56 protein-coding genes and 1 pseudogene (1 of these 57 only partly in view) are annotated in these 55441 nt (G+C 64.6%); 22 read left to right on the top strand and 35 right to left on the bottom strand.

The genetic code is table 11. The features are described from left to right. Positions 1-20: 20 nt before the first annotated feature. A pseudogene (locus LB551_RS07300) lies at positions 21-787 on the top strand (SDR family NAD(P)-dependent oxidoreductase). A 42-nt stretch (positions 788-829) separates the two neighbouring features. Here the strand turns inward: LB551_RS07300 and LB551_RS07295 are convergent. From LB551_RS07295 to LB551_RS07255, 8 genes are all read right to left on the bottom strand, one after another. Continuing rightward, a complete protein-coding gene (locus LB551_RS07295; RefSeq protein ID WP_224658672.1) occupies positions 830-1774 on the bottom strand; it encodes an ABC transporter permease in 945 nt (314 codons plus the stop codon). Further along, a complete protein-coding gene (locus tag LB551_RS07290; RefSeq protein WP_224658671.1) occupies positions 1771-2826 on the bottom strand; it encodes an ABC transporter permease in 1056 nt (351 codons plus the stop codon). The genes LB551_RS07295 and LB551_RS07290 overlap by 4 nt, the downstream gene beginning before the upstream one ends. Continuing rightward, positions 2826-4337: an ABC transporter ATP-binding protein gene (locus LB551_RS07285; protein ID WP_224658670.1), complete on the bottom strand. Its 1512-nt coding sequence runs from the start codon at positions 4335-4337 to the stop codon at positions 2826-2828. The genes LB551_RS07290 and LB551_RS07285 overlap by 1 nt, the downstream gene beginning before the upstream one ends. Before the next feature lie 239 nt (positions 4338-4576). Then, the gene (locus LB551_RS07280) at positions 4577-5608 is read right to left on the bottom strand and encodes a BMP family protein (protein WP_224658669.1); all 1032 of its coding nucleotides are present in this window, start codon (positions 5606-5608) and stop codon (positions 4577-4579) included. A gap of 150 nt (positions 5609-5758) precedes the next feature. Continuing rightward, on the bottom strand, positions 5759-6964 hold the full coding sequence (gene pcaF, locus LB551_RS07275) for a 3-oxoadipyl-CoA thiolase (protein ID WP_224658668.1): 1206 nt from the start codon (positions 6962-6964) through the stop codon (positions 5759-5761). Positions 6965-7133: 169 nt separating this feature from the next. Further along, positions 7134-8432: an NAD(P)/FAD-dependent oxidoreductase gene (locus LB551_RS07265; protein WP_224658667.1), complete on the bottom strand. Its 1299-nt coding sequence runs from the start codon at positions 8430-8432 to the stop codon at positions 7134-7136. A gap of 2 nt (positions 8433-8434) precedes the next feature. Continuing rightward, positions 8435-9808: a glutamine synthetase family protein gene (locus LB551_RS07260; RefSeq protein ID WP_224659011.1), complete on the bottom strand. Its 1374-nt coding sequence runs from the start codon at positions 9806-9808 to the stop codon at positions 8435-8437. Positions 9809-9813: 5 nt separating this feature from the next. After that, positions 9814-10260 carry a glycosyltransferase gene (locus tag LB551_RS07255; protein ID WP_224658666.1) on the bottom strand — a complete coding sequence of 149 codons (447 nt, stop codon included), beginning with the start codon at positions 10258-10260 and terminating at the stop codon, positions 9814-9816. 211 nt (positions 10261-10471) lie between these two features. On the opposite strand from LB551_RS07255, the gene LB551_RS07250 reads away from it, so the two are divergent. Beyond that, on the top strand, positions 10472-10666 hold the full coding sequence (locus LB551_RS07250) for a hypothetical protein (protein ID WP_224658665.1): 195 nt from the start codon (positions 10472-10474) through the stop codon (positions 10664-10666). A 29-nt stretch (positions 10667-10695) separates the two neighbouring features. Here the strand turns inward: LB551_RS07250 and LB551_RS07245 are convergent, their stop codons facing one another. From LB551_RS07245 to LB551_RS07220, 6 genes are all read right to left on the bottom strand, one after another. Then, complete coding sequence (locus LB551_RS07245) at positions 10696-11409, bottom strand: hypothetical protein (RefSeq protein WP_224658664.1); 714 nt, start codon at positions 11407-11409, stop codon at positions 10696-10698. A 324-nt stretch (positions 11410-11733) separates the two neighbouring features. Continuing rightward, the gene (locus LB551_RS07240; RefSeq protein ID WP_224658663.1) at positions 11734-12495 is read right to left on the bottom strand and encodes an SDR family NAD(P)-dependent oxidoreductase; all 762 of its coding nucleotides are present in this window, start codon (positions 12493-12495) and stop codon (positions 11734-11736) included. Between the two features lie 10 nt (positions 12496-12505). After that, positions 12506-13318, bottom strand: a complete 813-nt coding sequence (locus LB551_RS07235) for an ABC transporter permease (protein ID WP_140550661.1) — start codon at positions 13316-13318, stop codon at positions 12506-12508. Beyond that, a complete protein-coding gene (locus tag LB551_RS07230) occupies positions 13318-14175 on the bottom strand; it encodes an ABC transporter permease (RefSeq protein WP_140492578.1) in 858 nt (285 codons plus the stop codon). Before LB551_RS07230 ends, LB551_RS07235 begins: the two co-directional genes overlap by 1 nt. 78 nt (positions 14176-14253) lie before the next feature. Next, positions 14254-15417: a PotD/PotF family extracellular solute-binding protein gene (locus LB551_RS07225; RefSeq protein WP_224658662.1), complete on the bottom strand. Its 1164-nt coding sequence runs from the start codon at positions 15415-15417 to the stop codon at positions 14254-14256. Continuing rightward, a complete protein-coding gene (locus tag LB551_RS07220; RefSeq protein ID WP_224658661.1) occupies positions 15398-16534 on the bottom strand; it encodes an ABC transporter ATP-binding protein in 1137 nt (378 codons plus the stop codon). The genes LB551_RS07225 and LB551_RS07220 overlap by 20 nt, the downstream gene beginning before the upstream one ends. Positions 16535-16652: 118 nt before the next feature. On the opposite strand from LB551_RS07220, the gene LB551_RS07215 reads away from it, so the two are divergent. Further along, complete coding sequence (locus tag LB551_RS07215; RefSeq protein WP_224658660.1) at positions 16653-17459, top strand: response regulator transcription factor; 807 nt, start codon at positions 16653-16655, stop codon at positions 17457-17459. 16 nt (positions 17460-17475) lie between these two features. Here LB551_RS07215 and LB551_RS07210 read toward each other — a convergent pair whose 3' ends face one another. The 5 genes from LB551_RS07210 to LB551_RS07190 form a co-directional block, all read right to left on the bottom strand. Further along, on the bottom strand, positions 17476-19548 hold the full coding sequence (locus tag LB551_RS07210; protein WP_224658659.1) for a 3-hydroxyacyl-CoA dehydrogenase NAD-binding domain-containing protein: 2073 nt from the start codon (positions 19546-19548) through the stop codon (positions 17476-17478). Positions 19549-19694: 146 nt separating this feature from the next. After that, positions 19695-20642 carry an ABC transporter permease gene (locus LB551_RS07205; protein WP_224658658.1) on the bottom strand — a complete coding sequence of 316 codons (948 nt, stop codon included), beginning with the start codon at positions 20640-20642 and terminating at the stop codon, positions 19695-19697. A 3-nt stretch (positions 20643-20645) separates the two neighbouring features. Next, positions 20646-21620 carry an ABC transporter permease gene (locus LB551_RS07200; RefSeq protein ID WP_224625096.1) on the bottom strand — a complete coding sequence of 325 codons (975 nt, stop codon included), beginning with the start codon at positions 21618-21620 and terminating at the stop codon, positions 20646-20648. Between the two features lies 1 nt (position 21621). Continuing rightward, entirely contained in the window at positions 21622-23085 is a 1464-nt protein-coding gene (locus LB551_RS07195; RefSeq protein WP_224658657.1) for a sugar ABC transporter ATP-binding protein, read from the bottom strand. A gap of 49 nt (positions 23086-23134) precedes the next feature. Continuing rightward, positions 23135-24148, bottom strand: coding sequence for an ABC transporter substrate-binding protein (locus tag LB551_RS07190; protein ID WP_140550670.1), 1014 nt, complete (start codon positions 24146-24148; stop codon positions 23135-23137). A gap of 29 nt (positions 24149-24177) precedes the next feature. Here LB551_RS07190 and LB551_RS29910 point away from each other — a divergent pair, with 29 nt between their 5' ends. The 7 genes from LB551_RS29910 (at position 24178) to LB551_RS07160 (ending at position 31842) form a co-directional block, all read left to right on the top strand. Then, a complete protein-coding gene (locus LB551_RS29910; RefSeq protein ID WP_263495726.1) occupies positions 24178-24309 on the top strand; it encodes a hypothetical protein in 132 nt (43 codons plus the stop codon). A gap of 49 nt (positions 24310-24358) precedes the next feature. Further along, on the top strand, positions 24359-26776 hold the full coding sequence (locus tag LB551_RS07185) for a glucan 1,4-alpha-glucosidase (RefSeq protein WP_224658656.1): 2418 nt from the start codon (positions 24359-24361) through the stop codon (positions 26774-26776). A gap of 42 nt (positions 26777-26818) precedes the next feature. Then, on the top strand, positions 26819-27832 hold the full coding sequence (gene gnd, locus LB551_RS07180) for a phosphogluconate dehydrogenase (NAD(+)-dependent, decarboxylating) (protein ID WP_224625099.1): 1014 nt from the start codon (positions 26819-26821) through the stop codon (positions 27830-27832). A 22-nt stretch (positions 27833-27854) separates the two neighbouring features. Beyond that, complete coding sequence (zwf, locus tag LB551_RS07175; protein WP_224658655.1) at positions 27855-29231, top strand: glucose-6-phosphate dehydrogenase; 1377 nt, start codon at positions 27855-27857, stop codon at positions 29229-29231. A 16-nt stretch (positions 29232-29247) separates the two neighbouring features. Next, positions 29248-29952, top strand: a complete 705-nt coding sequence (locus LB551_RS07170) for an ROK family protein (RefSeq protein ID WP_224658654.1) — start codon at positions 29248-29250, stop codon at positions 29950-29952. Between the two features lie 216 nt (positions 29953-30168). After that, positions 30169-30630 (top strand): MucR family transcriptional regulator, encoded by a 462-nt coding sequence (locus tag LB551_RS07165; RefSeq protein ID WP_224658653.1) that lies wholly within the window; start codon positions 30169-30171, stop codon positions 30628-30630. Between the two features lie 111 nt (positions 30631-30741). After that, positions 30742-31842 carry an aminotransferase class I/II-fold pyridoxal phosphate-dependent enzyme gene (locus LB551_RS07160; RefSeq protein WP_224658652.1) on the top strand — a complete coding sequence of 367 codons (1101 nt, stop codon included), beginning with the start codon at positions 30742-30744 and terminating at the stop codon, positions 31840-31842. Between the two features lie 33 nt (positions 31843-31875). Here the strand turns inward: LB551_RS07160 and LB551_RS07155 are convergent, their stop codons facing one another. From LB551_RS07155 to LB551_RS07145, 3 genes are read right to left on the bottom strand one after another with little or no spacing between them, the layout of a single operon-like run. Further along, on the bottom strand, positions 31876-32283 hold the full coding sequence (locus LB551_RS07155; protein ID WP_224659010.1) for a lysozyme inhibitor LprI family protein: 408 nt from the start codon (positions 32281-32283) through the stop codon (positions 31876-31878). Positions 32284-32317: 34 nt separating this feature from the next. Continuing rightward, positions 32318-32743: a hypothetical protein gene (locus tag LB551_RS07150; protein ID WP_224658651.1), complete on the bottom strand. Its 426-nt coding sequence runs from the start codon at positions 32741-32743 to the stop codon at positions 32318-32320. Between the two features lie 34 nt (positions 32744-32777). Beyond that, a complete protein-coding gene (locus LB551_RS07145; protein ID WP_224658650.1) occupies positions 32778-33113 on the bottom strand; it encodes a hypothetical protein in 336 nt (111 codons plus the stop codon). Between the two features lie 836 nt (positions 33114-33949). Between LB551_RS07145 and LB551_RS07140 the strand changes: the two genes are divergently transcribed. Together LB551_RS07140 and LB551_RS07135 are read left to right on the top strand one after the other, a co-directional pair. Further along, positions 33950-35188 (top strand): MFS transporter, encoded by a 1239-nt coding sequence (locus LB551_RS07140; RefSeq protein WP_224658649.1) that lies wholly within the window; start codon positions 33950-33952, stop codon positions 35186-35188. A gap of 76 nt (positions 35189-35264) precedes the next feature. After that, positions 35265-35504, top strand: coding sequence for a hypothetical protein (locus tag LB551_RS07135; protein WP_224659009.1), 240 nt, complete (start codon positions 35265-35267; stop codon positions 35502-35504). 21 nt (positions 35505-35525) lie between these two features. On the opposite strand, the gene LB551_RS07130 is transcribed toward LB551_RS07135, so the two are convergent. The 6 genes from LB551_RS07130 to hemC form a co-directional block, all read right to left on the bottom strand. Continuing rightward, positions 35526-36263: a glutamine amidotransferase gene (locus LB551_RS07130; protein WP_224658648.1), complete on the bottom strand. Its 738-nt coding sequence runs from the start codon at positions 36261-36263 to the stop codon at positions 35526-35528. Between the two features lie 13 nt (positions 36264-36276). Beyond that, positions 36277-36756 (bottom strand): TerB family tellurite resistance protein, encoded by a 480-nt coding sequence (locus tag LB551_RS07125; protein ID WP_140550682.1) that lies wholly within the window; start codon positions 36754-36756, stop codon positions 36277-36279. Between the two features lie 36 nt (positions 36757-36792). Next, positions 36793-38394, bottom strand: coding sequence for a heme biosynthesis protein HemY (locus tag LB551_RS07120; RefSeq protein WP_140550683.1), 1602 nt, complete (start codon positions 38392-38394; stop codon positions 36793-36795). Positions 38395-38404: 10 nt separating this feature from the next. After that, complete coding sequence (locus LB551_RS07115) at positions 38405-39889, bottom strand: COG4223 family protein (RefSeq protein ID WP_224658647.1); 1485 nt, start codon at positions 39887-39889, stop codon at positions 38405-38407. A gap of 89 nt (positions 39890-39978) precedes the next feature. Then, positions 39979-40695, bottom strand: a complete 717-nt coding sequence (locus LB551_RS07110) for a uroporphyrinogen-III synthase (RefSeq protein WP_224658646.1) — start codon at positions 40693-40695, stop codon at positions 39979-39981. A gap of 2 nt (positions 40696-40697) precedes the next feature. Beyond that, positions 40698-41624: a hydroxymethylbilane synthase gene (gene hemC, locus LB551_RS07105; protein ID WP_224658645.1), complete on the bottom strand. Its 927-nt coding sequence runs from the start codon at positions 41622-41624 to the stop codon at positions 40698-40700. A gap of 105 nt (positions 41625-41729) precedes the next feature. On the opposite strand from hemC, the gene tsaD reads away from it, so the two are divergent. The 6 genes from tsaD to LB551_RS07075 are packed head-to-tail and all read left to right on the top strand — an operon-like array spanning position 41730 to position 45784. Next, positions 41730-42815, top strand: a complete 1086-nt coding sequence (tsaD, locus tag LB551_RS07100; protein ID WP_224659008.1) for a tRNA (adenosine(37)-N6)-threonylcarbamoyltransferase complex transferase subunit TsaD — start codon at positions 41730-41732, stop codon at positions 42813-42815. Next, positions 42812-43849 (top strand): NAD(P)H-dependent glycerol-3-phosphate dehydrogenase, encoded by a 1038-nt coding sequence (locus LB551_RS07095; protein WP_224658644.1) that lies wholly within the window; start codon positions 42812-42814, stop codon positions 43847-43849. The genes tsaD and LB551_RS07095 overlap by 4 nt, the downstream gene beginning before the upstream one ends. A gap of 37 nt (positions 43850-43886) precedes the next feature. Continuing rightward, positions 43887-44183, top strand: a complete 297-nt coding sequence (locus LB551_RS07090) for a YciI-like protein (RefSeq protein WP_140550688.1) — start codon at positions 43887-43889, stop codon at positions 44181-44183. Between the two features lie 39 nt (positions 44184-44222). Further along, positions 44223-44648: an EVE domain-containing protein gene (locus LB551_RS07085; RefSeq protein WP_140492656.1), complete on the top strand. Its 426-nt coding sequence runs from the start codon at positions 44223-44225 to the stop codon at positions 44646-44648. Beyond that, positions 44603-45316 (top strand): class I SAM-dependent methyltransferase, encoded by a 714-nt coding sequence (locus tag LB551_RS07080; protein WP_411910483.1) that lies wholly within the window; start codon positions 44603-44605, stop codon positions 45314-45316. The genes LB551_RS07085 and LB551_RS07080 overlap by 46 nt, the downstream gene beginning before the upstream one ends. A gap of 51 nt (positions 45317-45367) precedes the next feature. Continuing rightward, a complete protein-coding gene (locus LB551_RS07075) occupies positions 45368-45784 on the top strand; it encodes a DUF1761 domain-containing protein (protein ID WP_140550689.1) in 417 nt (138 codons plus the stop codon). 9 nt (positions 45785-45793) lie between these two features. Here the strand turns inward: LB551_RS07075 and gcvA are convergent, their stop codons facing one another. After that, positions 45794-46726 (bottom strand): transcriptional regulator GcvA, encoded by a 933-nt coding sequence (gene gcvA, locus LB551_RS07070; protein WP_224625112.1) that lies wholly within the window; start codon positions 46724-46726, stop codon positions 45794-45796. 164 nt (positions 46727-46890) lie between these two features. On the opposite strand from gcvA, the gene LB551_RS07065 reads away from it, so the two are divergent. Further along, positions 46891-47148 carry a hypothetical protein gene (locus LB551_RS07065; protein WP_224625113.1) on the top strand — a complete coding sequence of 86 codons (258 nt, stop codon included), beginning with the start codon at positions 46891-46893 and terminating at the stop codon, positions 47146-47148. 48 nt (positions 47149-47196) lie between these two features. Here LB551_RS07065 and LB551_RS07060 read toward each other — a convergent pair whose 3' ends face one another. Next, the gene (locus LB551_RS07060; protein WP_181165209.1) at positions 47197-47733 is read right to left on the bottom strand and encodes a L,D-transpeptidase; all 537 of its coding nucleotides are present in this window, start codon (positions 47731-47733) and stop codon (positions 47197-47199) included. 144 nt (positions 47734-47877) lie between these two features. On the opposite strand from LB551_RS07060, the gene LB551_RS07055 reads away from it, so the two are divergent. The 3 genes from LB551_RS07055 to LB551_RS29905 all read left to right on the top strand — a co-directional run bounded on the left by LB551_RS07055 (position 47878) and on the right by LB551_RS29905 (position 49273). Further along, entirely contained in the window at positions 47878-48561 is a 684-nt protein-coding gene (locus LB551_RS07055) for a response regulator transcription factor (protein WP_091576052.1), read from the top strand. A gap of 120 nt (positions 48562-48681) precedes the next feature. Further along, positions 48682-49137, top strand: a complete 456-nt coding sequence (locus LB551_RS07050) for a cyclic nucleotide-binding domain-containing protein (protein ID WP_140550691.1) — start codon at positions 48682-48684, stop codon at positions 49135-49137. 13 nt (positions 49138-49150) lie between these two features. After that, entirely contained in the window at positions 49151-49273 is a 123-nt protein-coding gene (locus LB551_RS29905; protein ID WP_263495724.1) for a hypothetical protein, read from the top strand. On the opposite strand, the gene LB551_RS07045 is transcribed toward LB551_RS29905, so the two are convergent. From LB551_RS07045 to LB551_RS07025, 5 genes are all read right to left on the bottom strand, one after another. After that, entirely contained in the window at positions 49260-50066 is an 807-nt protein-coding gene (locus LB551_RS07045; RefSeq protein WP_224625115.1) for an exodeoxyribonuclease III, read from the bottom strand. The genes LB551_RS29905 and LB551_RS07045 overlap by 14 nt on opposite strands. Positions 50067-50196: 130 nt before the next feature. After that, positions 50197-50877: an outer membrane lipoprotein carrier protein LolA gene (locus tag LB551_RS07040; protein WP_140513951.1), complete on the bottom strand. Its 681-nt coding sequence runs from the start codon at positions 50875-50877 to the stop codon at positions 50197-50199. Between the two features lie 136 nt (positions 50878-51013). Further along, positions 51014-53683, bottom strand: coding sequence for a DNA translocase FtsK (locus LB551_RS07035; protein WP_224625116.1), 2670 nt, complete (start codon positions 53681-53683; stop codon positions 51014-51016). 201 nt (positions 53684-53884) lie between these two features. Beyond that, positions 53885-54163: a hypothetical protein gene (locus LB551_RS07030; protein WP_140550695.1), complete on the bottom strand. Its 279-nt coding sequence runs from the start codon at positions 54161-54163 to the stop codon at positions 53885-53887. A gap of 310 nt (positions 54164-54473) precedes the next feature. Further along, on the bottom strand, positions 54474-55441 hold the 3' portion of the coding sequence (locus LB551_RS07025; protein WP_411910484.1) for an ammonium transporter. The gene runs 214 nt beyond the window's last position; the window shows 968 of its 1182 coding nt (coding positions 215-1182); its start codon lies off the right edge, out of view; it ends in the stop codon at positions 54474-54476.

Below are 55441 nucleotides of genomic sequence, written 5' to 3'. Positions count from 1 at the left end.
CATTTAGGAGGAGCAAGGAAATGGGAGCAAGACTGGCCGGCAAGGTCGCCATCGTTTCGGGCGGCGCGACGGGAATGGGCGGGGCGGCCTCGGAACTGTTCGCGGCGGAAGGCGCAAAGGTGGCGATCATCGACCGCAATGGCGAAGCGGCGGCAGCCACCGCCGCGGCGATCCGGGCGCGCGGCCAAATCGCGGAGCATTTTGTCGCCGACGTTTCCGACGAGGCGCAGGTCGAGGCGGCCGTGAAGGGCGCGGCCGAGAAGTTCGGCGCGGTTACCGTCCTGTTCAATCATGCCGGCACCATCGTGATAAAGCCGTTCCTGAGACCAGCGTGCAGGAATGGGATTGGCTGCATGCCATCAACGTGCGCTCAATGTTCCTGATGACCCGCGCCGTGCTGCCCGGCATGATCGCGGCCGGCGGCGGCTCGATCGTCTGCACCTCATCGATCTCAGCGGTGGCGGCGACGCCGAACGAAGTGCTCTACGACACCACCAAGGGCGCCTGTCACATGTTCGCGCGCGCCATCGCCGTGGAGTTCCGCGACCGCAACATCCGCTGCAACGCCGTCTGCCCCGGCTTCATCCGCACACCGCATGGCCTGCGCGAGGTCGCCGATCTGGGCAAGCTCGGCGTCGATGTGTCCGACGCGGCGTTGGCTGCACAGCAGGGGCGGATCGGCGAACCGGAAGAGGTGGCAAAGGCGGCGCTGTACCTCGCCAGCGACGAGTCGAGCTTCGTCAACGGGGCCCATCTGTTCGTCGACAATGGTTTTACCGCGATGTGAGGTGTCCCACGGTCCAGGGTCTTCATCCCAACCCCTACTCGTCTATCGTTCTTCCCGTCTAAACGGCTTCAGCAGCGCCGACGGCGCCACCGCATTGCGCGACATCACCGCCATGGCGACGATAGTGAAGATGAAGGGCAGCATCAGGAACGCCTCGTAGGGGATATGCCCGAGACCACTCGCCTGCATGCGCAACTGCAAGGCATCGACAAAGGCGAATAGCAGCGCGGCGCCCGCCGAGCGCCACGGATCCCAGCGGCCGAACACGACGAGTGCGATCGCCACCCAGCCGCGCCCGGAGACGACGCCGAAGGTGAAGGCGTTGAACTGCGCCATCGACAGGAAGGCGCCGGCCAGCCCCATCAGCGCGCCACCCAGGATAACCGCCTGGAATCGTGTGGCGATGACGCTGACGCCGGCCGAGTCCGCGGCTCGCGGGTTTTCGCCGACCATGCGCACCGACAGGCCCCATGGCGTGCGATAGAGCACGAAGGCAGCGAGCGGTATGGCCAGGATCGCCATGTAGACCAGTGTGAACTGGTTGAACACCGCCGGGCCAAGCACGGGAATGTCGGAGAGGATCGGGATCGGCAGCGGCTGAAAACCCTTGATGCTCGGCGGCACCGATTGCTGGCCGAAGATCAGCCGGTAGAGGAAATAGGCCAGACCCGACGAAAGCAGCGTCACGCCGATGCCGCAGACATGCTGGCTCAAGCCGAGCGCCACCGTGAACAGCGCATGCAGCGCCCCCATCAACATGCCGGTGAGCACCGCCGCCAGGACGCCCAGCCACAGGTTGCCGCTGAGGCTGGCGGCGGTGAAGCCGGTCATGGCCGACAACAGCATGATGCCTTCGATACCGAGATTGAGCACGCCGGCGCGCTCGGAGAACATTTCGCCGAGCGTGGCGAAAGCCAAGGGCGTGGCGATGCGGATGATGGCGGCCAAGAAGCCGACCTGGAAGATCTGTTCGAACACCGCGCTCATTGGGCGGCTCCGACGCGGCGGATGCGATAGGCGGTGAACAATAGCGCCACCAGCATGGCAAGCAGTGCCGTGCCCTGGATGACCTCGCTGAGGAAGGCTGGCACGCCGGTCGCGCGCGACATCGCCTCGGCGCCGGTCATCACGGCAGCCAGGAAGATCGCGGCCGGCACCACGCCGAGCGGGTTGAGCCGCGCCAGCATGGCAACGACGATGCCGGAATAGCCGTAGCCCGGCGAGATGTCGCTCATCACCTGGAAATGCACGCCGCCGACCTCGCCGACGCCGGCGAGGCCCGCCAGCGCACCAGAGAGCAGCGCCGTCGAGAGCAGCACCCGCTGGACATTGATGCCGCCATATCTGGCCGCTTCCGGATTCTCGCCGGTGACCCGGATCCGGAAGCCGAGCGTGGTGCGCACGATCAGGAACCAGATCAACGGTGCCGCGATAAGCGCGGCGATGACGCCGAGATGCAGCCGCGTGCCCTCGATCAGCACCGGGAAATTGGCCGAATCCTCAATCGGCGGCGAGATCGGATAGCCGCTGAAACTATCCTTCCACGGCCCTTCGATCAGCGCCATCAGCGCATAATAGATGACCGAATTGAGCAGCAGCGAACTGACGACGTCGTCGACCTTGAATTTCACCCGCAGCGTTGCCGGCACGAGCGCGACGGCTGCACCGGCCGCAGCGCCTGCCAGCGCCATCAAAAGCATGGCGAGCGATCCCGGCATCGGGATCGCGCCGACGAAGCAGCTCGCCACCGCGCCGGCCAGCAATTGCCCTTCGGCGCCGATGTTCCAGAATTTGGCGCGGAAGGCGACAGCTACCGCCAGCCCGGTGAAGATCATGGGTGCGGCCCGCACCAGCGTTTCGGTGATCGCATAGCTGTCGCCGAGCGACGCCGTGAACATAACGCCGTAGGATTCAAGCACGCCGGCGCCGGCAAGCGCGATCAGGCCGCTGCACAGCACCAGCGCCGCACCGATCGCCAGCAGCGGCAAAGCCAGGTTGAACCAGGCTGGCGTCGAGTTGCGGACTTCGAGGCGGAACATCAGCTATGGCCCTCCGCCCCGGTCATCAGCAGCCCCAGCCGTGCGATCGTCGCATCGGCGCTGGGAAGCGTGCCGGCGATGCGCCCCTCATACATCACCGCGATGTGGTCGCACAGCACAAGCAACTCCTCCAGATCCTCGCCGATGACGATGATGCCGCAGCCCTTGGCGCGCATGTCGAGGAATTTCTCATGGATGAAGCGGGCGGCTCCGATATCGAGGCCGCGTGTCGGCTGCGAGACGACAAGCACCTTCGGATCGAAGGCGAGTTCGCGCGCCAAAAGCGCTTTCTGCAAATTGCCGCCGGACAGCGCACCGGCACGCGTCATCGGCCCGGGGCACCTGATATCATAGGCCTTGATCTGCGCCTCGGCGAAAGCGCGGATCGCATCCGGCTCGAGCAGGCCCTTGCTGCTGAAAGCGGCGGTGCCGATGCGCGGCAGCACCATGGAATCGGCGAGCGGCAAATTGGTGACCAGCCCGGTTGTCATGCGGTCTTCCGGGATGCGGCCAAGGCCCAGCGCCTGCACCTCGCGCGGCGAGAAGCGAGACACTTTCTGTCCCGCAATCGTCATCAGGCCTGCATCGGGGGCTCGCACGCCCGAGATCACCTCCGCCAGCGCCCGCTGGCCATTGCCGGAGACACCGGCAATGCCGAGGATCTCGCCGGCGCGCACGGAAAGCGACACATCGCGCAGCGGCGTGCCCGAATGGCTCGAGGTGGAAATGCCGTCGAGAGTGAGCACCGCTGCCCCCGGCGTCGACGGCCCCTTGGCCGGCGGCACGATCTCGTGGCCGCACATCAGTCGCGCCATTTCCGCCGACGTGGTGTTGGCCGGATCATCGACGCGGCCGGCGACGCGGCCATGCCGCAGCACCGTGCAGCGGTGGGTGAGCGCGCGCACCTCGTTGAGTTTGTGCGAGATGAAGATGATGCCCAGACCCTGCGCCGCCATCGACCGCAAGGCCGAAAACAGCCCGTCGACTTCGCTCGGCGCCAGCACCGCGGTCGGCTCGTCGAGAATCAGCAGTTTTGCGCCACGAAACAGCGCCTTGACGATCTCGAGACGTTGCTGCTCTCCGACAGACAGCGCCGAGACCGGCAGGCTGGGATCGAGTGTCAGCCCGTGCTGGCGGCTGATTTCGGCCAGCCGCGCCAGTCCGCCGGACCGGTCGATCCGTCCGGACTTGCCTGGTATGCCGACAAGCAGGTTTTCCAGCACCGTAAGCCGTGGCGCCAGGTGAAAATGCTGGTGCACCATGCCGATACCCGCGGCCAGCGCATCGGCCGAACTGGTGATCCGCACCTTCCGACCCTGGATGAGGATCTCGCCGGCGTCGGGCGCATAGGCGCCGAACAGCACGTTCATCAGCGTCGTTTTTCCGGCGCCGTTCTCGCCCAGCAGGCCGAGGATCTCGCCGGGCGCGACGCTGAGGTCGACGGCTTCGTTCGCCTTGACGGCGCCGAAACTCTTGGTGATGCCACGCATTTCGATGAGGGGGGCGGGCAAGGGGGAATCCTGGTGAGAATTGGCTTTGCGATTCAGTCCGATAGGGATGCGCTGCTCCCCCCTCTGGCCTGCCGGCCATCTCCCCTCAAGGGGGGAGATCAGATGTCACTTCGGCTTTCGCCAATCTGCACCGTTTGAAGAGACAAGCACCACCGACGAAGCTGCCAATCTCCCCCTCGAGGGGGAGATGTCCGGCAGGACATAGGGGCGCCACGCGCCAACCCCTCAATTAGCGACACTCAATCCGAGACCGGCGTATTCTCGTCGACATCCACCCGGAAATTGCCTTCGAGAATCTCGGCCTTCTTCTTCTCGACCATGTCCTTGACCTCGGCTGGCAGCGTCTTGTCGAACTTGTGGTAAGGCGCGAGGTGAGAACCGCCCTTGGCCATGCGCGAGAAATCGCCATAGTCCTGCGCCGTGAAGACGCCGGCCTTCACCAACTTGATCGCCTGTTCGATGGTCGGATACATGTCCCAGACCGGGCCGGTAATGACGGTGTCGGGGCCAAGGCTCGACTGATCGGACATGTTGGAGATGGCGTAGATCTTTTTCTCCACCGCCGCTTCGATGACACCGAAACGCTCGGCATAGATGACGTCGACGCCGGCGTCGATCTGTGCCACCGCCGCTTCCTTGGCCTTGGGCGGATCAAAGAAGGAACCGATGAAGGCGACCTTCTTCTTGATGTTCGGATTGACCTCCTTGGCGCCGGCGAAGAAGGCGTTGACCAGCCGGTTGACCTCCGGAATGCCCATCGCCGCGACGGCGCCGATCGTGCCCGACTTCGACATCTTGCCGGCGATCATGCCAGAGAGATAGGCGGGCTCGTGGATCCAATTGTCGAAGACGCCGAAATTCGGCTCCGCCGGCCCAGCGCCGGAGCCGAACAGCCAGGCAGTCTTCGGGAACTGCTTGGCCGTGCGGCGCGATTCACGCTCGGCGGCGAAGGCATCGCCCAGCACCAGTTCATAGCCGCCCTGTGCATATTCGCGCATGACGCGGCTGAAGTCGGCGGTCTGTACCTTCTCCGACCATTTATACTCGATGCCGAGTTCCTTCTCGGCCTTCTGCAAAGCGACATGGATCTGGTTGTCCCACGGCTCCTCGATGGGCGTGGCGAAGATCGCCGCCACTTTCAGCTTCTTGTCCTTGGCGAAGGCGGCGCCCGGCAGCATCGCCGCAGCCAGGCCAAGCGCGCCCAGCTCCAGCACGTTGCGCCGCGAAAGGCCTTCGCGCGTCGAATGAGATTTGTTCTTCCGGTTTTCCATTGCAGTCCCCTCTGTTCGACAGCCGTGTCGAGCCGGCCGTTCTAAAAATCAGACGGGGAACTATGGAACGGGTCCGGACTTTTGTCCACATGGTCAAATTTGGCAGATCGATCATATCCGCTCTCCTGGACTAGCCGGGAGGGTGATTGTTCAGACCCGTTCGAGCGCGATGGCGATGCCCTGGCCGACGCCGATGCACATCGTCGCCAGCGCGTAACGGCCGCCGCGTTCGCGCAGCTCCAGCGCCGCCGTGCCGGAGATGCGCGCGCCCGACATGCCCAAGGGGTGGCCGAGCGCGATGGCGCCGCCATTCGGGTTGACGTGCGGCGCATCCTCCGCGATGCCGAGCTGGCGCAGCACGGCGATGCCTTGCGAGGCGAAGGCTTCGTTGAGCTCGATGACGTCGAACTGTTTTGGCGTCAGGCCAACCCGCGCGCACAGTTTTTGCGTTGCCGGCGCCGGGCCGATGCCCATGATGCGTGGTGCAACACCAGCGGCGGCGCCGCCGAGGACGCGGGCGATCGGCGTCAGGCCGTATTTCCTGGCCGCCGCTTCCGAAGCGACGATCAGCGCCGCCGCGCCGTCATTGACGCCCGACGCATTGCCGGCCGTCACTGTGCCGCCTTGGCGGAAAGGCGTCGGCAATTTGGCGAGCGCTTCCACCGTGGTACCGGTGCGTGGGTGCTCATCTCGTGAAACGACCACCGCATCGCCCTTGCGCTGCGGGATCGTAACCGGCGTGATTTCCTTCGCCAGCCGGCCATTGGCCTGCGCGGCGACGGCCTTGTCCTGGCTGCGCACCGCGAAAGCGTCCTGGTCCGCGCGTGAAACCGAAAAATCCTCGGCGACGTTCTCGCCGGTCTCGGGCATGGAATCGACGCCATACTGGTTTTTCATCAGCGGGTTGACGAAGCGCCAGCCGATCGTGGTGTCGTAGATCTCGGCATTGCGTGAAAACGCCGTGTCGGCCTTGGGCATGACGAAGGGCGCGCGGCTCATCGATTCGATGCCGCCGGCGATCATCAGTTCGGCCTCGCCAGCCCTGATTGCGCGGGCGGCGATGGTCAGCGCATCCATGCCGGAGCCGCACAGGCGGTTGACGGTCGAGCCGGGGATTTCCTTCGGCAGGCCGGCCAGCAGCAGCGCCATGCGCGCCACGTTGCGGTTGTCCTCGCCGGCCTGGTTGGCGCAGCCATAGACAACGTCGTCGACCGCCTGCCAGTCGACGCCGGCATTGCGCTCGACCAGCGCCTTCAGCGGAATGGCGCCGAGGTCGTCGGTGCGCACCCGGGATAGCGAGCCGCCAAAGCGCCCGATCGGCGTGCGGATATAGTCGCAGATAAAAGCCTCGGCCATGTCAGGCAGCTCTCCCATTTCCCTCATGCGCCGCCTTGGTGCGGGCGTGCGGGTCGCGCAATGTCTTCAGTTCGAGTTCGCCTGGCGCCCGCGTTTCGTCAAGCGCCTGCGCGAACTTAAGCAGCCAGCCACAGCTCGCCTGCGCCTGGCGACAGCCTTGGCCGCGAGCTCAATGCTTGATCCTGTCCCTCATCGCATACCACAGCATTCCCAGCACATAGAGCGGACCGCGCAGCGCCGTGCCTCCGGGGAACGGCCTCGGGGTCAACGTCGAGAACAGGTCGAGCCGCGAGGCGTCGCCAGTGATGGCCTCGGCGAGCAGCTTGCCAGACAGCGTCGACAGGATGACGCCCTTGCCCGAATAGCCGTGCGCGTAATAGACCTCGCCATAGTGCCCGACATGCGGCAGTCGTGACGTCGTCACCGACACCAGCCCGCCCCATGCGTGATCGATACGACAGCCCGTAAGTTGCGGGAAGGTGCTTTCCATGTGCGGCCGCACGAAGCCGGCAATATCGGCCGGCGGCGACGGCGTGTAGCGCTCGCCGCCGCCGAACAGCAGGCGGCCGTCCGCCGACATGCGGTAATAGTTGACGACGAAACGCGTGTCGGACACTGCGACATTGGCCGGGATGACGCTGCGGGAGCCCTCCAGCGGCTCGGTGGCGACGATGTAGTTGCCGACCGGCATTATGCGGCTGTTGACGCGCGGCTCCAGCCCATTGAGCAGCGCATCGCCAGCCAGCACGACATGCTTTGCCCGCACCGATCCTTTTGATGTCGAGACCCGGATCGAAGGCTCGCGCTCAAGCCGCACGGCCACCGAATTCTCGTGGATGACGACGCCGGCCGCGCTTGCAGCGCGGGCAAGCCCGAGCGTGTAATTCAAGGGATGCATGTGGCCGCCGAGCGGCTCGTACATCGCGCCGTGATAGGGCGTGTCGACCTTGGCCCTCGCCTGAGCCGCCGATAGGATCTCGACGTCGCGGAATCGCATCACGCTCTCGAGGCATTTCGCCTCTTCCTCCAGATCCCTGAGATCAGAGCCGTTGACCGCGCCGACCAGATGGCCGGTCAGCCTGAGATCGCAGTCGATTGCATGGCGCTCGATAATGTCGAGCACCAGGCTGCGCGCCTCGAAGGCGAGGTCGAACAGCGCCTTCGCCCGTTCAGGCCCGTAAAGCTTGACCAGGCCCTTGGCGCCCTTGCGCAGGCCGGGGATCATCTGGCCGCCATTGCGGCCCGAAGCGCCCCAGCCGATCTTGCCGCCTTCCAGCAGCACCACCTTCAAGCCGCGTTCGGCGGCGTGAAGAGCGGCCGACAGACCGGTGCAGCCGCCGCCGACGACCACCAGGTCGGCCTCGGCATCGCCGATGAGTGCAGGATGGTTCGGCGCCGGATTGGCGGTGGCGACATAGTAGGACTTGCCGATGTCGAGACCGGAATTGAAACCCGTTGAAGATGCCATGATCACACCTTCAACAGCAGGTGGTCGCGTTCCCAGCTCGTCACGACGCTCTGGAACAGGTCGAGCTCGACGCTTTTCACGCGCAGATAGGTCTGGACGAAGTCCTCGCCGAGCAGTTTGCGCACCGGTTCACAGGCCTCGAAACGGTCCAGCGCCTCCTCCATTGTTTTCGGCAGCGTGCTCTTGATCTTGTAGGCATTTCCGGATGCTTCCGCCGAGCGCGCCAGCTTCTGTTCGACGCCCAGATAGCCCGCCAGAAGCGAGCCGGCGATCGCCAGATACGGGTTGCAATCGGCACCCGGCAGTCGGTTCTCCACCCGCCGCGCAGCGCGCCCGCCGGCCGGTACGCGCAGGCCGCAGGAGCGGTTGTCATGCGACCATTCGATGTTGGCCGGCGCACTGTGGTTCGGTCTAACGCGCCGGAACGAGTTCACGTTGGGCGCGAACAGCGGCATGATTTCGGGAATGTATTTTTGCAGGCCGCCGATGAAATGACCGAACATCGCGGTATCGGCATCGTCACTGCCGGCAAACAACGTGTTGCCGGCCTCATCGATGACGGACATGTGCAGATGCATCGAGCTGCCGGCCTGTGCGGCGATCGGCTTGGCCATGAAGGTCGCATACATGCCGCCTTGCTGGGCGGCCTGGCGCGTCAGCCGTTTGAACAGCAGCACCTTGTCGGCCAGCGGCAGGGCGTCGCCGTGCAGGAAGTTGATCTCCAGCTGCCCCGGTCCCGATTCATGGATCAGCGTGTCGAGCGGCAGTCCGGCGGCCGCCGCATGGTCATAGACGCGCCGGACCACCGGTTCGTATTCCTCGAGCGCCGCCATGTCGTAGGGATGCTGCACCGCCTCGGCGCGGCCATTGCCGCCGGTGGGCGCGGTCAGCGGCTTGTCAGGATCGGGATTGGGCGCGGTCAGGTAGAATTCGAGCTCCGGCGCCACTACCGCCCGCCAGCCGCGCTGCCGGTAGAGATCGAGAACGGCGCGCAGGACATGGCGCGGCGAGGCCATCCAGGGCCGGCCGTCCATGTGGAAGGCGTCGGCGAAGACGTAGGCCTTGCCAGCGCCGGCGCCCGGCGCCAGGCAAAGCGTCGAGACATCGGGCACGATGCGCATGTCGGGGTCCGAATACGCGAACCCCTCGTCGATGGAACCGGAATAGCGGCCGTCTATGCTGACCAGGAAGGCGCTGCTCGGCAAATAGAGCGCGCGGTCTTCCAGTGCCTTGAGGAATTTTGCCGTCGGCAGTGTCTTGCCGCGCAGCACGCCGTTCATGTCAGGCACAAGGCATTCGACCTCGTTGATGCCGTGCTGCGCCAACCAGGCCTTGGGATCGGTGGAGGGCGCGGTATTCGTGTTCTTCTCAAGCATTTCGTTCAAGTCCGTATCAGAGAGAGTATGGCTTGCGCGGCCACGTCCGTTCCGGGGTTCAGCGCCATCTGGGCTGCATTTCCCTTGAGGCGGGCGCGCATGGCGTCGTCGGCCAGCAGGCCGAGAATGGCTCTCTCCAATACTCCTTCGGTCCAGCCGTCACGACCGATATGGTCGCCGGTGCCGGTCTCTTCGGCGCGGCGTGCATTGTCGTGGCCGTCCCGGCAATAGGGCATGATCAGCGACGGCACGTCGAAGCGCAGCGCCTCGCAAAAGCTGTTGTCGCCGCCATGATGGCTGAACAGTTCCGACTTCGCCACCGCCGAGGGCTGCGGGAACCAGGCGTCGAGAGAGACATTGTCCTGCACCGCGCGGTAAGCGTCGGGCAGACCGCCGACATGACGATGAAGCGCGCCGGCAGCTTGTCGGCGAGACGCCGGAAAGGCCGGCATGGCAGATGAAGGCGGGCGCCACGCGCACGCACGGCCTGCGCGATGCCGATGCAATCCAACGCCGCGCCGAAGGTTGCTTCGGGAAACAGCGCGATGTTCGGGCTGGCTTTACGCGTCAATTATTCCTCTTCATTCCGGCTGGCTGACCATGCCGAACAGCGCGGGAGCGCCGCGGCCGCCTGCTTGCGGTCGCAGTTTGCGAGAGCCGCAGATGGACGCGAAGCAGATCGGCAGTCACCTAATACTGCCGGCTTTCGAGCTGGTCGAGTATTTTCAGATGTTCGCGCAGCGATTGCCGCAGCCGGAAGAGGTTGGCGGCTGCCGGCATCTATGCTGGCAGCCGCCGCAGCTTGAGGTGATCGGACAAGGCATCCGCCACGAAGCGGTTGGCCGCAAACACATGTGAGGCCGGATGCCCCGTCGTCCTTGGCGATGCTACGGCGTCGGTTGCATTGCAGCGGCCGTCTCGTCGATCTTGCCGGCAAGGACACCTTGGGCCCAAGCGGTAACCTCGGCGTCGACGGGCTTGTTGGCCATATCCGTCAACGCCGCGTCGAGTGCGGCCGGGTCGGTGCCGACCTCTGCCGCGTCGACCACTTCCTGCTGGGCGTCGATCTGGTCCTGCAGAGCCGATATCTGTCCAGGCAGGGCCGCCTGCTCCTCGGGCGACATGGCGGCGATCTGGTCCGGCGTCAGCGACGTCAATGCGTCCAGCTGTGAATTCAGAGCGTCCAGCTGGGCTTGTGCGACCTTGGCTTTGGCCGACTGCGTCACGAAGGCCTGAAGCGCAGCGAATTTCTTGCTCTTGGAATTCATATAGGCGTTGACGTTGCGCTGCAGCGAGTTCAGCCGGCCGAGCTTGGCGTGGAGGTTCTTTTCCTTGGGAAGGGACGAGACCTTTGTCTTCGTATCGACCGTGGACGTCTCCGCTGTGGCCTTGGCTACCTGCCCCCGAGCCGACGAGGACTTGCCGTGCGCGGCGCCGCTGCCGCCGTGGGTGCCGCTGTTGCCGTGGGCGCCACCATTGCCATTGCCGCCGCTGTGACCACCACCATTGCTATGCCCGTTGCCGCCGGCAACGGCCAGGGCCGGAGACGCCAGAAGGGCCAATGCGGCCAGCGCCGCGAATACAGTTTTCCGGTTTGTCATGATGGTCTCCTCGGGATACGCCGCCCTGCGCCCGCAGCTATGGTAAGTTCGTATGAGAAGCCGCTAACTATGCGCAGTAAACTTTAGATAAAGACTGTCTCAATAAGAGAGCAGAGCAACCTGTCTGTGCAGTAACTGATTGATATAAAATAGAAATCGGCGTTCTTGAACGGCTGCGGTACTGAAGTCCCATGCCGGTCGGACCATGGTCCGAACTGCCGGTCAGAGTTGATTTCGGCGCGGCCGGTCGGCGATGCGGCTCTGGCCCAGAACGCGCAGGCGATGGCGCTTTTCATCAACAGCCTGAAGGCCAAGGCGGCTGCTTCAGCCTATGCTTTCGCCACCGTCGATCACCAGCGCCTGGCCGGTCATGAAGGATGATCGATCGGAAACGAGGAACAGGATCGCCTCGGCGATTTCCTCGGCGCTGGCCCAGCGCCCCATCGGGATCTTGGTGCGGACATAGTCTTCGATTGCTTCGCGTCCGCCCATCTGGGCGATGAACGGTCCATTGAACGGCGTGTCGACCCAGCCCGGGCAGAGCGCGTTGACGCGCACATTGTGGCGGGCATAGTCCAGCGACATCTGTCTGGTCATCGCCACCACGGCATGTTTCGACGTCGCATAGGCGATCATCTCGCGGTCGTAGAACACGCCTGAATTGGAGGCCGTGTTGAGGATGACGCCTCCGCCCTGCGCGACCATCGATGGCATGACGATCCTCGCCGCCAGGAACTGCGCCCGCACATTGACCCGCCAGGAGGCATCCATGCCGTCGGCCTCGACCTCGGTCAGCGTGCCGCCGACCTGGATGCCGGCGTGATTGTGCAGGATGTCGATGCGCCCATGCCGGTCGATCGTGCCGATAATGAGTTCTTCGACCGCCGAGTCGTCCGAGACGTCGGTGGCTACCGCCTCCGCCCGGCCGCCCGCGGCGCGTATGTCTGAAGCCGTCGCCTCGCCGCTGGTCCGATCCCGGTCCGCGATGACGACCACCGCGCCTTCCCTGGCCATGATCATGGCGCCGGCGCGCCCGATGCCGGAACCGGCGCCTGTCACCACGGCGATGCGGTCTTCGAGGATCATGATGCGACCTTCAGTTTGACGGCTTGCGCTGGCGCAGCTGCCATTGGGCAAGCACCACGAGCAGGACGGAGGCGACGAGCACGATCGTCGCGATGGCATTGATCTCCGGCGTCACCCCGCGCCGGATCGACGCAAAGACATAGATCGGCAGCGTCGTCTGCGCGCCGGCGACGAAGAAGGCGATGATGAAATCGTCGAAGGAGAAGGTGAAGGCGAGCAGGAAGCCGGCGACCACCGCCGGCATGATCTGCGGCAAGACGATCGAGCGGAACGTCGTCAGCGGCGTGGCGTAGAGATCGCTGGAGGCCTCGACCAGATTGCGGTCGAGGCTTGCGAGGCGCGTGCCGACGATCATCGTCACCAGCGCCATCGAGAACAGGCCGTGCGCGGCGATGATCGAACCATAGCCGAGCGACAGGCGCGGCGGCTGGTCGTCCGGCCAGATCGAGGCGAGGAACGGATTGACGACGGCAAACAGTTGGACGAGCGCGACCAGTGTCGAAATGCCGATGACGACGCCGGGGACGACGATCGCGGCCCCAAGCAAGGCGTCGAAGACAGCGCGGGTCCGCACCCCGACGCGTGCCAGGCCAAGGGCTGCGGCGGTACCGAACACCGCCGCCAGCAAGGCGCTGGTGGTGGCGATGAACAGGCTGTTCTTCAGCGCCTCGACCAGGAACGGGTTCGCCAACGCCTTGCCGTACCATTGCACCGAAAAACCGGTGAATTCGCTGGCGTGGTGACCGGCGTTGAAGGAGAACAGCACGACCAGTGCGATCGGCAGGTAGAGGAAGACGAAGACGGCAATGACGAAGGCGCGCATCAGATCAAATCCACCCGGCGGGCGCCCGAGACGCGGGTCGAGATGCGGTTGGCGGCAATCAGCACCACAACCGAAACCAGCACCAGCGTGATCGCGATGGCCGATCCGAACGGCCAGTTGCGCGATTGCAGGAACAGGTCGACCAGCGCATTGCCGATGAAGAACACCTTGCCGCCGCCGAGCAGCGTCGGAATCAGGTACTCGCCGAGCAGCAGGATCATCACCAGGGAGAAGCCGGTCATCACGCCGGGCAGGGACAGTTTCAGGGTCACGCCTAGAAAAGTAGAGAGCGGCGTCGCGCCGAGATCGGCGGAGGCCTCCAGCAGGCGACGGTCGAGCCGCTCGAGGCTGACATAGATCGGCAGGATCATCAGCGGCAGGTAGCCGTAGACGATGCCGAGCAGGACGGCGCCAGGCGTGTTGATGAGCCTGACATCCTCGATGCCGACAAAGGCGAGCAGCGCCGGTATGCCGCGTCCGCCTAGAATGTACATCCAGGCATAGGTCCGCATCAGAAGGCTGGTCCAGAACGGAATGACGACCAGCGCAAGCAGGATCAACCGCCAGCGCTGCGGCGCCCGCAAGGCGAGGTAATAGGCGACGGGATAGGCGACGAGCAGACAGGCGAGCGCGCCCACCGGAGCGAGCACCATCGTGTTCCAGAACGCGGTCGCCCGCGCCGGAAGATTGGCATATTGCGCCAGTGTGAAGGCCGCCTGATAGCCGCCCTCCGGCGCCCGCTCGCCGACGCTGAAAACGGCGATGGCCATGAACGGCAGCACCAGGAACACGACGAGCCAGGCGGCCGCCGGCCCGAGCAGCATGGCCGTCAGCAGATTTTTGCGAATGCCGCGCATCGAAGGATTGCCCCGGTGCCGGCGGGTCGGGGCCCGCCGGTCAAGTTTGTCTCGAATGGGATTTGTTGCCCGCCTGGCTCAAGCAGACTTGAAACGCGCCATCAGCTCGGCGCGGCCCGGATCGGTCAGCGTTGCAGCAGCGCCGAACTCCAGCGGCGTCAACAGGTCGGCCGCCGGATAGAGGATCGGATTGTCCAGCACTTCCTTGGGAAGCAGTTTGTTGACGCGCGCGTCGGTCGAGGGCGCGCCGTTGGCGAGGTGCTCCTTCACCGCGACCTGCGGGTTCATCAGGTAGTTAAGCAAGGCATAGCCGGCCGGCTTGTTCGGCGCGTCTTTCGGGATGGCATAGAAGTCGGTCCAGATCTCGCCGCCTTCCTTGCCCAGCACATAGGCGATCTCGGGAATGTCGCGATGGAGCTGCGCGCCGTCATTGGTCCAGCACATCGTCATCCAGGCGTCGCCCGCGCGCATTCCCGGCTGGTAGTCGGAAGACACCGCGAACAGATGCGGCTTGACCTTCAGCAGAAGCTCTTCGGCCTTGGCGAGTTCGTCCTGCTTGAGCGAGTTGAAGGAGTAGCCATAATATTTCAGCGCATTGCCGATGGTTGTGAGCTGGTAGTCGTGGACCATGGTGCGGCCGTCGCCTTCCGCCATCGCGGTGTCCCAGAACTCCTTCCAGCTTGTCATCGGCTTGGTCAGCTTCTTGGTGTTGACGGCAAAACCTGTCGTGCCCCAGTTCTTCGGCACCGCGTAGATGGTGCTGTCGATCGTGCCCTCGGAGGTGAAGCGCGGGTCTTCCTGCGTGCCATCGAAATTCGGCAGCTTGGCCATGTCGAGCGGCTCGATTATGCCGAGCTTCTTGTAGGTCGAGATCGTGTAATTGGTCGGCACGAACAGGCTCCAGCCCGAGGCGCCCGCCTGCAATTTGGCCAGCATCTCCTCGTTGGAACCGAACACGTTGACCTCGACGGCGACGCCTGTGTCCTTCTTGAAGTTCTCGAAGGTCTGCGGGTCGTGATAGTTCGGCCAGGTGGCGATCGCCATGCGGTCGCCGAGGTCTTCGGCGGCGAAGGCCGGCGTCGGCACGATGCCGATCTCGCGCGCCATCACCGCCGTCGCGATGCCGAGGCCGGTGAGGCCGAGGAAGTCGCGGCGGCCGATAGAGCCGCGCTTGAGGCGCATCAGCTGGTCGACGAAATTCTCGGGGCTTATCGGCAGTCCGTCACGATATGATTTCGACATGTTTTTCTACCCTCTGGTTGGTCCCGTTGTTCTTTGGGTCCGCAAACGCCAGCGGCGTTCCGGCGGCAAAGCCGATGGCGACGGGTTCACCCGGCTTGAAGAGATTGCCTTGGCCGACCACATGATCGGTCTTGGCCAGCAGCGTTCCGATACCCTGGACCTCGACCGCGTATTCCGCCGTGGAGCCCAGAAAGATCCGGTTGCGGACGATGCCCCTGAGCGGGCCGCTTGTCGGACCACCGAGGCTGAGCGATTCAGGACGCAGGCTGACCGAAACGGTTTCGCCCTGTCGCAAGGCGGCCCGCTTGCGCGCCGCAATGACCGTGCCGTCCGCCAGTTTCACATCCACCAGGTCGCCTGAATGCCCGGCGACGGCGCCGCTCAGCAGATTGGTCTTGCCGACGAAATCGGCGACGAACAGGTCGGCCGGCTCGTCATAGATTTCGCTGGGTTGGCCGAGCTGGACGATGCGGCCGCCATTCATGACGCAGACGAAGTCGCTCATCGACAGCGCCTCCTCCTGGTCGTGGGTGACGAGCACGAAGGTGATGCCGATCTCGCGCTGCAGGTTCTGCAATTCGATCTGCATGTCGGTACGCAGCTTCTTGTCGAGCGCCGCCAGCGGCTCGTCGAGCAGCAGCACCGCCGGCTTGTTGACCAGCGCGCGCGCCAGCGCGACACGCTGCTGCTGGCCGCCGGACAATTCGTGGATCTTGCGCCTGTTATAGCCGGCGAGCCGCACCATTTCGAGCGCCGCGCCGGCGCGCTCGCCGATCTCGCGCGACGCCAGCCGCGGCCGTGCCTGGCGCAATCCATAGGCGACGTTGTCTTCCACATCCAGATGCGGGAACAGCGCGTATTGCTGGAACACCATGTTTACCGGCCGCCTGTAGGGCGGCGTGCCGGCCATGTCCTGGCCGCGGATGAACACCTTGCCCTCGCTCGGCTGCTCGAAGCCGCCGATCATGCGCAGGCAGGTCGTCTTGCCGCAGCCGGATGGTCCGAGCAGAGCGACAAAGGCAGAGGGCGGCACGGCCAGATCGATGCCGGTGACCGCGGTCACCGCGCCATAGCGCTTGGTGACGCCGCGAAACTCGATGTCGGGCACTGCGGTCAAGGCTGCGGGCTCCAGCGGCAGGCGATGCGATTTCAGGACGCTACCAGAGCCAATGGCAGCTAGTATATACCTCGCAGGTGGTATATCTCACCTATTTTCTCGTTTAAGGGGGTATTGGATGTCCCGCAGCGACGACTACAGCCAGCTCGCCGCGCTGGTCGCGGCGACGCGGGAGACGACGGGCGACCTCTTCGGCAAGGCGATGGTCGCGTGGCTGCGGCAGCATGTCGGCTTCGATCATTGCGTGATCTTCGGCTACCGCGGCGCTGCCCGTCCGCCGCTGCTGTTCGAGACCTTCTCTGCGACCGAGAGTCATGTCTTCGTCGCGCTTTACCAGGATGGACCCTATCTGCTCGACCCGTTCCATCACGCGGCGGTCGAACGCAAGGAAGGGTTCTGGCGCATGCGCGAGCTGGCGCCGGACCGCTTCTACGCCAGCGAATATTTTCGCTCCTACTACAGCCAGACCAGGCTGGCCGAGGAGGTCGGCTTCTTCGTGCCACTGCCGGGCAAGGATGCGCTGGTGCTTTCGCTGATGCGGCTCAGCGCTTCAGGTCCATTCGGAACCGCCGACGCCAGGCTGCTGCGCGACATGGCGCCGGCGGTGGTCGCCTTCGCCCGCCTGCGCTGGCCCGCCCTTCCTGCCGACGAACCTGTCGAGGCCAGGCAGGACGATGCGATCGCTCAGGTCAATGAGTTCGACCGCGCCCATATCTGGAAGAGCTTGTCGCTGACGCCGCGCGAAAAGCATGTCGTCGACCTGGTGCTGCAGGGGCATTCCACGGAATCGATCGCCAGGGCCATGCGCATCGTGCCGGGGACGGTGAAGGTCCATCGTCGCAACATCTACCGCAAGCTCAAGATCAAGTCGCAGGCCGGTCTCTTCGCCCGCTTCGTCGAGATCATCGACGCGCGGACAAGATAAATCCCCGGCCTTTCGATCAGGTTCTTGCGCCAGCCTCCCAGGAACCGGTCTCGGCCATCTGCTTCAGCAGCGGCGCCGGCTTGAAGACATCCTTGCCCGTCCGCTGATGCCAATATTCGAGCCGCTGGACGATCTTGTCCGCGCCTTCGAGACCGGCCCAGAACATCGGCCCGCCCTTGCCGATGGGAAAGCCGTAGCCGTTGACCCAGACGACATCGATGTCGGAGGCGCGGGCGGCTATCTCTTCTTCGAGGATTTTCGCCCCTTCATTGATCAGTGGGTAATGCGTGCGCTCGATGATTTCTTCCGCGCTGATTTCGCGCGGCGCGATGCCCTTCTTTGCCGCCTCGTCGCGGATTAGCGCCTCGACTTGCGGGTCTGGGACCGGCATACGTGACCCGTTCTCGTAGAGATAAAAACCTCGACCGGTTTTCTGGCCGAAAAGCCCCTGTTCGCACAGCGTGTCGGCGATCACTGCCGTCTGGCCGCGGGCCTTGCGGTTGCGCCAGCCAATGTCGAGGCCGGCGAGGTCGCCCATCTGGAACGGCCCCATCGGCCAGCCGAAATCGGTGAACGCCTTGTCGATCCGGCTTGGCGTCGCGCCCTCCAGCAGGAGCGCTTCAGATTCGGAGCCGCGCGCGGCCAGCATGCGGTTGCCGACGAAGCCGTGGCAGACGCCGACCACGACGGCGACTTTACCGATGCGGCGCGCCAAATCGACCACCGTCGCCAGCGCATCGGGCGCGGTCTTTTCGGCGCGCACGATTTCCAGCAGCTTCATGACGTTGGCCGGCGAAAAGAAATGCAGGCCCAGTACATCCTGCGGGCGCGAGATCGAGGCGGCGATTTCATCGATGTCGAGATAGGAGGTGTTGGTGGCAAGGATGGCGCCCGGCTTGGCCACGGCGTCGAGCTTGCCGAACACCTCCTTCTTCACAGCCATGTCCTCGAACACAGCCTCGATGATCAGGTCGCAATCGGCGAGGTCGGCGTAGTCGATCGAGCCGGTGAATTGGGTAAGCCGCTGCCGCTTGGTGTCTTCCGTCAAGGAACCACGCGAGACCGAGACGGCATAGTTCTTGTCGATCATGCCGAGCCCGCGCTGCAAGGCTTCCTCGCTGGTCTCCAACAAGGTGACCGGAAAACCGCCATTGGCGAAGGCCATGGCGATGCCGCCGCCCATCGTGCCGGCGCCGATGACGCCGACGCGGGCGATCCTGCGCTTGACGAGATCCTTGTCGGGAATCCTTGCCGCCTCACGCTCGGCGAAGAACAGATGCCGCTGCGCCCGCGACTGATCACCGGCGACCAGATTCACGAACAGTGCGCGCTCCGACGCCAGCGCCTCGTCGAAGGGCAGCGTGACGGCGTTGCGCACCGCCTGCGCACAGGCGATCGGCGCTTCGAGGCCGCGCGCTTTTCGGGTAAGAGCAGCAGCCTCGTCATCGAAGGCCGCCATATCGGTTTTCTTGATCTCGTCATCGCGATCGCGCACCGGCGTGAACGGACCACCCTTGCGGGCGATCTCCCTGGCGAAGTTCACGGCATGGGTGGTCACGTTACTGTCGAAGGCAGCATCGACCAGTCCGGCTCCATGCGCCTCATCAGCCCCGATCGGCGCGCCGGAAACGATCATCCTCAGCGCTTTGATCGCGCCGACAAGGCGCGGCAGCCGCACCGTGCCGCCGCCGCCCGGCAGCAGGCCGAGCTTCACCTCGGGCAGGCCGAGCCTGGCGGCGGCATCGGCAACGCGGAAATGGCAGCCGAGCGCCAGCTCCAGCCCGCCGCCGAGCGCGGTGCCGTGGATGGCGGCAACCGTAGGCTTGGCGATCGTTTCCAGCGTCGCCACAATGGCGCGGAGTTCAGGCTGCCGCACCGGCTTGCCGAATTCGGTGATGTCGGCGCCGGCCACGAAAGTCCGGCCCGCGCAGGCGAGGACGATGGCCGCGACCGAAGGGTCGTCCCGCAATGCCACCAGCGCCTGCATCAGCGGCTCGCGGACATGGAAGCTCAGCGCGTTGACCGGCGGGTTGTCGATGGTGACGATGGCGACGTCGTTGTCCCTGGTGACGCTGACGAAACTGGACAAGCTGAACCTCCCGCGACCGGCTACGATCGGCAGGGTTTACTAGGCCGCGCCGCGAATGGGAACCGCGTGTCGCACTGGCACAACGCTTGTCAGGACAGGCTGTAGGGCGGCAGCTGGCGAGTTGCGGTGGAACGAAGGCACGAATATCACCGCACCGCCTTCTCCCCACCGGCCGCCGTGATCACGCCGACAATGATCAGCCCGGTCAAAAGCAGGCGCACGCCGGCGCTGACGCCGAATGTGTTAAGCATGGTGAGCAGCAGCACCAGGAACAGCGCCGCGCCCCAGACGCCTGGCACGTTGGCCTTGCCCCCGGCCACCGACGTGCCGCCGATGACGACGACGGCTATCGAGGCCAGCAGATACTCGTTGCCGATATCGACATTGGCGCCGCGGAAATAGCCGGCGAGCAGCGCGCCGTCGATGCCGCCGAGCGCCCCTGACAGCGTGTAGGTAAGAAAGCGGACGCGGCCGACGTCGACGCCGGCGAGCCAGGCGGCGCGGATGTTCTGGCCGATCGCCAGTACAGAACGGCCATAGATCATACGCTGCAAGGCGATGGCCGCGCCGAGGGTGAACAGCACGGTGAGAACCGCCAGCACCGGAATGCCGAGAACCTGCCGGTTGGCGAAATCGGCAAAACCCGGCGGCGGCTTGATCTGCAACCCGCGCCCGTAGCTGATGTCGACCGACTGGATGATGAAGCTCGCCGACAATGTGGCGATGATCGGCGGAATGCGCAGCGCCCAGATCAGCAGATAGTTGGCGACGCCGATGGCGGCACCACAGGCAAGCGCGGCCAGCAGGCCGGCCACGATCATGGCATCGCTGCCACCCATCACCTTCATGGCCACCGCGCTGGCTAGGCCGATATTGGCCGGCAGCGACAGGTCGACGTTGCCGGGCCCAAGCGTGATGACGAACATCTGGCCGACGCCGACGATGACGGTGAACACGGCCAGCGACAGCGCGGCGGTGACCATGCCGCCGGCGCCATAGCCGCCGGTGAAGGCTATCGTCGCCAGCCACACGACAAGCGCGCCGATGAACGACCAGATCCAGGGTTTGGCGGTCAGCGACCTCAGCAATGTCATCGCTTACCTCTCCCTTCGGCTGATCAGCACCCGCGCCGCCAGCACGATGATCAGGATGGCGCCGTTGGCCGCCACCTGCCAGTCGGGCGGGATGTGCATGAAGGTGAGCAGCGGCGATGCCGCCAGCGCCAAGGTCAGCGCGCCGATCACCGCGCCGATCGGCGACACCCGGCCGCCGACGAATTCGCCGCCGCCGAGGATGACGCCGGCGATCGAAAGCAGCGTGTAGCCATTGCCGATATTGGCATCGGCCGAGGTGGTGATGCCGATCAGCGCCATGCCGGACAGCACGCCGAACAGACCCGTCAGCGCGAACAATACGACCTTGGTCTTGAGCAGCGACCAGCCGGCGCGTTTGAGCGCGGCCGGGTTGCCGCCCGAGCCGCGCAGAATCACGCCATAGGAGGTGCGCATCAGCCCGAAATGGACGATCAGTCCGATCACCAGCGCCGCGATGATGGGGAAGGGCACGAAGGGCGGCTTGAACGCCATGATCGCCAGCAGCCAGTCCGGCGCCTTGCCGCCCGGTTTGGGCAGGACGAGAATGGCCAGCCCCTGCCAGACGAAACTCATGCCCAGCGTCACCACGATCGACGGCAAATTGCGCAGGTGGATCAGCGCGCCGAGCAATGCATAGACGCCGATCGATGCGAGCAGGACGGCCACACCGATGAGAGGCGCGTCCTTCAGCCAGGTCGCGGTGACGCAGCCGACGAAACCGACAAAGGTGCCGATCGACAGGTCGAGCTCGTTGCCCGATATGACGAACATCTGCGCGATCGTCGCCAGCGCGATCGGGATCGCCAGGTTCAGCATCAGGCCGAAGCCGAAATAGCTGATGGCGCGCGGATTGAGCCAGGCGATGGCGAGCAGCACCAGCGCCATTGACAGCGCCGGCAGCAGCCCGCGCAGCAGGCGGGCGCGCGCCGCTCCGCTCCCGAAAGTCTTTGAACCGTTTTGAACCGAGACGGCTGTCATCTCAGGCCGCGTCGCCGAAGGAGGACTGGATGATCTTTTCTTCCGTCAGCTCGTCGCGCGTCAGATTGGCGACGATGCGGCCGTTCTTGAAAACATAGACGTGGTCGCAATTGTCGAGTTCTTCCGTTTCCGTGGTGTACCAGAGGAAGGTGCGGCCTTTGCCGGCCTCCTCGCGCACGAGATCGTAAACCTCGAGCTTGGTGCCGATGTCTACGCCGCGCATCGGGTCGTCCATCAGCACGATGCCGGCATCGGAGCCGAGAGCCCGGGCGAACAAGGCCTTCTGCTGGTTGCCGCCCGACAGCGAAAAGATGTTGTTGTTCATATCAGGCGTGCGGATGCCGATCTTCTTTTGCCAGAACCCGGCCAGTTCGGCCTCGCGCCGCGGCGAGATCAACAGCCCGTTGCGCAGCCGTGCCAGCGAGCGGATGCCGATATTTTCAGCGATCGACCACTGCGGAAAGATGCCGTCCGACTGGCGGTCGCCGGCCACTAGCGCCACCGGTGCGGTGACCTCGATACCGGCCTTGGCGCGGGACGCGGCGGCGAAAATCGCCAGCAGCAGGTCGGTCTGGCCATGCCCGGCCAGGCCGGCAAGTCCGATGATCTCGCCGGCGCGGGCCACCAGCTCCTTGCCGTCCTGCTGCCGCACCGGCCGGGCACGCACGCGCAACGGGCCGGCCTCGGCTTTCCGGGTTTCGGCGGGCGCCCTGTGATGTGCTTCGGCACCGCCCATGGTGGCGACCAGCCTATCGCGGTCGAAGGCGTTCGCCGCGTCGGCGGCGACAACCTTGCCGTCGCGCATCACGACGATGCGATCGGCGTTCTGCAGCACTTCGCCCAGCACGTGAGAGATCAGGATGCAGCTGCCGCCCGACGCGACGAAGCGGCGCACGAAGGCAAGCAGCTGGCCCGCCGTGTGCGCGTCGAGCGAGGAAGTCGGCTCGTCCAGGATGACCAGGTGCAACGGCTCTCGGGTCAGCGTGAACGCGCGCGCCACCTCCACCATCTGTCGCCGTCCGATGGAAAGGTCGCCGGCGATGTCGGCCGCCGAGATGCCATGGTCCGGAAAGATTTCGTCCAGCTTGGCCGCGATCAGCGCGGCCGCCTTGCGCCGCCAGCCGAAGCCGGTGAGCGAGGCGTGGTTGATGCGCGTGTTCTCGGCGACGCTGAGATTGGGACACAGCGACAGTTCCTGGAAGACGCAGCGTATGCCGAGCTGCTGCGCCCGCGACACCGAGTAATTCCCCTCGGAGCCGCCATGCACGCCGATCGTGCCGCTGTCGGGCGCCAACGTGCCCGCCACCATATGCATGAGCGTCGATTTGCCGGCGCCGTTGTGGCCGACGAGGCCGACGCACTCGCCGGGCCTGACATGGAAATCCACCCCACCCAGCGCGCGAACGGCGCCGAAGTGTTTTTCGGCGCCGCTCAGTCTGATGATGTCCGCGTTCCCTTCAGGCATGCTCAACGATATCCGGTCGGCGATGTGCACGGCAACGCGTACGCGACATTCACTTGATATTGGCTTTGATGGCCGCGATGGCATCTTCCTGCGTGTATTCGTGGGTGGCGACACCGCCCTCCTTGATTTTCGGCAACGCGGCTTCGAAATCGTCCTGGGTGAAGGCGAGATACGGCACCAGCAGGTCGTGCGGAATGTCCTTGCGGCCATCGAGCACCTGCTGCGCCACCCAGAAGGCGAGCGTCGAGACACCGGGCGCAATCGAGGCCGACCAGGTCTGGTAGCCGTCCTTTTCCTTCTGTTCCTTCCACCATTTCAGCTCGTCCTGCCGATTGCCCATGATGATGGTCGGGCGAGGCTTGCCGGCTGCGGCGAAGGCTTGCGCCGCGCCATAGCCGTCGCCGCCCTGGTCGACGATGCCGACGATGTCGGGCAGCGAGGGCAGGATGGTCGCCACCGCTTTCTGCGCCGTCGTCTGGTCCCAGTCGCCGGTCACCGAGCCAACGATCTTGAACTCGGGATGGGCGGCGACCCCTTCGAGGATGCCGGCATGGATGGCGTCATCGATCGAGGTGCCGGCGAGGCCACGGATCTCGAGCAGGTTGCCGCCCTTGGGCTGGAACTTGGCCATATGCTCGACTTCCTGCTTGCCCATGTCCTTATAGTCGACGACGACGCGGTAGGCGCAGGGTTCGGTGACGATGCCGTCGAAGGAGACGACCACGATACCGGCGTCGCAGGCCTGCTTGATGGCGCCGTTCAGCGCGTCGGGCGAGGCGGCGTTGATGACGATGGCGTCATAGCCCTGCAGAATCAGGTTCTGCACCTGGGCTGCCTGGGTCGGCACTTCCTTGTCGGCCGTCGTGAAGACATCGGCGGCCCCGACCACCTTGTCGGCCACCGCCTTCTTGGTGACGGCGTCATAGCTGTCGAGCATCGCCTGCCGCCACGAATTGCCGGCGTAATTGTTCGAGAAAGCAATCTTCTTGCCGCTGGTATCGGCAAAAGCCGTACCGGCGGCGAGCACCATTGCAAGGGTGCCCAGAACGAACAGTTTCTTCATGTCATACTCCTCCCAAAGAGTTGCTGGTCTTGCTGGCTGATGATGAGTTCGGGCTCGCGTTCCTGTTTTTTATCTATTGTCAGACAAAAGTGCAGAAGGGCGGCAAGCTGTCAACTGCAATCCGCGGCGGGCTGGCGATCAACTTCAAGTGCGTCGATTGAAATGGCTTCGACAGATAGGCTAGGCATGCGGGCAGGAGGCCGCAGACGCATGGCAGTGACGCCGATCGTTCCCGCAGGCGCCCCGGGGATTCCGGCGCGCTGGACGTCGAGCGCCAAGAGCGGCGTCGGCGCGGCGCTTTCGCCGTCGAGCCGCGTCTGGTTCTCGCTCAGCCATGGCATCCTGAACGAAATCTATTATCCCCGTGTCGACAGTGCCTGCACGCGCGACCTCGGCCTGATCGTCACCGGCCCGAACGGATATTTCTCGGAAGAAAAACGCGATGCCGCGCATGGCATCGAACCATTCGAAGAGGGCGTGCCAGCCTACAGGCTGATCAACACCGCCGATGACGGCGCCTACCGGATCGAAAAGCGCATCCTGGCCGACCCGGCGCGACCAACCTTGCTGCAGGAGATCGCCTTCACGCCGCTCAAGGGCGCGCCGGGCGACTACCGCGTCCACGCCTTGCTGGCGCCGCATCTGGTCAATGCAGGCATGGGCAACACCGCCTGGGTAGGCGACCATCAGGGAGAGCCTGTGTTGTTTGCCTCGGGCCGCGGCACCTGCCTGGCGCTGGCCTCATCGCTGCCCTGGCGGAACTGCTCGGCCGGATATGTCGGCGTCTCCGACGGCTGGCAGCAACTCAAGCACACCGGCCTACTCGATCCAGCCTTTCAGCGAGCCGAGGACGGCAATGTCGCGCTGACCGGCGAAATCGGGTTTTCCGCCAACAGCTCCAAAGCCCTGCTGGCGCTGGGCTTCGGGGCGACGCCCGAAGACGCTGCTCGGAACGCCTTCGCCAGTCTCGGGCAGGGTTTCTCGGCGGCGGCAACGTCCTACGTCGAAGAATGGCGCGAATGGCAGGCGGGTCTGCTGCGACTGGATCGCCATGGCGCGTCCGGAGTGAACAGCTACAGGATCTCCACCGCCGTCCTGGCGGCGCACCGGTCATCGCTCATGCCGGGCGCGGCGGTCGCCAGCCTGTCTATCCCATGGGGCTTCGACAAGGGCGACGACGATCTCGGCGGCTACCATCTGGTCTGGCCGCGCGATCTGGTCGAAACGGCGGGCGGCTTTCTCGCCGCCGGTGATGCCGCCTCGGCCCTGCAAACCCTCCACTATCTCCGCTCCATCCAGCAGCCGGACGGCCACTGGCCGCAGAACGCGTGGCTCGACGGATCGGCCTATTGGCCGGGCATCCAGATGGACGAATGCGCCTTTCCGCTGCTGCTGGCCGATGCGCTGCGGCGCCAGGGCCATTTGCCGAGCGCCAGACTCTTTTCCTTCCTGCCGATGATCGAGCGCGCCGCAGCCTATGTCGTGCGCAATGGACCCGTCACCGGCGAGGACCGCTGGGAGGAAGACGCCGGTTACAGCCCGTTCACGCTCGCCGTCGAGATCGCGGCGCTGCTTGCCGCCGCGGATATGCTGGAAGCCTGCGGCAAGCCGGACGCGGCAAGCTATCTGCGCGAAACCGCCGACGGCTGGAACGACCAGGTCGAGCGCTGGACCTATGTCACGGGCACGGAAAGCTGCGAGGCGGTTGGCGTCACCGGCTACTATGTCCGCATCGCACCGCCCGACAGCGCCGAGGCCGGTTCGCCGAAGGACGGCTATGTGCCGATCAAGAACCGCCCGCCCGGCGATGCCGCCCGGCCGGCCCGGGAAGTCGTCAGCCCAGATGCCTTGGCGCTGGTTCGCTTTGGCCTCAGGGCAGCCGACGATCCACGCATCATCGACACGGTCAAGGTCATCGACGCGCAGCTGCGCCGGCAACTGCCGCAGGGGTCGCTCTGGTATCGCTACACCGGCGACGGCTATGGCGAGCACGAGGACGGCGCGCCATTCGACGGCACCGGCCGGGGCCGCCCCTGGCCGCTGCTCGCCGGCGAACGGGCCCACTACGAGCTGGCGGCCGGACGCAAGGACAAGGCGACCTCGCTGCTCGCGGCAATGGAGGGCTCGGCGGGGCCGGGCGGCCTGTTGCCGGAGCAGGTCTGGGACGGTGCCGACCTGCCCGGCCGCGAACTGCTGCATGGCAAGCCCTCGGGCAGCGCCATGCCGCTGGTCTGGGCGCATTCCGAACACATCAAGCTGTTGCGCTCGCTGCGCGACGGCGCGGTGTTCGACATGCCGCCGCAAGGCGTCGAACGCTATATCGACAAAAAGACCGTCTCGCCGTTCAGGACTTGGCGCTTCAACAACAAGATCCGTTCCATGCCGGCCGGCAAGACAATGCGCCTCGAGCTTTTGACGAAGGCGACCGTCCATTGGAGCGTCGACAATTGGGCGACCGTGCATGACAGCGCGACCAGCGAGAATGCTCTCGGCATCCACCTCGCTGATCTGCCGGTCGCCAGCCTGCCCGAGGGGAGCACGCTGATCTTCACTTTTTTCTGGCCCGGCAGCGGCGATTGGGAGAATGTCGACTTCTCCGTCATCATTGGTGAACAGGACAGAGTGTAGATCCTTCCCACCAGATCCTCTTCAAGAGACAAGGACGAGACCATGCAGATCGGAATGATGGGACTGGGCCGGATGGGCGCCAACATGGTCCGGCGCCTGATGCGCGACGGCCACGAATGCGTCGTCTACGACATCAACCCGGCAAGCGTCGCCGCCTTGGTCAAGGACGGCGCGATCGGCGCAGCCTCGATGGAGGAGTTCGTCGGCAAGCTCGCCAAGCCGCGCAGCGCATGGCTGATGCTGCCGGCGGCGATCACCGGCAAGATCGCCGACCAGGTGGCGGCGCTGATGGAACCCGGCGACATCATCATCGATGGCGGCAATTCCTACTATCACGACGCCGTCGACCAGGCGGCTGAGCTCGCGGCCAAGGGCCTCAGCTATGTCGATGTCGGCACCAGCGGCGGCGTCTGGGGGCTGGAGCGCGGCTACTGCCTGATGATCGGCGGCCCGGACGAGGCAGTGCGGCATCTCGATCCGATCTTCGCCACGCTGGCGCCGGGCGCCGACGCCGGCGCCAATCCGGCCAAGGACGCCGGAACCGCGCCCTTCGGCTATCTCCACTGCGGGCCTAGCGGAGCCGGACATTTCGTCAAGATGGTCCATAACGGCATCGAATACGGCGTCATGGCGGCCTACGCGGAGGGCATGAACATCCTGAAGTCGGCCAATGCCGGCAAACGGCAACGTTCGGCCGACGCCGAGACCAGCCCGCTGGAAAACCCGCAATATTACCAGTTCGACATCGACCTCCCCCAGGTCGCCGAAGTCTGGCGGCACGGCAGCGTCATCGGCTCCTGGCTGCTCGACCTCACGGCCGGCGCGCTGAAGGCCGATTCGGCGCTGACCCAGTTCGGCGGCAGGGTCTCGGATTCGGGTGAGGGACGCTGGACGCTGAAGGCAGCCATCGACACCGGCGTGCCGGCCCCGGTGCTGTCCTCGGCCCTGTTCGACCGCTTCTCCTCGCAAGGCGAATCCGAATTCGCCGACAAGCTCCTGTCGGCCATGCGCTATGCCTTCGGCGGCCATGTCGAAAAACCGAAGGCCGGCTCGTGACGGCGACAGGAGAGACGCACTCATGAGCCAGGAACGGTCCGACACGCTGGTGCTCTTCGGGGCAACCGGCGACCTCGCCCACAAGAAGATATTTCCGTCCCTCTACGCCATGGTCGCCAAGGGGACGCTCAGCGAGCCGGTAATCGGCGTCGCCTTCGACGCCTGGGATTTGAAGAAATTGCAGGATCGCGCGCGTGACGGCATCGTCAATGCTCTCGGCAAGATCGACGAGAAAGTGTTCGCCAAGCTCGCTTCGCTGCTACGCTATGTCAGCGGCGACTATCGCGATCCGGCGACGTTCGAGAAACTGAAGGGCGCGCTGGGCACCGCCCAGCGGCCGCTGCACTATATGGCGGTGCCGCCGACCATGTTCGAGACGGTGGTGCAGGGCCTGGAGCAATCGGGCACGGCGCGCGGCGCGCGGCTGATGGTGGAAAAGCCCTTCGGCCATGACCTGCAATCGGCACGCTGGCTGAACCGGGTGCTGCATCTGGTGTTCGACGAACAGTCGATCTTTCGCATCGACCACTATCTCGGCAAGGAAGCGATCCAGAACCTGCTCTATTTCCGCTTTGCCAATTCCTTCCTGGAACCGATCTGGAACCGCAATTTCGTGGAGAGCGTGCAGATCACCATGGCCGAGGATTTCGGCATCGACGGGCGCGGCCGCTTCTATGACGAGGTCGGCTGCGTCAGGGACGTGATCGAGAATCATCTGCTCAACATCCTCCTGCTGCTGGCGATGGAACCGCCCGTCGGCCGTTCCGCCGACGACCTGATCGACGAGAAGGTGCAGGTGCTGCGCGCGATCCGCACCTTGACCAAGGACGATATCGTGCGCGGCCAGTTCGACGGCTATCTCGCCGAGCCCGGCGTGGCGCCCAACTCGCCGGTCGAAACCTTCGCCGCGGTGCGCTTCCTCGTCGACACCTGGCGCTGGCGGGACGTGCCGTTCTTCATCCGCGCCGGCAAGAACATGCCGGTGCATGCCACGGAGGTGATCGTGCGGCTGAAGCGCCCGCCGCTCGATGTCTTCGACCCGATCAAGCCGAACGACGCCAATTATGTGCGCTTCCGCATCGACCCGCAGGTGGCGATCTCGATCGGCGCGCAGCGCAAGGCGGCGGGCGACGACATGATCGGCGAGCAGGTCGAACTGACGGCGCTCGACGACAGCAAGGGCGACATGCCGCCCTATGAACGGCTGATCGGCGATGCCATGAACGGCAATGGCCAGCTTTTCACCCGCCAGGACGCCAGCGAGCTCGCCTGGCGGATCGTCGGGCCGGTGCTCGGCGACACCACGCCGCCGCATCTTTATGAACCGAAGACCTGGGGGCCGGCCGAGGCGATGAACGGCTTCGGGCCGCCGAACGGCTGGATCAATCCATCGAAATAGGCTGGGAGACGGCAGCATGGCCAGGACGGCAAGGCCGAAAACGGCGAGCAGCAACCCGACCGTGCTGTCGATCGACATCGGCGGCTCGCACATCAAGATCCTTACCAGCGCAGGCGGGGCTGAGCGCCGCGCCGATTCCGGGCCGGATCTGATGCCCCAGCAGATGATCGACGCGGTGAAGGCGCTGGCCGACGGGCTCTCCTACGACGTCGTCTCGATGGGCTATCCCGGCCCGGTGCATCACAACAGGCCGTTGCTCGATCCCGCCAATCTCGGCAAGGGCTGGGCCGGCTTCGACTTCGCCGCGCAGTTCGGCAAGCCGGTCAAGGTGGTCAACGACGCGCTGATGCAGGCCATCGGTAGCTATGAAGGCGGTCGCATGCTGTTCCTGGGGCTGGGAACCGGCCTGGGTGCGGCGATGATCGTCGACAATGTAGCCCAGCCGATGGAGCTCGCCCATCTTCCCTACAAGAAGGGCAAGAGCTTCGAGGACTATGTCGGTGAACGCGGCCTGGTGAAACGCGGCAAGAAGAAGTGGCGCAAATCCGTTTTCGACGTCGTCGAGAGGCTGCGCGCCGCCATGCAGCCCGATTATGTCGTCATCGGCGGCGGCAATGTCGACAAGCTCGACGATTTGCCCGCCGACAGCAGGCGCGGCGACAACACACGCGCCTTCGAAGGCGGATTTCGTCTGTGGCGAGACAAGGCCCTGATCGTCTGATAGTATTACAGTTCAGTATAGTTATTCAAAATAATGTGCGACGCCGTGCCAAGTCGTTGCATTGCGCAGATTTGCCGACTAGGAATTCCGGCGCACTACATCGCGACGCACCGCGCGGGACGCGCAAAGACGCCGCCGCACTTTGACTTTGCGCATCATCCCATCCGAAACCGTGCCGATTTCGGGCCCCATACGCCATAGACGGAGGAAAATAGATTGACCGACGACAGCAACGACGCTCGCAAGGATATCGACCTTCTCGAGCTGACCGCCCATATCGTGTCGGCTTACGTCGAGAAGAACCGCCTGCCCGCCTCCGGCCTGGCAGACCTCATCGCCAGCGTCAGCGCGTCGATCAGCGGGCTCGGCCAGCCGGCCGCTCCCGTGACGGCGCCGCTCGTGCCGGCGGTCAACCCCAAGAAGTCGGTGACGCCGGATTTCATCATCTGCCTGGAGGACGGCAAGAAGTTCAAATCGCTGAAGCGTCATCTGGGCGTGCATTTCGGCCTGACGCCGGACGCCTACCGCGCCAAATGGGGCTTGCCGTCGGACTATCCGATGGTCGCTCCCAATTACGCGGCCTCGCGTTCGGAACTGGCGAAGTCGATCGGTCTCGGCCGCAAGGCCGCCGCCCCGAAAGCGCCTGCCAGGGGCAGGAAGGCCAAGGTCTCGGCCTGAGCGCATTCCGGCGCTGAGCCAATTGGTTGATGGAGGCCTGCCGGCGATTCTGTCTTGGCAGGCTTCATGCTTTTGTGGCTTGGATGAGCCAGACAGGCCTCGGGGGAAGCCATGAACTATACCAGGATGGTGATCGAGAAAGAGGCGCCGGAGGAATACGGCTACGACCGCATCCGCTACAATCTCTCCGAAAGTTCGATCGCCGACCAGAAGCTCTCCGACCTCGGCCTGTCGCTGCCCGATCTTACGCTCTTCTATGGCGAGCATCGCGGGGACAGGGGATTGCGCGCGCTGATCGCGGCGCAGGACGCCGGCGTTTCGCCAGATGATGTGCTGATCACCGCGGGTGCGGCCGGCGCGCTGTTCATCGTCGCCACGTCGCTTCTGTCGGCAAGCGACCATCTCGTCGTCGTCCGGCCCAACTACGCCACCAACATCGAAACCCCGAGGGCGATCGGCTGTGCCATCAGCTTTGTCGACCTCGCCTTCGAGGACGGCTTCGCCATCGACGTCGAGCGCCTCAAGGCGGCGATCCAGCCCAACACCCGCCTGATCAGCGTCACCTGTCCGCACAATCCGACCGGAACCATGTTGTCTCGTGCCGATCTCGACACGTTGATAGCGCTCGCCGAAAGCCGCCGTTGCCATCTGCTGGTCGACGAGACCTACCGCGACCTCTCCTATGGGAGACGTCTGCCCCCGGCAGCTTCGCTGAGCCAGCGGGCGATCAGCGTCTCGTCGCTGTCGAAAGCCTTCGGCATTCCCGGCATCCGCATCGGCTGGCTGGTGACCAGGGATGCGGGCCTCCAGGAGAAATTCCTGGCCGCCAAGGAGCAGATAGGCATCTGCGGCAGCGTCATCGACGAGGGCATTGCGCGCGGCATGCTCGAACGTCGCGACGCCTTCCTCGCCAGGCTGTTGCCTGAGATGGCCAGGCGCCGCGACATCGTCCAGGCGTGGGTCGACGGTGAGCCGCTGGTCAGCTGGGTGCGGCCCGATGGCGGTGTCGTCGGCTTCCCGCGTCTGAACGTCGAGCCCGGCTTCGACCTCGACCGGTTTTATGGCACCCTGCTGGAGAGCCATGGCACCTATGTCGGGCCCGGCCACTGGTTCGAAATGCCGAAGCGCTTCTTCCGCATCGGTTTTGGCTGGCCGACGGAGGCGCAATTGCAGGGCGGGCTCGATGCCATCTCCGCCGCGATGAGGGAATGATTTTTCACCCCGCCTACAGGCAGGCAGGAAAGCTCAGTTCGCTGCCGGAACGGAACAGCTCAGATCGCCTTCCTTGCAGTTCAGGTAACCCTCGAAATCCTTGACCCGGGATTGCGTCAGGCCATCCATGCACATCGAGAGGAGCATGGGGACCATGCTGCCTCCGGCCGCTCCCGCGGTCTGGAAATTGCACTCGGCGTCGCGGAACTTGATCCAATCCTGCTGCGCTTGAACAAGAAGCTTCTTGGTATCCGCGTCGTCCTTCAGGCGGGTTTCGATCTGCTTGTAAAGTTCGTTGAGCTTCTTGTCGGATTTCCTGAACGAAGCATCGGCGCACTGGTTCATGGTGGCCTGATCCTTGGCGTCGGCGCACTTGTCCTTTGCAAAAGCGAAAGCCGGCATGGCCAGAACCACGGCGGCGGTCAGAATTGCGGTTTTCATCGGTTCTCGTCCTCTTTGCAGATGAGCGGCATCGTCATTCCGTAACGGTTTCGGCGAAGCACCTGGCCAGCTTTTCCGGTGCCCCAAGCTTCTTCGCCCAGGATACCAGTTCAGGCTTTTCCGATGGATCGGCATAGCCGCCCCATACGTCACGAAACTGCTTCCTTCCGTCGACTGTCTGGAAGAACATCACGCCGTCATCACTAACAGGCGTGGAGACATACGCGGCGCTCCAGTTGCCGCTTTCCAAGATGGTGATGAACTTGGCGCGGGCGGGCTTGAACTTATTGTCCATCGCCGAAGCGACGAGCGGTGCATATTCCTGTTTGCGTGCCTTCGTCACTTCGACCTTGACGCCGTCGCAGGCATCGTTCGCGAAAGCAGATGTCGGTATCAACCCCGCCAGCCCGATCATGACGATTTTGGCGTGCCGTCGAACCAAGTCGCCGAGTTCAGACATAGGTGGTTTCCTCTTCCTTCGCGGAGTGTGGCTGTCAGTCGGAATCGCCGTCATCCGACGAATTGTCATCGTCAGGCGCATCGACCTGGCAGCCAATGCCATTGCACCCCTGATAGTTGCCCTGCGTATCGAAGTTTGGATTGCCTTGCCTGTCGTATTGCGGCCTGTCGTCGATGCTTTGATCCCCATCATCAGGGTCATCGACTTTGCATCCGATCCCATGGCAGCCAATGTATCTGCCTCGCGTATCGAAATTGGGATTACCTTGCTTGTCGTATTGCGGCCTGGTGTCGATGGTCTGATCGTCGGTGGTGCAGCCGGCGACCGACAGTAAAACACTGGCGATAACCGAATAAACTATACGTTTCATGATTTATTCTCCTCGCTCCCCGGCGGCAGAGGTTCATCCGTCGATCGGAAGACGATCCGAAGAGGACAAAAAGCTTCGCGGACCACGAAAGGCCCGGGCTGTGGCCCATGCATTCGACGACTTTGCGGCCGGCTGTCGCAATTGCCCAAGTCGAGGGAACGCTCCCAGCGGGAGCCGCCTTGGCGAATGTCCATTTCCCTCTCCATGCCTAGCGCCCATCCGCCCAAGCATGCCAACGATCCGCCGGCGCGGTTGATGTATCCATAGGTTGTAACCGATATAGCCGGCTAGCAAGGGGAAATTGCCAGATCTTGAGTTCTGTTTTGAAAATGCTTAATAATCCAGTAAGCACCCTCCTTGATTAGCAAGTACTTAAATGCAATTGACAGAAAGGAGCCAGCAAAAAGATTGCTGGTTACGCCTACGCTTTTCGCACTACTCCAAAATAAAATGGTCTATTTATTTCAATTCACAAGGGGCGACGATATAAAAGGGTAAAATGACGCTCGGCATTATCGCCAGAACCCCAATGTATTGGTAGGTTTCGGCCAAGCCAATGGGCAGGCCGAAAGAATGCTGCTCACTGATCGGCTTTCAAGGCTATCGCGTGAACGACGGGGGAGGTCTTCGAGACCTCCGATAGGCTTTCCTGTCCCGCTGGGTCTTGTGGGTGAGTTTCGCGTGCGTTCGATGGAACACATCAGAAAATCCTTGATCCAGAACCTGTTTTTTGCGCGCGTCATACGTCGAACTGGGCTAAAGGGTTCCCCGGCCGGACCAGCGTCCATCGTGGAAGTGCCCCGCCGGCCTCCATCCTTCTAACGGGGCCTCGTTCCATGACCTCCGAACAGATATCACCGGACCAGCGCTATGCCGCGTTCCGCCATCGCTCCTTCCTGAGCTATTGGGCGGCGCGCTTCCTCACCACATTCGCCACCATGATCGTGTCCGTCGCGGTCGGCTGGCAGATGTACGACCTGACCCGCGACCCGCTCGATCTCGGCCTTGTCGGCATCGTCCAGTTCCTGCCTTCGCTGCTCCTGGTGCTGGTCACCGGGGTCGTCGCCGATCGCTTCGGCCGCCGGCTGATCATGGCGCTGGCGGTGCTACTCGAGGCGATCTGCGCGCTCGCGCTGCTCATCCTGACCCTGCGCGGCATCAGCGGCCCGCTGCCAATCTTCATCGTGCTCGCCATGTTCGGCATCGCCCGCGCCTTCTTCGGACCGGCCTCGTCGTCGCTGTTCGCCAATCTGGTGCCGCCCCGGGATTTCGCCAACGCCATTGCCTGGAACTCGTCGGCCTGGCAGACGGCGACCATCGTCGGGCCGGTCGCCGGCGGCCTGCTCTACGGCGTATCGGCCGAGGTGGCCTATGGCACGGCCACGGCGCTGATGCTCGTCGCCGGGCTGCTGATCTTCACCATACCGAGGCCGGCCCAGCGCAGCGAGACCGACAAGCCGACCATGCAGACCCTGTTCGCCGGCTTCGGTTACATCTGGGGCGAGAAGATCGTGCTTGGCGCCATCTCGCTCGATCTCTTCGCCGTGCTCCTGTCCGGCGCCTCGGCGCTGCTGCCGATCTATGCCCGCGACATATTGCAACTCGGCCCCTGGGGGCTTGGTTTGCTGCGCTCGGCGCCAGGGGTGGGTGCCATCTGTGTCGCCATCTGGCTCGCTGGTCATCCTATCCGAAACCACGCGGGCCTGATCATGCTCGGCTTCGTGGCCGCGTTCGGCGCCTTTACGGTGCTGTTCGGCCTGTCGACCATCGCCTGGCTGTCGATCCTGGCATTGGCCTTCCTCGGCGCCACCGACATGTTCAGCGTCTACATCAGGGAAACCTTGATCCAGCTCTGGACCCCCGATCATGTCCGTGGCCGCGTCAACGCCGTCAATCAGGTCTTCGTCGGCGCCTCCAACGAGCTCGGCGAATTCCGCGCCGGCACCATGGCGGCGCTGATCGGCACGGTGCCGGCCGTCGTCATCGGCGGCGTCGGCGCCATCGCCGTTGCCGGCCTGTGGGCCTACCTGTTCCCGGCGCTCCGAAGGGTGCGGCACCTCAATGGACGAAACTGACGGGGCATCGAATTCAGGTCCACCGGTATCGGCGGGCTGCGAATCTGTGCTAAGCCGCCGCCCGACCAACCAAAGGATGATACCTGTGAGCGAACCGACCGTGGCTGAGGCAACCGAGAGTATCTATGTGTCCCTGCGAGCGGACAATGCCGATCTCGACGCCCATATCGCGACGCTTAAGGCAGCGCTGGCACGAGAGGGGATGAAGCAGGCGGTGTTCGATCCCACCAAACTGGCGCAGAACAACCGCTCGGGCCGCAAATTGATGCAGGCTTATTTTCGCCAGCGCGGCGTGAGCGTGACGTTTTCGAACTAGCAGGCGTTAAACGACCCGCCATCAGGGGATGGTTGTGCCGCCACCGCGCCGTCGGCCGCCGAAAATCAGCACCAGGAACTCGTCCAGCCAGCGCTTGAGGTGCATGTCCCAGATGAGCCGGCCGCCGAGATGGTCGCGGCCGGGCTGGGCGCCCGGCAGTTCGAAGCGGTGCGCGCCGCGCACCACCCAGCGCTGCATCATCAGCCTGGTCAATTCGCCATGGAACTGGATGCCCCAGGCATTGTCGCGGTAGCGGAAAGCCTGGTTGGGATAGGTCTCGGCGGTCGCCAGCAAGGTCGCGTCGCTCGGCAGCGAAAAACCTTCGCGGTGGAACTGATAGACCATTTCCGGCCAGCGCATCAGTTTCTGGCCCGCTTCCGTCGCCTTCAACGGATACCAGCCGATCTCGACCAGCCCTTCGCCATGCCCCTCGACCCTGCCGCCCAAATGGTTGACCAGCATCTGCGCACCAAGGCAGATGCCCAGCAGCGGCCGATTCTCCCGCAGCGGAACCTCAAGCCATTCGGTCTCGCGGCGGACGAACTCGTCCTCGTCATTGGCGCTCATGGGCCCGCCGAACACCACGGCCCCGGCATGGCCGTCGAGCGTCTCTGGCAAGGCATCGCCAAGCGGCGGACGGCGGATGTCGAGTTCGAAACCCTCTTCGAGAAGCATGTGGCCGACGCGCCCGGGGCTCGAATTCTCCTGATGCAGCACGATCAGGATTCTTGGCTTCGAAGGCGGCGGCTTCGGCGGCATCGGCGGATGGACCCTATTCGTCGCTCGACGTTCCACGGGCGCCCGGCGCCTCGGCCGCCGCCTTGCGGCGCGCCTCGATGCGGTCCTGGCGTTCGACGCCGATCAGCTCGGCAACGCGCCAGACCGTGTTGTCTTCCAACTCGTGCAGCTCGCCATCGGCATAGACGATCTCCCACATCAGGCCGATGAAAGCCTTGCGGCCTTCGGCATCGAGGTGGCGCTTCAGCACGCTGGTGAAGGCATAGAGGTCGATCGCCTCGTTGTCGGCGCGCTCGCCGGCGGCGGCCAGCGCGTCGAGCTCGTTGCCGCTGACCGAATAGGCCTGCGCCAGCACTGCCTTGAACCGCTCCCACTCGACGTCCTGGCGCACGCCGTCGGCGCTCATCACGTGGTAGAGCAGCGCCGAAGCCGCTACGCGCGGGTCATCGGCGCTGGCGCGGGCGCCGGCGCCGGTCGGCAAATCCCTCAGAAACGACAGGACGCGTTCGAACATCGATCCATTCCCAAACGGCCGGACCATCCGGCCAACTCAAAACAACCGGAACCGGCGCGGCGACTTTTCCGCCGCATCGTCCGGGTCGACGCCGGGATCGTCCGGCAGGCGTGCCAGTTCCTGCGCCGGCTCGACGGCCTCGGCATCGGCGGGCACCGCGGCGAAAGCCTGCGCCGTCACCGGCCTGACGTGGTCCTGGTCGTTCTCGGCCTGCCTGCCCGCCGTCTCGCCGCCTGGGCCAGCATGATCGATCACCTCGACCGGTTCTTCCTGCGCCGACCTGCCCGGCGCCTCGATAGCCACCGCCGGGGCGCCCGGCGCATCGTCACGGCTGTCGATCAGCTGGCCGAGACGCTCCATCGGGGCGCGCCACTCGAAGGCGTCGAGCCGGCCGGTGACCGGCGATACCGGCGCCCAGCGCTCCGAGACGACGCCGTCGGCGACCCAGGCCGGATCGCGCGGCGCCCGCACCGCCTTGGACAGGAGCTGCCGCACCTTGCCCTGGTCGCCGGTCTCGGCTTCTTCGATGTCGGCCAGAAGCAGATAGGCGCCCTCGCGGCGGTCCATCCGGATCGCCGCCTCGGCCTCGCGGCGGGCGGTCGCAAAATCCTGTGCATCGAGCGCGGCGCGCGCCACCGTCATCGAGGATTCGGCGTGGTTCTTCCTCATCTCCTGCAATTTCTTCGCCCGGTTGAGGCGATCGAGCACGGCGTCACCTGGCCTTGCATGGGTATAGAGCTCCGCTATCTCCGGATGCGGTTCGGCCCTCCAGGCCGTCTCGAGTATCTTCGAGCCCTTGCGCACGTCGTTCTGGCGAAACAGCAGCGTCGCAGCCGCGACCGCGGCCGGCGCGAACTCCGGCTGCAGCCGATTGGCCTCTATCGCCGCCGTTCGGGCGGCCGCGGGATCGCTGTCGGCGAGTGACTGCGCCTTGGCGGTCAACAGCACGGCGCGTCGGCGGTTGGCGGCGTCGCGTTCGATCTGGCGGGTCGCCTTCTGCGCCTCGACCAACTTCAGCGCGCCGTCCCAGTCGCCGCGCCCGGTCAGCTCTTCAAGCGTCGATTCGGCCGCCCAGGCCAGTTGCGGCGCCATGCCGGCGGCGCGCCCGGCATAGTGCCTGGCGGCATTGCGGTCCCCCAGGCGCTCGGCTTCGAGATAAAGTCCGCGCAGGCCGAGCAACCGCATCTCGGGATCGTCGAGCATGCTCTCGAATTTCTGGCGCGCGCCTTCGTGGTCGCCTTCGAGGAGCGAAGCCTGGGCCTCGAGCAGATGGATCAATGGCTCCTGGTCGGAGCGGATCAGCTTGGCCGCTTCCTTGGTCTTCTTGCGGGCCAGCGCGCCGTCGCCGGCGCCGGCGGCGATCATGCCGGTCGACAGCGCCTGATAGCCGCGGTCGCGGCGCCGCACCCGGAAATAGCGCGAAATGGTGTAGGGGCTGTTCCAAACCGACTTGATCAGCCACCACAGGATCATCACCGCCGCGACGACAGCGACCACCGCCACCGCCGCCACCATCAGGCTGACCTGATACTGGTAGCCGTTGAAGGTGATGACCATGTCGCCCGGCCGGTCCGCCAGCCAGGCAAAGCCCAGGCCCAGCGCGAAGACGACGGCGAGGAAGAGCAGGATTCGGATCATCGCTGGTTCCTCACGCCTTCATCGCGCCTGATATCAGCGCATCGATCAGCGTTTCGACCTCGATGCGTGCCTTCAGCTTGCCGGCAAAATCGGCGCCGGCCGCCTTTGCAGGCGCGGGCAGCGTCTCATATTCGGTGAGCGCCTTGGCATAGTCGCCCTGATTGACCGCCACCTCCATGCGCGCAATGGTTTCCGGTGCGCCGGCGCCCTGGACAGCGCCGATCGGCCGGACCTTGACCAGCGCTTCGGCGCTCGACAGAAGGTTCTGCAGCAGCCCGGCATTCTCGTCGACCGGCGTGGCCGCCGCGACCATGGCGTTGGCTGCGGCATCCATTTGCGATGCGATCTCGGTGCGGGTCTGGACGCCCTTTTTCGCGTAGGCACGCAGGGCCGCAAGCTGAGGCGCGTCCGGCGCGATCGCGGCGAAGGTCTCAAGCTCGGCACCGAACGGCGCGCCACGGTCGAGCGCCGCCTTCAATGCCGAAGCGGCGATGGCGAGCGCGACCTTCGGCTGTCCGGCCTGCGCCTCGACCTTGCCGGAAAGCTGCGCCACCGACTGCTCCAGCGCGGTGAGCCGGCCGTCCTGCTTCGCCGCCGCCTCGCCGGCAGATTTCACCAGCGCATCGAGGCCGGCCAGCCTTTCATTGAGCGGACCGAGATCGACTGGGGCCGGGTTGCCGGCCTTGCCGAGCGCCGCGACCGCCGTCTCGATCTGCCTTACCTTGTCACCAAGCGCGGCCAGCCCGGCATTGTCGCCCGCTCCGCCTTGCTCGACCGCCGATTTGAGCGCCGCGACATCCGTCCTGACCTGATCCAATGCCGCGGACAACCCGTCGACCTTGGCCGACGCACCGCCGTCGCCGCCTGCCTGCCTCAGATCCGCGATCTCGGTTCTGAGCGCGGCGATCTCGCCGTTGACGCCTTCGAGCGAGACGCTGGGACCGGAGCCCGGCGCGCCGAGCAGGCCGGCGAACTGCAATCCGCCGGCGCCGACCAGCGCGATGACCCCGCCGATGATGCCGGCCGCGATGCCGTTGACCCGCTTCGGCGGTGGCGGTGCGGATACGGTTTTCCCGTTCCCTGCCGAGGCGCCGGTCGCCGGCCCGGCCGGATCAGGTTCGGCGCGCTTTGCCGATGCATCCTCGAAACTGTAGTCGAAGGCGCCGGCCTTGCCAGCGGCGTCGTCCGGGGAACCGGGGTAGGCCGCCGTCGGTTCGTCTGCCTTGGCGGCGCTTTCCCCGGATCGTCCCGATCGGGGCGCTGTCGCCTCGGCGTGCTCCCAGGGCTCGAGATCGGTCTGGTCGGCGTGCACAGGCTCTTCGGGCGCCTCCGGCTGCGAGGCGTTCGCGGCTTCCTCCGCCTTGGCCTCGTCGGTTTGCGCCCCGGCCTTGGCGGCATTCTCGTCGGCGATGCGGGAAACGGCGCCGGGCTCGAGTTCGATGGTCACCGGCTCGCGGCGGCTTTTCGAATGTCGCATCTTCGGCGTCTTGACCATGCTTGGGCTCCGCGAATTCGCTTAGGGATGGTTCAAAGAGGGTCTAGCACATCACCAAGCGGTGAAAAGGGGCGGTGTGATGACGCGGCTCAGCGCCCGGGCCGCAAAAGCGAAAGCAGCGCATCCTCGTCGGGCCGTGCAGCTATGCGGATACGGTCGCCAGCGACGTCGCCAAGGACGGCGGCGATGCGATGTGACAGGGCAAAAACCCGCGTCTTGCCAAAAATTTCGTGCAGCGCAGGCCGCCTGACCAGGACCCGCAGCGCGTCAGCCGCCCTGGCGGAATAGAGCAGCACCGCATCCGCGGTTTGCCCCGACAGACGGGCAAGCACGGCCTCATCCGAATAGGTCACGGCGAGCGTGTCGTATGTCTCGACGGGGCGGACCCCGACATCGGCAGCTTGCAGCCGCTGCTCGAATGCCGGGAAGCGCACACGTCCGCAGAGATAGACAATGGTCTTGCCCTGGAATTCGCCGGCAAGACTGCCGGCAAGACCCTCGGCATTGCCGGGACCTTCGCTGACGGACAAAAACCCTGCTTCACGCGCGGCTTGCGCGGTCCTCTTGCCGACGGCATGGCAAGGCGAGTCCGAAAGCCGGGCGACGACCTCCTTCGGCGCAAAACGCACGGCATTGGCGCTGGTCACCGCAACGGCCACGGCATCACCGATGACGAGGTCGGCATCGATCGGCAACGCCACCGTCTCGGTCAGTGGCAAAAGCACCGGTAGAAACCCCATGTCCTGCAGCAGTCGCGCGGTGCGGGAGGCGCCCGGTTCCGGCCGCGTCACCAGAACGCGCTGCACCGTCAGGCCCAGCCGTCGAAGAATGTCTCGCCGGCCCTGGCCCGCACCGTCCTTGCCGCCTCTTCGCCGATAAGGGCGGCATCCAGCGCCGGGCCTTTCATCTCGACCATGTGCGACTGCGTACCATCAGGCGAGATGATCAATCCCGCGAAAGAAAGGTCCGCGCCGTCTATCACGGCATGACCGGCAATCGGTGTGCGGCAGGAGCCGTCGAGGGCCGCCAGGAAAGCGCGCTCGCAAGCCAGCGCCTGTCCGGTCGGCAGGTCATGGATGGCCGCCAGCATCTGTTCGACGTCGCCATCGCCGATGCGGGTTTCGATACCGATCGCGCCTTGGCCCGGCGCCGGCGGAAAGATGTCGAGCGGGATCAGATCGGTAACCACATGGCCGAGCCCGAGCCGCTTCAGCCCGGCATGGGCGAGGATGGTGCCGGCGGCCACGCCTTCATCGAGCTTGCGCAGTCGCGTCTGCACATTGCCACGGAACATCACCACGTCGAGATCCGGCCGCATGCGGCGGATCAGCGCCTGCCGCCTGAGCGACGAGGAGCCGACTTTCGCCCCTTTGGGCAGGTCGGCGATCGTCTTCGCCGCCTTGCCTACAAAAGCGTCGCGTGCATCCTCACGCGGCAAAAAGGCTGAGAGCTCCAGGCCGTCGGGCAACTGCGTCGGCATGTCCTTCGAGGAATGCACGGCAATGTCGATCGCGCGGGCGAGCAGCGCCTCCTCGATCTCCTTGGTGAACAGGCCCTTGCCGCCAGCTTCCGACAGCGGCCGGTCCTGGATGCGGTCGCCGCTGGTCGAGATGACGACGATTTCGAACGCGTCTTGCGGCAAACCATGCGCCGCCATAAGCCGCGCCTGGGTTTCCTGTGCCTGCGCCAGCGCCAGCGGGCTACCGCGTGTTCCGATCTTCAAGATTGTTTGCATGGCGCGCGGTCCGTGATAACTGCCGGCAGGCGAAGTCGCCTTTTCCGGGCGTCTCCTACCGGGGAAAGCCTCGATATACAATCTCCAGGGGATAGCGACCAATTGATCCGCGTTCTGGGCATCGAGACGAGTTGTGACGAGACCGCCGCCAGCGTCGTGGCGCTGGAGGGCAATGCCGCGCCCAAAATCCTGTCCAATATCGTGCTGTCGCAGATCGAGGAGCATGCCGCCTTCGGCGGCGTGGTGCCGGAGATCGCCGCGCGCGCCCATGTCGAGGCGCTGGACGGCATTGTCGAGGCAGCCCTTGCCGATTCGGGCGTGGCGCTGGCCGACATCGACGCCATCGCCGCGACCGCAGGTCCGGGCCTCGTCGGCGGCCTCATCGTCGGGCTGATGACGGCCAAGGCGATCGCGGCCGCGGCCGGCAAGCCGCTGATCGCCGTCAACCATCTCGAAGGCCATGCCTTGACGGCACGGCTGACCGATGGGCTCGACTTTCCCTATCTGCTGCTGCTGGTTTCCGGCGGCCACACACAGATCCTGGCCGTGCGCGGCGTTGGCGACTACCAGCGCTGGGCGACGACCATCGACGATGCGCTCGGCGAAGCCTTCGACAAGACAGCCAAGATGCTTGGCCTGCCCTATCCCGGCGGCCCCAATGTCGAGAAGGCGGCGGCATCGGGCGATGCCGTTCGTTTTGCCTTCCCGCGTCCGATGAAGGGATCGGCGCAGCCCGATTTTTCGTTCTCCGGCCTGAAGACCGCCGTGCGCCAGGCGGCAAGCGCGATCGAGCCCTTGAGCGACCGGGATGTCGCCGACATCTGCGCCTCGTTCCAGGCGGCGGTGGCCGACGCGCTGGGCGACCGTGTCGCGCGCGCGCTCGCCCGGTTCCGCCGGGAATTCCCCGGTACGGCAGCGCCGGCGCTGGTCGTCGCCGGTGGCGTCGCCGCCAACCACACGATCAAGGCGACGCTGGAACGGCTGTGCGCCGAGGCGGGCTTCGCCTTCGTCGCGCCACCGCTGAAACTTTGCACCGACAATGCGGCAATGATCGCTTGGGCCGGCATCGAGCGGATGCGCGAAGGCCTGGCGCAAGAAAACGGCTTCGATTTCGTGCCGCGCTCGCGCTGGCCGCTGGACAGCATCTCCGCGCCGATGATCGGTTCGGGCCGGCGCGGGGCCAAAGCATGAGCAAGGAGGGCATGAGCGAAGAAGGCATGAGCGGCATCGAGACCGCGCCAACCGGCTGGCGCGTTGCCCTGCTCGGTGGCGGGGCCTGGGGTACCGCTTTGGCGCTGGCCATGCTGCGCGCCGGCCATTTCGTCCGCCTTTATGCGCGCGACCCGGAGACCGTCGCCGCAATCGACCACGGCGAAAATCGACGCTATCTGCCTGGCATCGCGCTCCAGGCCGGCATCGTAGCGACGAGCAACATCCAAGCCGCGCTCGACGGCGCCGATTGCGTGCTGGCAGTGGCGCCTGCGCAATCGCTGCGCACCATGCTGACAGCCACCAAGCCGCATATGCCTTCCGGCATTCCGCTTGTCCTTTGCGCCAAGGGCATCGAACGCGACACCGGCGACTTGCTGTCGGCGATCGTCGGGGAGATCCTGCCTGGGAATCCGGTCGCCGCTCTGTCCGGCCCGAGCTTCGCCACGGACGTCGCCCGCGGCTTGCCGACGGCGGTGGTGGTTGCCGCCCGCGACGAGGCGCTGGCGGCCAAGCTTGCCGCGCGCTTCTCGGCGGAAAATCTGCGCTGCTATTCGAATGATGATTTGATCGGCGTCGAGATCGGCGGCGCCTTGAAGAACGTCTTCGCCATCGCCGCGGGTGCCGTCACCGGCGCCGGGCTTGGCGCCAGTGCCCAAGCCGCCATGGTGACGCGCGGCTTCGTCGAACTGCGCCGCATCGGTGCCGCCTTCGGCGCCAGGCCCGAGACGTTGATGGGGCTTTCCGGTCTTGGCGACCTGCTGCTCACCTGCTCGTCCACGCAATCGCGCAACTTCGCCTACGGACTGGCGCTCGGGCAGGGCAAGCCGCTTGGCGGGCTGCCGCTGGCGGAAGGCGTGCCGACAGCGGCGATCGCCGCCCGCATCGCCACCGAGCGCGGCATCGACGCGCCGATCATCGCCGCCGTCGCCGCCATACTTGAGGGCACCATCACCATCCGGCAGGCCGTGGCGGCGTTGATGACCCGGCCGCTGAAGACCGAAACCGACGATTAAATCCCCATGACTTTGATCCACCGACCAGGAGAAGACCATGCTGTTTGCTTTGATCTGCAAAGATAAACCGGGAAGCCTGCAGGTGCGCCTCGACACACGGCCCGAGCATGTCGTCTTTCTTGAAGGCCTTGTTGGCGAAAAGAGACTTGCGTTCGCCGGCCCGTTCCTCGACGCCGACGGCAAGCCGAATGGCACCTTGGCGGTGATCGAGGCACCCGACATGGCTGCTGCACAAGCTTTGTCGGCGGCCGATCCCTACGCCAAGGCCGGCTTGTTCGAAAGCGTCGAAATCCGCCAGTGGAACTGGACGATCAACAAGCCGGCGGCTAGTTAATCCCGGTCGCCCGCAAATGGGCCGCAAGGAGGAGAAAAAATGAACTACTGGCTGTTTAAATCCGAACCCTCGGTTTTCTCCTTCGAGGCGTTGAAAGCCAAAGGCAAGGCCGGCACGCAATGGGACGGCGTGCGCAATTACGCGGCGCGCAACAACATGAAGGCCATGCAGATCGGCGATCTCGGCTTCTTCTATCATTCCAACGAGGGGCTGAACGTGGTCGGCATCGCCGAGGTCTGCGCGCTGGCTCATCCCGACACCACATCGGACGATCCGCGTTGGGAATGCGTCGACATCCGCGCTTTCAAGGATGTGCCGAACCCGCCGACGCTGGAGCAGGTCAAGGCCAATCCCAAGCTCGCCGACATGGCGCTGGTGCGGCTCGGCCGGCTTTCCGTGCAGCCGGTCACGCCGGCCGAATGGAAGGAAGTCTGCCGCATGGGTGGCCTGACGCCGGCTCCGTGACGGTTCTCACGAGCCATAGCGCGGAACGCTTCATCCTCGACAATACGGCGCTGATGGCGCCGCCGCACGTGCCGGAGATTGCGCTGTATCTTGCCGACGAGGCGCATGATCTGTGGCAGCGGACCGAGGACGAACTGGTCGAGATCGGGCTGCCGCCGCCTTTCTGGGCCTTTGCCTGGGCCGGCGGCCAGGGGCTTGCCCGTCATATCATCGACAATCCGGCCATGGTGCGGGGCAAGCGGGTGCTCGACTTCGCCTCCGGCTCCGGTCTCGTCGCTATCGCCGCGGCCAAAGCCGGCGCGGCAGGGGTGACCGCCGCCGACATCGACCCATTCTGCGCCACGGCGGTCCGCCTCAATGCGCAAGCCAATGGCGTCGCGGTCGAATTTATCCAGAATGACTGCGTCGGAAGGGATGCGGACTGGGACGTGGTTCTTGCCGGCGATGTCTTCTACGACAAGCCGTTCGCAGACCGGCTGACGCCCTGGTTCGCGGCTCTGAAGCGGCGCGGCGCCGATATCCTGATCGGCGATCCCGGCCGCTCCTATCTGCCGCGGTCGGGGTTGGAACCGCTTGGCGTCTACCAGGTGCCGGTGACGCGGGCGCTCGAGGATGCCGAAATAAAACGCACCACTGTCTGGCGGTGGAGCACCCCGCGCCCGGCTTGACGCCGCCACTGAACAGGCGTTTCCATGAGCTCCGTATCAGTGGGGGATATCATGGATTTTTCAGCGGTTAACTGGCTGGCGGTGATCGTCGCCGCAATCCTGGCGTGGTTGTTCGGCGCCGGCTGGTACACCGGGTTGAGCAAGCCATGGCTGAAGGCTGCAAAACTCGATCCGGCGACCATGAAGAAATCGTTGCTGCCATTCCTCATCTCTTTCATCGCCGAGTTGGTCATGGCGCTTGTGATGGCCCTGGTCGTCGGCGCGGTGACGGGCGGCGAGCCGACATTGCTGGCGGGACTGGTCTTCGGTTTCGTGCTTTGGCTCGGTTTCGTCGCAACCACGCTGTCGGTCAATCATCGCTACGAGAATTTCGGCTGGGACCTGACCGTCATTGACGGCGGCCACTGGCTTGGCGTGCTGCTGATCATCGGCGCCGTGGTCGGCTGGTTCGGCGCCGCGGCGAGCTGAAGGCCTCCGCTACACCCGGTCCGCGGTTTGGGATTTTGCCATTTCCTCCAGAATCCACGTGCGAAAGGCAACGATGCGTGGATCGTTCACCAGTTCCTTGGGATAGACCAGGAAATAGGCGAATTCCGGCGCGACCTTGATGCCGAGTTCGAACGGCCGCACCAACCTGCCTTCGGAAAGGTCGTTGGCCACCATGGCGAAATCGGCGAGCGCCACGGCGCTGCCTTCCATCGCCGCCTGGACGGCGTCGGCCGAGGTGCCGAAGACGATGGTGCGGCTGTCATCGAAATCGTCGACGCCGGCTGCGGCCATCCACATGCGCCAGTTCGGCCAGGTCACGCCCTGCCGCGCCCATTCGATATGGGCAAGCGTGTGATGGAAGAGATCGCGCGGTTCGCGCAGCGGCGGACCTGATGCCAGCAGGCTCGGGCTGCACACCGGAATGATGACGTTGTCGAATAGCCGGTGCGCGCAAAGTCCCGGATATCTGCCGGCGCCAAAGCGGATGCCGACATCGACATCGTCGAGGTCGAAGTCCCGCAACCCGTAGGCGATGTCGAACCTGAGTTCGATGCCTTCATGTTTTTTGCGGAAATCCTCCACCCGCCGCATCAGCCATTTCGTGGCGAATTGCGCGTCGAGCGTCACTTTCAGCAGCGTCGTGCCGCGCGCCATCTTCTGCGCCCGCGAGACGGCCTTGCCAAGCAGGTCGAGCGCATCGGCAGAGGCCTCGAACAGCACCGTTCCGGCCTCCGTCAGCCTGATGCTGCGGCTGGAGCGCGTGAACAGGACGATACCGAGCTGGTCTTCGATTTCCTTGATCTGGTGGCTGACGGCGGCTGGCGTCAGGCCGAGTTCGTCGGCGGCCCGGGTGAAATTGAGATGCCGGGCCGCTGCCTCCAGCGTCCTCAGCGCCCGGGTTCCCGGCACCAGGCGGGCCATCAGCTTGGTCCCCGAACAGACGCGGTCATGGCGCCCTGATCCTCAAAGAAAACTTGATAATCCGGAAAGAACTACTCGTTTCTCTCCAATCTTTCAATCAGGCATGATGCAACCATCGAACCAGTATCAAACCGGATTTTATGTCCGGATGGAAGGATTGCACCATGTCTCACATAGCTTTGAGAGCTCCCGCGAGCCGGCTGAATTGGCTGACCGCCGCGTTCGACTGGCTCCGCCAGGCCAAGGTCGCGGCCAGCCTGCCGCGGGACGATATCGAGGACCTATCGGACCGCCAGTTGCGCGATGTCGGCGCCACGCGCAAAGACGTCTCCCGCGCCATGGACCGCGAACTCGGCCGGCTGGGCCTGCTCGACATCGGCTGGCAGCAGCCACGGAGCAAGGGAGCAGGCAGTAGGGAGTAGGCATTAGAAGGAGCCCTACTGCTATTGCCTACTGCCTAATCCCAATCCCTACCTTACCACCCTCACCACCGTCCGGTCCGACAGCAGCGGCAAGAGCCGCGCCATCGTGCGTGCCGTCACCGCGACGCAGCCTTGCGTGGGCGTGAAGCCCGGGCGCGCCAGGTGGAAGAAGATGGCGCTGCCGCGCCCGCGGCGGCGCGGCGTTATATTCCAGTCGAGCACCAGGCAGGCATCATAGAGCCTGTCGTCGCGCCGCATGCGTTCATGGCTGGCGCCGTAGGGGATCTTGACCGGCCTGTTATAGTTGCGGTCGTCGGGCACTTCGCACCAGCCGAGATCGGGCCCGATCGGTGTCATCGCCAGCCGGGTGATGCGGCCGCTGGAGAAGTGGTCTCCCCGGAAATAGCCCGACAGGATCCGCATTTGGCCAAGCGGCGTGGCGCCGTCGCCTTCGCGCTTGCCGGCCGAGATGCCGCCGCGTCCCAGCGCGCAGGCAAACACCGTTCTGCCCGCCTGCAGCAGGCCCTGGCTGGGACGGCCGGGCCTTGCCCGCACGGTCAGCACCCGCAGTCCTTTTCGCAAAATTGCGCCGGCTGCATTGCGATCGTGTTTTTTCTTGTATGATCGTGCCACGGAACAAATCACTGTGATCGGCTGTTGTGCCGGTCAGCTTCCGCATAAACAGGCAGCGGTCAACTGAATTTTCTTTTCAAAACAACGGATTGATCCATGACTTCACGAACCATCCTGATCGTCGACGACGATGACGACTTGCGCGGCACGCTGGTCGAGCAACTGTCCCTCTACGAGGAATTCGACGTGCTGCAGGAGTCCACTGCGGCAAAAGGCGTCGCCGCGGCGCGCGGCGGCCTCATCGACCTGTTGATCATGGATGTCGGCCTCCCCGACATGGACGGCCGCGAAGCGGTGAAGATCCTGCGCAAGGGCGGCTACAAGGCGCCCATCATCATGCTGACCGGCCACGACACCGATTCGGACACGATCCTCGGCCTCGAAGCCGGCGCCAACGACTACGTGACGAAGCCGTTCCGCTTCGCGGTGCTTTTGGCGCGCATCCGCGCGCAGCTGCGCCAGCATGAGCAAAGCGAGGACGCCACCTTCTCGGTCGGCCCCTACACCTTCAAGCCAAGCCAGAAGCTGCTGATCGACCCGCGCGGCGCAAAGGTGCGGCTGACGGAGAAGGAAGCCTCGATCATCAAATATCTCTACCGCGCCGACCAGAAGGTGGTGACGCGCGACGTGCTGCTCGAGGAGGTGTGGGGCTACAATTCCGGCGTTACCACGCACACGCTGGAAACCCATGTCTATCGCCTGCGCCAGAAGATCGAGCGCGATCCTTCCAATGCGGAAATTCTTGTGACAGAAAGCGGTGGCTACAAGCTGGTTCCTTAAACATTTCATTATCCAATAAGCGGTCTGGGCGGGGCTGCTTTTGGGTGCGATCCTGTTGGAGGGGGATTCTGGATCGTACCGCGAAGGAGGATTGGACTGACCGTTCGGGGACACAGCTAGATGGCGCTGGATGACGACATCCGCATCCTGTCCGCCGTGAGGCTTTTCGAGGGCTTCACGCAGGAACAATTGCGCCTGCTCGCCTTCGGCGCCGAGACCATGCTGCTGCAGGCAGACCACAAGCTCTACCGCGAGGACGACATGGCTGATTCAGCCTATATCGTGGTCAGCGGAGAGATCGTGCTCTATCGCGAGCAGGCAGGCGAGCGCATTCCCATCGGTACGGTCGGCCCGGGCACGATGCTCAGCGAACTGGCGCTGATCGCCGACACCAACCGGCTGACCAGCGCGTCGGCAGCGGTCGATTCGGAGGTGATCCGGCTCAGCCGAAAGATGTTCCGCCGCATCCTGGAGGAATATCCTGAGCTGGCGGCACAGCTCCACCAGCGCATCCTGGAAGACTTTCAGGCACTGATTCACCGCATCGAGAAGCTGGCGCCGCGCTTTTCGGGGTGAACGGGAGAGTCGGGTGGACTTCCGGCTGGTTCGCGCCACCGAAAATGACCTGCCCTTCATCATGGCGACCGAGCGGCTTGGCGCAATTGTCGCCGGAGTGGGAAAGGCGCCGGCCCGGCTGATCAGTCCAGGTTGAACCGCGCGATGACCGGAACATGGTCCGAGGGACGTTCCCAGCCACGCGCCGCCCGCAGGATTTCGTAGCCGGTGAAATCAGGCACCAGGTTCGGCGACGACCAGACATGGTCGAGCCGGCGGCCGCGGTTGGATGCCTCCCAGTCCTGCGCGCGGTAGCTCCACCAGGTGTAGAGCTTCTGGTCTGATGGCACGTTGAGCCGCATCAGGTCGACCCAGTCGCCGGCCAGCCGCATGGCCTCAAAACTCTCCGTCTCGACCGGTGTGTGGCTGACCACGTTGAGCAGTTGCTTATGCGACCAGACATCGTGTTCGAGCGGCGCGATGTTGAGGTCGCCGACCAGGACCGAGGCGGACACTTCGCTGTGTTCGGCGCGGATCGCGTTCATCTCGGCGACGAAATCGAGCTTGTGCCTGAACTTGCGGTTGACTTCCGGGTCCGGTTCGTCGCCGCCCGCCGGAACGTAGAAATTGTGCAGCAGGATCGTCTTGCCACCGGCCCGCACGGTTACCGACAAATGCCGGCTGTCGTCGATGTCGCAGAAGCGGCGCTTCTCGACCAGCGCGATCGGCCGGCGCGCGACCGTCGCCACGCCGTGATAGCCCTTCTGACCATGAAAGGCGATGTGCCCGTAGCCGAGCCTGCGGAAGGCCTTTTCGGGGAACAGCTCGTCGGGAACTTTTGTTTCCTGCAGGCAAAGCACATCGGGCGCGTATTCATCGAGCAGGCGCTCGATGATCGGCATGCGCAGCCGAACGGAATTTATGTTCCAGGTGGCGATGGAAAAGGGCATTTGGCGGGTCCGGCGAAAGATCGCCGAACTACTGCCAGCCCCGCGCCGTGAAGGCAAGCATTGCAGCAGTTGCGGAGGCCGGCGCCGTGCCGCCGAAACGGCACGAAAGGGTTCGCCATCTCGCGGAAAGCTATCTGGTCTTCGTATTCAGCTCGCGATTGGCTGTATAGTCGATGGCAAACGTGTCGGGAGCGAAGCTGACGCCTTCCTTGGTGTTGAAGATCATCACCGTGGTGTCCTTGCCCTGCGCATCGGTGATCGTCCACTGGCGCAGATCATAGGTCTTCGGATCGAACATCATGGTGATCCGCGCATTGCCGAACACCGACTTGTCCGATAGCTGGATGGTGGTGAGGTCGTCCTCTTCCTTGACGCTCTTGACGCGGTTGCCGGAGAGGTCGATCCGGTCGTCGAGCAGCAGTTTCAGCGGCGTCTTCGACAAGGGATAGAGATCGGACGTGTTCAGTTTCTTGTTGAGGATGACCACCGATTTGCCGTCCGAAATCACCCGGAAATTCGAGGATCCGTCGTAGTTGAAGCGAATCTTGCCCGGTCTTTCCAGGAAGAACTTGCCGCCGGTCTGCTCGCCCTTGGGGCCGAACTGCACGAATTCGCCGCTCATCGACTTAACCGAGGAAAAATGGTCGGCGATCTTCTGCGCGGCAGCCGGCACGGCCGCCTGCGCGGATGCCAGCAGCTCGAATCCGGGCACCACGTTGAGGGCGGCAGCGCCCGCGAGCACCAGGCCGAGGCCAAGCAGCTGACGGCGCGTCGGGGCAAGATCGCCGAGCGCGGAAAGATCGTTTTTCATGTCGGTCACTCTCATCTTGAATCCTGATTTGTTGCTGTCCTGAACCCCCAGTTGGGCTGAAGTTTGACGGCGCGAACGCTGCTTGACCGCTTGAACGCGCCAGAAGGTTCAAAGTTGCCGCCAGTATCTTTCGCGATCAGAATTTGTCCTCTTCGGTCGGCACCAGGATCTCGCGTTTTCCGGCATGGTTGGCGGGGCCGACAATGCCTTCTTTCTCCATCTTCTCGATGATCGAAGCGGCGCGGTTATAGCCGATGCCCAGACGCCGCTGGATGTAGCTGGTCGAGGCCTTGCCGTCGCGCAGCACCACGGATACCGCCTGGTCGTAAGGATCGTCGGAATCCTCGAAATTGCCGCCGCCACCGCCGCCCGAGCCGCCCTTGCCGGAGGGCTCGTCCTCGTCCTCATCATCGTCCTCGGTGATGGCGTCGAGATATTCCGGCACGCCCTGCAGCTTCAGATGCGCGACGATCTTCTCCACCTCGTCGTCGGAGACGAACGGGCCGTGCACGCGCTGGATGCGGCCGCCGCCGGCCATGTAGAGCATGTCGCCCATGCCGAGCAGCTGCTCGGCGCCTTGCTCGCCCAGGATGGTGCGGCTGTCGATCTTCGACGTTACCTGGAAGGAGATGCGGGTGGGGAAGTTGGCCTTGATGGTACCGGTGATCACGTCGACAGACGGACGTTGCGTCGCCATGATGACATGGATGCCGGCGGCGCGCGCCATCTGCGCCAGACGCTGGACGGCACCCTCGATGTCCTTGCCGGCAACCATCATCAGATCGGCCATTTCGTCGATGATGACGACGATGTAGGGCATCGGCTCGAGGTCGAGATTCTCGGTCTCGTAGATCGCCTCGCCGGTCTGGCGGTCGAAGCCGGTCTGCACCGTGCGCGAGATCTTTTCGCCCTTCTTCTCCGCCTGTTGGACGCGTGCGTTAAAACCGTCGATATTGCGCACGCCGACCTTGGACATCTTGCGGTAGCGGTCTTCCATCTCCCGCACGGTCCATTTCAGCGCGACCACCGCCTTCTTCGGGTCGGTGACAACGGGCGTCAAAAGGTGCGGGATGCCGTCATAGACCGAGAGCTCCAGCATCTTGGGATCGATCATGATCAGGCGGCATTCCTGCGGCGTCAGCCGGTAGAGCAGCGACAGGATCATGGTGTTGATGGCGACCGACTTGCCCGAGCCGGTGGTGCCGGCGACCAGAACGTGCGGCATCTTGGCGATATCGACGATGACCGCTTCGCCATTGATGGTCTTGCCCAGCGCCAACGCCAGCTTGGCCTTGGTGGTCTCGAAATCGCGGCTGGCCATGATTTCCCTGAGATACACCGTCTCACGCTTGGCGTTCGGCAATTCGATGCCGATGGCGTTGCGGCCCGGCACCACGGCGACGCGGCAGGCGATGGCGCTCATCGAGCGGGCGATGTCGTCGGAGAGGCCGATGACGCGCGATGATTTGATGCCCGGCGCCGGCTCCAGCTCATAGAGCGTGACGACGGGGCCGGGGCGGACATGGATGATCTCGCCCTTGACGCCGAAATCCTCCAGCACGCCTTCGAGCAGGCGGGCGTTCTGTTCCAACGCGTCTTTCGAGAGGCTCGGGTCGCGCGCGACGTTCTTCGGTTCGGACAGGAAATGCAGCGACGGCATCTCGAATTTTTCCGAGCCGATCAGCGACGTCTGCGCCTCGCGCTGGACGCGCGCACCCGGGGCCGGGCGTGGCGCCGGCGCTTCAACGCGCGTGGCTGCATCCGAGCGGAACGGCTGGACCTTGGCGGTGGGAGCCGCGCGACGCTGGACGAGGGGTTCATCGTCGAAATCGACATCGTCCTCGCCGGTGTCGAAGCGATCGTCGAAGACGTCGTCGTCCGGATCGACGGAAACGCTGCGATCGTTGACCATGGCGGCGAAGAATTCCGGTTCGACGCGGGCACGGCCATCCGGGCTCATCCGCTGCTCGGCGAACTCGGCCGATTCGACCCGTTCGGCGGCGCGCCGCCAGGCGCTGGCGCGCGGCTCCATTCCCGGCTCGAATTCGTCCCGCCGCTGCCTGCGGCGCACGGCGCGGCGGTGCATCCACGCGCGGAACGAAAGCCACCAATGGGTCATTGCGCCGAGCGCCAATATGCCTTCGTCGCCTTCATCCTCGTCATTGTCGAACAGCAGCTCATCCTCGCGCGGATCGGCGGCGGCCGGTTCCTCCATGACGGCGAAACCGTTCTTGCGCGCGATCAGCGCCGAACCGTAGGCGAACAGCCACAGCGCCGGCCCGGCCATCAGAATGGCGAGCACGCTGGCCACCAGCCCGGTCGGATAGCCACCGATGACGAGGCCCGGAATCTTCAGCACCATGTCGCCGAACACGCCGCCGAGCCCGGTCGGCAGGGGCCAGGTCTTGGGCGGCACCACGCAGCCGGCGATCGCGGCGGCCAGCAGGGCAAAGCCGAACCAGAACAGACCGCGCCTGGGCAGCCTGTCGACGCCACGCGCCGAAAACAGCAGATATCCCCAGATCACGGCCGGAACCAGCGCCGCCACGGCGGCAAGGCCGAAGAACTGCATGGCGATGTCGGAGAAGACCGCACCCGCATAGCCCATGGCATTGGTGACGGTGTTGGCCGTGGCGTGCGAGAAGCTCGGGTCGGCGACATTCCAGGTGGCAAGGCTGGCGACGCCAAAAGCGGTGAACGCGAACATGCCGGCGCCGACAAGCCGGCCGACCTGGCGTCGCGCGAATGCCTGGATGCCGTGCCCCGTATCGGTCAGCGCGAGCGGTGCTGAAGCCCCTGAACGCATGCTCTTCCCCGTCAGTGATTGCCTGGCCCGAGCGCATGACGCACTCCGGCAGATTCGAATGCCAGACTAGGCGTGGGAAGGTTAAGGGCGCATTAACTATAAGGCTGTCGGCGGCCAGTCATGCCCCATTTCGCGGCATCTTGCCCGCGTGAAAATGGCGGGCGCTGGGCCCGCCATCCATTCGTCGGGATCGACGGCGTCCTACTTGTTGGCGCCGCCGAGCATCTTCACATTGGCGCAGAATTCGGCGTGCGGCTTGCTCATCGCCGCGTCCTGGCATTCCTTCATCATGGCTTCCTGCTTCTCCTTCGGCATGGCCATGAAGGCAGCCTTGAATTCCGCCATCGGCTTCATGGTTTTCATGCTGGAATCGGTGAAGAACGGCGCCATGTTGTCCGGCTCATCGAGAGCTCCGGCAAATGCCATGCCGCCGACCATGGAAAGAGCGAGCGCGCCGAGGCAGATATTCTTGACGTTCATTGGATGGTTTCCTTCCCTATTGTTTGAAACGATCGCCGAGACAGCGGTCGCTCCCAGGAGTTCGGTACCAAGACCGTCGATGTTTCCTCGAAAATCTCGTTCACGCGAACGTGATTGCGTTCTTCCAGCCTAAATCGGTTCCAAAAAAGAGGCCCGGAGCGATCCGGGCCTCAAGGCGTGAGCACCTTGCGGGAGCGTCACGACGGGATTTCAAAGCAGTTGCGGGAAACGTGCAGCGGTTTCCGTACGGAATTGGAGAAAGGGATAGGACCGGCGGGAGGAGGTCCGCCGGTCCCATGGCTAAGAGGCCTTACGGCACCACTTCGCCGTGCTGGCTGATGTCGAGACCCTCGACCTCTTCCTGGGTCGACGGACGCAGGCCGACGAGCGCCTTGACGATGTAGAGGATGACGAAGGTGGCGATTGCGGTCCACAGGATGGTGAAGACGATGCCGTAGAGCTGCTTGCCGAGCGACGCGCCCGAGGACAGGCTGTTGATTGCCGGATCGGCGAGCACGCCGGTCAGCAATGCGCCGACCACGCCGCCGACGCCATGGACGCCGAAGGCATCGAGGGAGTCGTCATAGCCGAACATGTGCTTTACCTTGACCGCCGAGATGTAGCAGACAACGCCGGCGACGATGCCGACGATGAAGGCGCCGGTCGGGTTGACGAAGCCGGAAGCCGGCGTCACCGCGACAAGGCCGGCAACGGCGCCGGAGATGATGCCGAGCACCGAGGGCTTCTTGGCGATGATCCATTCGGCGAACATCCAGGCCAGCGCCGCTGCCGCGGTGGCAACCTGAGTGTTGAGCATCGCGGCACCGGCGAGGCCGTCGGCGGCGAGTTCCGAACCGGCATTGAAGCCGAACCAGCCGACCCACAGCAGCGAAGCGCCGATCACGGAATAGACCAGGTTATGCGGCGCCATGTTGGTGGTGCCGTAGCCTTCGCGCTTGCCCAGGACTAGGGCGCAGACGAGACCCGCGACACCGGCATTGATGTGGACGACCGTGCCGCCGGCGAAGTCGAGCACGCCGGCAGCGCCGAGGAAGCCGCCGCCCCAGACCCAATGCGCGATCGGCGCATAGACGACCAGCAGCCACAGCGCCATGAAGATCAGCAGGGCCGAGAACTTCATGCGCTCGGCAAAGGCGCCGGCGATCAGGGCCGGGGTGATGATGGCGAAGGTCATCTGGAACATCGAGAAGACGAACTCAGGAATGTTGGCCACGCCCGGCGCCCACAGCGTCGAGGTGGTGATGCCATGATGGAAGA

This window comes from Mesorhizobium sp. BR1-1-2 (assembly GCF_020165435.1).
In the GTDB taxonomy this organism is placed as follows: Bacteria; Pseudomonadota; Alphaproteobacteria; order Rhizobiales; family Rhizobiaceae; genus Mesorhizobium.
Note: the sequence above shows the minus strand (reverse complement) of the source record. Positions and strands in the feature narration are given on the sequence as shown.

Bases quoted from the DNA above. Each gene is read 5' to 3' on its own strand.
- LB551_RS07295 (WP_224658672.1), bottom strand. From the start codon at position 1,774: ATGAGCGCGGTGTTCGAACAGATCTTCCAGGTCGGCTTCTTGGCCGCC.
- LB551_RS07290 (WP_224658671.1), bottom strand. From the start codon at position 2,826: ATGTTCCGCCTCGAAGTCCGCAACTCGACGCCAGCCTGGTTCAACCTG.
- LB551_RS07280 (WP_224658669.1), bottom strand. From the start codon at position 5,608: ATGGAAAACCGGAAGAACAAATCTCATTCGACGCGCGAAGGCCTTTCG.
- pcaF (WP_224658668.1), bottom strand. From the start codon at position 6,964: ATGGCCGAGGCTTTTATCTGCGACTATATCCGCACGCCGATCGGGCGC.
- LB551_RS07265 (WP_224658667.1), bottom strand. From the start codon at position 8,432: ATGGCATCTTCAACGGGTTTCAATTCCGGTCTCGACATCGGCAAGTCC.
- LB551_RS07260 (WP_224659011.1), bottom strand. From the start codon at position 9,808: ATGCTTGAGAAGAACACGAATACCGCGCCCTCCACCGATCCCAAGGCC.
- LB551_RS07255 (WP_224658666.1), bottom strand. From the start codon at position 10,260: ATGCCGGCCTTTCCGGCGTCTCGCCGACAAGCTGCCGGCGCGCTTCAT.
- LB551_RS07250 (WP_224658665.1), top strand. From the start codon at position 10,472: ATGGACGCGAAGCAGATCGGCAGTCACCTAATACTGCCGGCTTTCGAG.
- LB551_RS07245 (WP_224658664.1), bottom strand. From the start codon at position 11,409: ATGACAAACCGGAAAACTGTATTCGCGGCGCTGGCCGCATTGGCCCTT.
- LB551_RS07240 (WP_224658663.1), bottom strand. From the start codon at position 12,495: ATGATCCTCGAAGACCGCATCGCCGTGGTGACAGGCGCCGGTTCCGGC.
- LB551_RS07235 (WP_140550661.1), bottom strand. From the start codon at position 13,318: ATGCGCGCCTTCGTCATTGCCGTCTTCGTCTTCCTCTACCTGCCGATC.
- LB551_RS07230 (WP_140492578.1), bottom strand. From the start codon at position 14,175: ATGCGCGGCATTCGCAAAAATCTGCTGACGGCCATGCTGCTCGGGCCG.
- LB551_RS07225 (WP_224658662.1), bottom strand. From the start codon at position 15,417: ATGTCGAAATCATATCGTGACGGACTGCCGATAAGCCCCGAGAATTTC.
- LB551_RS07215 (WP_224658660.1), top strand. From the start codon at position 16,653: ATGTCCCGCAGCGACGACTACAGCCAGCTCGCCGCGCTGGTCGCGGCG.
- LB551_RS07205 (WP_224658658.1), bottom strand. From the start codon at position 20,642: ATGACATTGCTGAGGTCGCTGACCGCCAAACCCTGGATCTGGTCGTTC.
- LB551_RS07200 (WP_224625096.1), bottom strand. From the start codon at position 21,620: ATGACAGCCGTCTCGGTTCAAAACGGTTCAAAGACTTTCGGGAGCGGA.
- LB551_RS07195 (WP_224658657.1), bottom strand. From the start codon at position 23,085: ATGCCTGAAGGGAACGCGGACATCATCAGACTGAGCGGCGCCGAAAAA.
- LB551_RS07190 (WP_140550670.1), bottom strand. From the start codon at position 24,148: ATGAAGAAACTGTTCGTTCTGGGCACCCTTGCAATGGTGCTCGCCGCC.
- LB551_RS07185 (WP_224658656.1), top strand. From the start codon at position 24,359: ATGGCAGTGACGCCGATCGTTCCCGCAGGCGCCCCGGGGATTCCGGCG.
- gnd (WP_224625099.1), top strand. From the start codon at position 26,819: ATGCAGATCGGAATGATGGGACTGGGCCGGATGGGCGCCAACATGGTC.
- zwf (WP_224658655.1), top strand. From the start codon at position 27,855: ATGAGCCAGGAACGGTCCGACACGCTGGTGCTCTTCGGGGCAACCGGC.
- LB551_RS07170 (WP_224658654.1), top strand. From the start codon at position 29,248: ATGGCCAGGACGGCAAGGCCGAAAACGGCGAGCAGCAACCCGACCGTG.
- LB551_RS07160 (WP_224658652.1), top strand. From the start codon at position 30,742: ATGAACTATACCAGGATGGTGATCGAGAAAGAGGCGCCGGAGGAATAC.
- LB551_RS07155 (WP_224659010.1), bottom strand. From the start codon at position 32,283: ATGAAAACCGCAATTCTGACCGCCGCCGTGGTTCTGGCCATGCCGGCT.
- LB551_RS07150 (WP_224658651.1), bottom strand. From the start codon at position 32,743: ATGTCTGAACTCGGCGACTTGGTTCGACGGCACGCCAAAATCGTCATG.
- LB551_RS07145 (WP_224658650.1), bottom strand. From the start codon at position 33,113: ATGAAACGTATAGTTTATTCGGTTATCGCCAGTGTTTTACTGTCGGTC.
- LB551_RS07140 (WP_224658649.1), top strand. From the start codon at position 33,950: ATGACCTCCGAACAGATATCACCGGACCAGCGCTATGCCGCGTTCCGC.
- LB551_RS07135 (WP_224659009.1), top strand. From the start codon at position 35,265: ATGATACCTGTGAGCGAACCGACCGTGGCTGAGGCAACCGAGAGTATC.
- LB551_RS07130 (WP_224658648.1), bottom strand. From the start codon at position 36,263: ATGCCGCCGAAGCCGCCGCCTTCGAAGCCAAGAATCCTGATCGTGCTG.
- LB551_RS07125 (WP_140550682.1), bottom strand. From the start codon at position 36,756: ATGTTCGAACGCGTCCTGTCGTTTCTGAGGGATTTGCCGACCGGCGCC.
- LB551_RS07120 (WP_140550683.1), bottom strand. From the start codon at position 38,394: ATGATCCGAATCCTGCTCTTCCTCGCCGTCGTCTTCGCGCTGGGCCTG.
- LB551_RS07115 (WP_224658647.1), bottom strand. From the start codon at position 39,889: ATGGTCAAGACGCCGAAGATGCGACATTCGAAAAGCCGCCGCGAGCCG.
- hemC (WP_224658645.1), bottom strand. From the start codon at position 41,624: ATGCAAACAATCTTGAAGATCGGAACACGCGGTAGCCCGCTGGCGCTG.
- LB551_RS07095 (WP_224658644.1), top strand. From the start codon at position 42,812: ATGAGCAAGGAGGGCATGAGCGAAGAAGGCATGAGCGGCATCGAGACC.
- LB551_RS07090 (WP_140550688.1), top strand. From the start codon at position 43,887: ATGCTGTTTGCTTTGATCTGCAAAGATAAACCGGGAAGCCTGCAGGTG.
- LB551_RS07085 (WP_140492656.1), top strand. From the start codon at position 44,223: ATGAACTACTGGCTGTTTAAATCCGAACCCTCGGTTTTCTCCTTCGAG.
- LB551_RS07080 (WP_411910483.1), top strand. From the start codon at position 44,603: ATGGAAGGAAGTCTGCCGCATGGGTGGCCTGACGCCGGCTCCGTGACG.
- LB551_RS07075 (WP_140550689.1), top strand. From the start codon at position 45,368: ATGGATTTTTCAGCGGTTAACTGGCTGGCGGTGATCGTCGCCGCAATC.
- gcvA (WP_224625112.1), bottom strand. From the start codon at position 46,726: ATGGCCCGCCTGGTGCCGGGAACCCGGGCGCTGAGGACGCTGGAGGCA.
- LB551_RS07065 (WP_224625113.1), top strand. From the start codon at position 46,891: ATGTCTCACATAGCTTTGAGAGCTCCCGCGAGCCGGCTGAATTGGCTG.
- LB551_RS07055 (WP_091576052.1), top strand. From the start codon at position 47,878: ATGACTTCACGAACCATCCTGATCGTCGACGACGATGACGACTTGCGC.
- LB551_RS07050 (WP_140550691.1), top strand. From the start codon at position 48,682: ATGGCGCTGGATGACGACATCCGCATCCTGTCCGCCGTGAGGCTTTTC.
- LB551_RS07045 (WP_224625115.1), bottom strand. From the start codon at position 50,066: ATGCCCTTTTCCATCGCCACCTGGAACATAAATTCCGTTCGGCTGCGC.
- LB551_RS07040 (WP_140513951.1), bottom strand. From the start codon at position 50,877: ATGAAAAACGATCTTTCCGCGCTCGGCGATCTTGCCCCGACGCGCCGT.
- LB551_RS07035 (WP_224625116.1), bottom strand. From the start codon at position 53,683: ATGCGTTCAGGGGCTTCAGCACCGCTCGCGCTGACCGATACGGGGCAC.
- LB551_RS07030 (WP_140550695.1), bottom strand. From the start codon at position 54,163: ATGAACGTCAAGAATATCTGCCTCGGCGCGCTCGCTCTTTCCATGGTC.